The organism is Shewanella sp. K8, from assembly GCF_028823715.1.
GTDB lineage: Bacteria > Pseudomonadota > Gammaproteobacteria > Enterobacterales > Shewanellaceae > Shewanella > Shewanella algae.
This window is the reverse complement of sequence record NZ_JAPEHY010000032.1, coordinates 1-57671: the sequence shown is the minus strand read 5'-3', so window position 1 is coordinate 57671 and position 57671 is coordinate 1. Positions and strand designations below refer to the sequence as shown.

Here is a 57671-nt window from a genome sequence, read left to right as displayed (position 1 = left end):
CTCACTCATGTTGGGAGTAATTAAACTGGCACCGGCATAACGGCCGAAATCGCTGCCCTTGGGGTCCACCAAGACACTGATCCCCTTGGCTCTGGCCTTGGCGATAAAGGCCTGAGGCTCAAAGATGGCCCCCTTGGCATAGTCAGACAGCACCAGCACCTTGCAATCGTCCAGTAGAGCTTCGCTCTGCGCCAATAGCGCCTGGCTCTGCTCTTGGGCAAAGGTCTCTTCGAAATCCAAGCGAATAAGCTGTTGGTTACGACTCAGTACCCGCAGTTTGGTGATTGTGGGTTTATCTTCAACCGTCAGCCACTTAGGCTCCACACCTAGAGTACTGACACCTGTATTCAGGGCCGATGCGGCTTCATCGGCTCCGACAATACCGGCCAGTTGCACCGAACCGCCCAGCGCCGCGATATTCAGCGCCACGTTGGCTGCTCCGCCGGGCCTATCCTCTATCTGATTGATACGCACCACAGGTACAGGCGCCTCGGGTGAAATACGGCCGGTTGGGCCAACCCAGTAACGGTCGAGCATCACATCACCAACCACCAGAACCTTGGCTTTTTCAAATGGGGGCAGAGTTACCTTCATAACGGACTTGTCTTATTAGGCAAAATAAACCCCGATTGTACCTAATTTTCACACTGAATTGGGTTAGAATATGCGGTAATTTTTCCTGTAAACGGGTTTATCGTTTTGGTAGAGAAAGCACAATTTTCCGCTCACTTGTATCACCCTAAATTCTGGTTGCTGTGGCTGGCTGTCGGTCTGGCCAGGCTGACCCTCCTGCTGCCTCTCAAGTGGCAGATGAAGCTTGGCAGTGGCATAGGTCTGCTGGCAATGAAGCTGGCCGGAAGCCGGGTTAACACCGCCAAACGCAACCTGGAGTTGTGTTTTCCACAAATGAGTGAGGCCGAGCGAGAGACGCTGCTCAGACGTAATTTCCAGGAAACCGGCAAAGCAATTTTCGATACCATCAATGCCTGGTGGTGGAGCAACGACAAAGTGCAGAAGCACATGCAGATAAAGGGCCAGGAGCATGTGGAGCAGACACTGGCCGCCGGTCAGGGGGTTATTCTGTTTGCGGTTCACTGCTTGCCGCTGGAAATGGGTGCAAGAATATTTGGCCAATTTCAGCCCGGGGTTGGTGTGTACCGCCCCCACAACAACCCTGTAATGGAATATCTGCAGGTGAAGGGCCGTTTGCGTTCAAACAAGGCGCTGGTTCCCAAGCGGGATCTCAGGCAGATGGTGCGTTGCCTGCGTAACCCTGATGTCATTTGGTACACAGCAGATCAGGACTTTGGCCGCTCCAGCGCCATCTTTATCCCCTTCTTCGCCGTTCCCGATGCTGCCACCATCACCGGCGGCACCACCTTGGCCAAGCTGGGTAAAGCCAAAGTGCTGCCCTTCTTTGTTGAGCGCAACACCGACGATACGGGTTACAACATAGAGATCCAGGCGCCGCTGGATAACTTCCCCGGCGAAAATGAGGTGGAAGACGCCAAACGCGGTAACGGCATTGTCGAGCAGTTGATCAGCCGTAACCCGGCGCAGTACATGTGGCTGCACCGCAGGTTCAAGACCCGCCCCAATGAGAGTGATCCCTCGCTCTATTGAGAAAGTAGCCGTAAAAATGCCGACTCAAGGTCGGCATTTCTTCGTTCTTCGCTTTTTTCAGTCTTCAGAGGGCAATCTCAAACCAACCCGGCTGACTGTCCCTTCCTGCACCTCGGCGACTATCCAGTCCAGCCCTTGCCAGAGGAATTGATCCCCCACTACAGGGTGACTACCGAGTTGCTGTAGCAGTAAGTCGGCAACCCGCATCTGCTCATATTCGGGTTCCAGCTGCATGCCGTAAATCGGTGCCATATCGGCCAGCATCACATCCACTGAAATAAAGAAGTCACCAAAGAAGCGGGGCGCCTCGCGTTTTTCTGGCGCCTCACTGAACAGCTGACTCAGAGGCTCTAAATCGTCCTCTTGCCCCAGCACACAAAGAATGTCATCGGCCATCAGCCTGGTACTCCCCGAAGGGTGCAACAGTTCGTTATTGCGAAATACCGCAGCAATCCGGGTTCCCGCCGGCATGGCAAGACGCCTCAGAGGCTCACCGATACACCATTTGTTTTCACTGAGGCGATAGACAAATATCTCCCATTCACTGGTGGGATAAATTTCCACCCCGGCGCGGGAAATAGGTGCCGGTTTGGGTGGCAACTCCACCTTGGCCAGCTGCGCCGCCTTGGACAAGGTACTGCCCTGCAGCAGCAAGGAAACCATCACCACGAAGAAGGCCAGGTTGAAGTAAAGCTGCGCTTGTGGCAGCCCCGCCATCATGGGAAATACCGCCAGAATAATGGGCACTGCGCCGCGCAGCCCGACCCAGGAGATAAACCATCTATCTCTGTCATGGAAGCTGCGAAACGGTAGCAAACTGAGCCAAACCGCAATCGGCCGCGCCAGAAAGATCATCCCGAACGCCAGTGCCAAACCCGGTAAGGCGATATCTTTCAGATCCGATGGCGTCAGCAAGAGTCCCAGTACCAGGAACATGCCTATCTGACTGAGCCAAGTCATACCATCGAGCACGTTGAGAATCGAGTGTTTGCCACGGGTCGCCTTGTTACCGAGAAATAGACCCACCAGATAAATAGACAGAATACCACTGCCTCCCAGGGCATTGGAGATGGCGAAGATCATCAGTCCGCCACTCAGCACCAAAATGGAGTAGAGGCCTTCCGGCAATTGATTGCGATTGATAACCTGCCACAACAGCCAACCGCCGCCGACACCGAGGATCCCGCCCAGGCCAAACTGTTTGATAAAGCTCAGTGCCAGATAGCTGCCCGATAGTTCATCGCCACTACTGCCGAGAATGGCAATCAGAGTCACGGTCAAAAACACAGCCATGGGGTCGTTACAACCGGATTCGATTTCCAGTGTCGAACCGACACGCTCATTCACGTTTTTGCCCTTGAGCAGGCTAAATACCGCCGCGGCATCGGTCGAACCGACAATGGCTCCCACCAACATGCCCTGGAGTAAGTTGAGATCGAATAACCAGGCAGCCAACAAACCTGTCAATGTGGTGGTTAACGCCACTCCAAAAGTGGCCAATGACAAGGCCGGCCACAATGCCACCCTGAAACTGGCAACCCGGGTACGCATGCCACCATCGAGCAGAATAACCGCCAGAGCCAGGTTACTGACCAGATAAGCAACTGAATAGTCATTGAATACTATGCCGCCTGGGCCATCTTCACCGGCAAAGATACCCACCGCCAGAAATACCACCAAAATAGGAATACCGAGTCGCGAAGACAATGGGCTGAGCAGCACGCTGACTGCAATAAGCAAGGCCCCGACAAGGAAAAAGCTGTTGATGATATCTGCGTTCAAATGACCCTCCAGTTGAAAATGCGGGGAAGCTAATAAAAGAGAAACCTGGCTCTAACGAGACTCCGGAAAACACGTGGGTTACAGACGGGATTATATCATTAATTCGGGTTATTTTTCAGTAGAAACAGTTGACTTATTTTTACTGCCAGCGAAAAAGACCAGTAAAAGAAGCTAGGTAAACCCTTAAAAAATGGAAAATTTACCTATAAAACATCAAATCTGAACCCAAAGAAACATAAACTCAAATTAATGAAAAAAACTTTATTTTTTCAAATAACTAAAGAATTTTAAATCCAAGAATTCTCGTCAAGATATCAGTTATGGCCTCTGGACAAACAACCAGTGTCACAATGACAGCCACCAATGTTAAAAAGACACTTTAAATACAATCAAAATGACACCATCAAAAACACATAAACAAGTAACATACTGATTAAATACAAGAATAAATGTTGGCACGTTCGCTGCTCTATGTAGGAAAACCTATCAAATAGACTTTGTCAGAGGGATGCCAATGAGCAGACAAAAATTCACCCTGATCGCACTGTTACTTGTGTTGGTCGCTTCTTTCACTGTGCTTCTCAGTATCGGCAGTGAAATCTATCGGGAAAAACCACCGATTGCCGATGTCTATAGCGACAGCCAGGGCCAAGTGGTTTTCAGCGGCAAGGACATAGAACAAGGGCAGCTGGTTTGGCGCTCCATGGGCGGACATCAGCTTGGCTCAGTCTGGGGCCATGGCGCCTATGTGGCTCCGGATTGGACCGCAGACTGGCTACACCGTGAGGCCGAAGCCTGGCTGGATATTCGCGCCAAGGAGGCATACAACAAGCCTTTCAATAGCCTGGACAAGAGTACTCAGGCCGCATTGGAGCAGGCCTTAAGGGACGATTTGCGCCATAACACAGTCACTACAGACGAGAGAGGTCACACCCGGGTGGTGCTTTCCGATACCCGTATCGCCGCCATGGCGCAAGTGAGTCAGCACTATCAATCTTTGTTTGGTGACGATCCCGCGCTGAATGAGCTGCGGGAAGCCTATGCGATGAAAACCAATACCATAGGATCTGCCGAGCGCCGTCAGCAGCTCAATGCCTTCCTGTTTTGGGGCGCTTGGGCCGCAGTGACCGAGCGCCCAGATGCCAATTACAGCTACACCAATAATTGGCCCTACGATCCACAACTGGGTAACACACCGACATCAGACAATATCGTCTGGTCGATTCTGAGCATAGTGACTCTGCTGGCCGGTATCGGTGCCCTGGTTTGGTATCACGCCGCCGGCAAACATGAAGCCCTGCCGGCTCCCGCCACAGAAGATCCCCTGTTCAGACACAAACCCACCCCTTCACAAAAGGCCACGGGTAAATACTTCATTACCGCTATCGGCCTATTTCTGCTGCAAATACTGCTCGGTGGCGTCACGGCGCACTATGCGGTTGAGGGCCAGGAGTTTTACGGTATTCCCTTGAGTGAGATCCTGCCCTATTCAGTGACCCGCACCTGGCATACTCAACTGGCAGTATTCTGGATAGCGACGGCCTGGCTCGGTACCGGGCTCTATATCGCGCCGGCGCTTTCCGGCCACGAGCCCAAATATCAACGCTTCGGTGTCAACCTATTGTGGGTCGCTCTTCTGGTAGTGGTGCTGGGCTCCATGGCCGGTGAATGGCTGGGGGTACAACAATACTTCTCACTGGACAACAACTTCCTCTTCGGTCACCAGGGTTATGAATACATAGATCTCGGCCGGGTGTGGCAACTGCTGCTGTTGGCCGGATTGATGATCTGGCTGGCACTGGTGAGCCGCGCCATGTTGCCCGCCCTGAAACAGGAATCTGAGCTAAAGCCTGTGCTCTGGGTACTCTACGCCTCCTGTGTTGCTATCGGCCTCTTCTATGGTGCCGGGCTGTTTATGGGGAAACACACTAACCTTGCCATCGCCGAATACTGGCGTTGGTGGGTAGTACATCTGTGGGTTGAAGGCTTCTTTGAAACCTTTGCTACCTCGGTTATCGCCCTGATGTTTGTGCGTCTTGGCCTTATCCGTGCTCGCAGTGCAAATGGTGCGGTACTCTTCTCTACCCTGATCTTCCTGACCGGAGGCCTCATAGGTACACTGCATCACCTCTATTTCACCGGCACACCCACTTCGGTCATCGCCTGGGGCGCTATCTTCTCGGCGCTGGAAGTGGTGCCTCTGGCCCTTATCGGTTTTGAAGCGGTGGAAAGCTATCGCCTGCGCCGGGCCGCTCCCTGGATGCAACGCTATCACTGGGCCATCATGTTCTTTGTTGCCACCGCTTTCTGGAATCTGGTGGGCGCCGGTGTACTGGGCTTCCTGATCAATCCACCGATTGCCCTCTATTACATTCAAGGGCTGAATACCACGGCCACCCACGCCCACGGCGCCTTTATGGGAGTCTACGGCATGTTGGGGATAGGCCTGATGTTGTTCTGCCTGTCAGGACTTGCCGGTAAACTGCGCTGGGAAGACAAGTGGCTCAAGGGGGCATTCTGGAGCCTGAATCTGGGGCTGGCCGCCATGCTGTTCCTGTCATTGCTGCCGGTGGGCATAGTGCAGTTCTTTGCCGTGCTGGATCATGGCTACTGGTTTGCCCGCTCGGCAGAGGTGATCCACAGCCCACTGGTAGAACGCCTGGTATGGATGCGGATGTTCGGTGACATCATCTTCTCTGTCGGCGGTTTATTGCTGGGCGCCTTCCTCTTGGGATTGTTGCGACAGGCGGTCAAGGCCAAACGCTTGGCCATTGCTACCAGTCACTAGCCACTCACACTGAAAAACAATGTCAAAATGACATTCCACTGTCCCTGGGGTAGACTCACCCCAGGGATTTTATTCAGGTCAGCTTATGCCACTCAGCCACTCCGATCTCACCCGTATCGCGCTGGATATCACCTCAGGTTTGCCAAACAGCGACAGATTCAGTCGCCTGCTGGCGACGGTACGGGACAATCTCCATTGTGATGCCGCCGCTCTGCTGCGATTTCAGGGCAATCGCTTTATCCCACTGGCAATCGACGGCCTCAGGGCCGATGTACTCGGTCGCAGCTTCAACATCACAGAGCACCCGAGACTGGAGGCCATCGCCCGCGCCGGCGATCTGGTGCGCTTTCCGGCAGACAGCCAATTGCCGGATCCCTACGATGGCCTGATAGCCGCCCACACAGATAAGCTCAAGGTGCATGCCTGTATCGGCCTGCCGCTGCTGGACAAGGAACAGCTGATAGGCGCCTTGACCATAGATGGTCTGGACCCTTGCCAGTTCGACGATTTCAGCGATGAAGAGTTGCGAAGCCTGAGCGCCATCGCCGCCGCCTCCCTCGGCAATGCCCTGCTGCTGGATAAGTTGGAAAGCCTGTCGCTACAGAGCCAGAGTCAACCATTGCCGGAAACCGGCCACAGTGAACTTCTGGGGGAAAGCCCGCAGATGTTGGCGCTGAAGCGGGAAATTGCCGTGGTCGCTCCCAGCGATCTGAACGTGTTGATCCTCGGTGAAACCGGCACGGGTAAGGAGCTGGTTGCCAAGGCAGTGCACGCCGCCTCGCCCAGAGGCAACAAGGCTCTGGTGTACCTCAACTGCGCCGCCCTACCCGAGTCGGTCGCCGAGAGTGAACTCTTCGGTCATGTCAAAGGCGCCTTTACCGGCGCCATCAGCAATCGCGCCGGTAAGTTTGAATTGGCCGACAAGGGGACTTTGTTCCTCGACGAGATAGGCGAGCTCAGCCTACCGCTGCAGGCCAAGTTACTCAGGGTGCTGCAATACGGCGATCTGCAACGGGTTGGCGAAGACAGAAGCCTGACAGTGGATGTACGGGTTATCGCCGCCACCAATAAGGATCTCAAAACCGAGGTGGTTGAAGGCCGCTTTCGCGCCGATCTCTACCACAGGCTGAGTGTTTTCCCGCTACTTGTGCCGCCACTGAGAGAAAGGGGCCGCGACATACTGCTGCTTGCCGGGCATTTTCTTGAACGTTGCCGCAGCAAGCTGGGGCTGGAGCGTCTGAGTCTGTCCGCCGAATCGGAAGCCTGGCTGCTGGCCAACGACTGGCCCGGCAACGTCAGGGAACTGGAACACCTGTTGCACCGCGCCAGCGTGTTGGCGCGCGCCGCCAGTGACCATAACCAATGCCAGTTGCAACTGGGTGAGTTGCAGTCAAAGAGCCCCTCTCCAAGTGCGCTGTCGCGCCAGTTGGACACAACAGTGCCTGCAGAAGCCATCACGCTCAAGCAAGCCACAGAGGAGTTCCAAAGACAGCTGCTGCGCAGTGTGCTGGAACGGCACCAATACAACTGGGCCGCCAGTGCCCGCGAGTTAGGTGTCGACCCGGGCAACCTGCATCGACTGGCGAAACGCCTACAACTGAAATAGTTTTTTTGCCGCAATCTGTTGAAATCTGCGTCGGAAAAGGTAAGGATGCCTGCTCGATTCTGATGCCTGAAACCATGGCGACTGACAGCGTTTAATGAAGAAAAATATCCTATGACAAGAATTCCCCGCCTCGCCCTGTTACTGGGCCTGTTGCTCCCCGCCTGCCTGTCGCAGGCCGTTGAATATCCTCTGCCGCCCGAAGGCAGCAGTATCGTCGGTGACAACCAATATTATGTGGTGCCCGATGACAAGCGCACACTGGAGAGTGTTGCCGACGAATATCAACTGGGGCTGACCAACATGACCGAGGCCAACCCAGGGGTCGACCCTTTTCTTCCCAAGCCCCGCAGCACATTGCTGATCCCTCACAAGCTGATCCTGCCGGATGCCCCCCGTAAAGGGATAGTGATAAACGTGGCCGAAATGCGCCTCTACTACTATCCCAAAGACAGCAATACGGTACAGGTCTTACCCATAGGCATAGGCCAGATAGGTCGGGATACCCCGGAAAACTGGGTGACCAAGGTTTATCGCAAACGCGCCAACCCCACCTGGACCCCAACGGCCAGGATCCGCAAGGAATATGCCGCCAACGGTATCACCCTGCCCAAGGTCTGGCCCGCAGGCCCGGATAACCCCATGGGCTTGTATGCGCTTTATATCGGTAACCTGTATGCCATTCACGGCACCAATGCCAGCTTCGGTATAGGCCTGCGTGTCAGCCAGGGGTGTGTCCGCCTGCGTAATCAGGATATCGAGCATCTGTTCAATACTGTGCCCAACGGCACCCGGGTACAGTTTGTCAATCAGCCGATAAAGGCCAGCCTGGAGCCGGATGGCGGTCGCTATCTGGAAGTGCATCAGCCGCTGTCGCGCACCGAGGCCGAGTTTGAATCCACCGCACCTGTGGTATTGAAGATGACCCCGGCCATCAGCCGCTTTATCGCCCATGCCGACACCGACTCCACCGTGCTCAAACGCCTGTTGGATGACAGAAGCGGTATTCCGACCCGCCTCAATCCCTGAAAGCCTTTCAAAAGCAGGACCCCAGCCTAGGCTGGGGTCTTGCTTTTCAGCGGTATCGCTTTTGGCTGTTACCCCTTAATGGGAGCCAACTGCTGCTGCACAAAGGCGTGCATCACGGCGCTGTTGGCCAGAATTCGCTGATCCAGATTCTGGGTCGCCGGTGTTTCACTGCAAACACCCACCTTGGCGCCGGTGCGAACCAGCCAGGCCTCGAACGAAGTATCAAAGTGGTTGAAGATGACCCCGTCTTGCACCGGACAGCCATCGATATCGCCATCGGCGGCAATATCAAAGAAACGCCCCAGAGTATCACGCAGCTGCAAACTGAACTGGCCGGGTGATTGTCTGGGCTCAAAAGAATAGATATAGGTGTGCTGCTGCAACACATCTTCATGACAGGTCAATATGCCTTCACGGCTGGCGCCCTGCAGCAGTTGGCCATATTCCAGCAGCAGCTTGCCTTCAACCGAAGGTGAACTGGCTTCGCCCTCTTTGGGCTGTAAAAACCCCCGGTTGGGGTTTTCACCGAACTTATTGAATCTGTGCCCCTTGGCAAAGCCAGTGGGGTTGACCAAAGGCAACAAGCTTAGATTAATTCGCTCGAAAATATCCTGTTGCAGTTCACTGAGGAAATGCAGCATACCCCAAGGGCCGGCAGCCTCTTCACCGTGGAATCCGGCACTGATCAACACAGAAGGCAGCTCCGCCGTCGCTGAGGGCGACTGATACAGCTCCAGTGGATAATCACCTATTTCGCCCAGCTTCTTGCGCCCCAACTGCAGACGATCAACTTCCTGTTGCAATTGGGCATAGAAATGTTCGATATCCGTACTGTCGCAGGCAAAAATGTCTGAATGCCATTGAAAAGATGCGAAGGGGGAACGGCTCATAGTGCTTTTATGACTCAGATGAATGAAGGGCAAAGCTATAATATCAGCTTTATATAAAAACAAAATCCATCTGAGCCAATAGCGCTCAAAAGCCCTGGACTCAATCGTCGCGGGTCAGGACTTCCAGCAGTTCAATTTCAAATTCAAGATCCGAATTCGGCTTGATCAGCGCCCCAACCTGGCGTTCGCCATAAGCCAAATGTGCCGGAACCTTGAGTCGGCGTTTGCCACCGACCTTCATCCCCATCAAACCCAGATCCCAGCCCTTGATCACCCGCCCTGTGCCAATGACACACTGAAAGGGACGGCCCTTGTCCCAGGAAGAATCAAATTGAGTACCGTCACTCAACCAACCTCGGTAGTGAGCCGTAATAAGCGCTCCTTTCACCGCGGCTTTGCCCTGACCTTCCTCAATATCTATGATTGCCAATTCTGCCGTCATGGCTTGTTCCTCAACCTATGGCTCAAAAGGCGCATCTTAGCCATAAAAGGAACTGAACACTATTCCATGGATAGATGAAGCGGCATGGCAGGCACTTTTCCTTCAGGCTCAAGCCCTTGCTATACTGGCCGCCCGCGGCACTTATATGGCACTTAAATAACAGTCACAGGATGAGACGTCCAGAATGAAGCACACAATTTCACCCTCTGAACGCTATGCCCAAGGCCCTTGGCAGCAAGACCCCGCCCAGTTGCCTGCGCTGGCAGCGCTTGATCAGCGTTTTCAGGCGCTCGGTCAGGGAAACAAAGTCCCCGGGCTCTACCTGTGGGGGGATGTCGGCCGCGGCAAGACCATGTTGATGGATCTCTTTTTCAATGCCGTCGAGGGGCAACCCAAGCTCAGACTGCATTTTCATCACTTTATGGCCAGGGTTCACAGAGATCTGAACCGCATCAGCGGCACCCGTGAGCCTTTGGATCAGATTGCCGCCACACTGGCCAAAGAATGCCGCCTGTTATGCTTCGATGAGTTTTTCGTCTCGGATATCGGCGATGCCATTATTCTCGGACGTTTACTCGAAGGCCTGTTTAACCGTGGCGTTATGCTGGTCAGCACTTCCAATACGCCAATCGAGCGCCTCTATGAAAACGGCCTGCAGCGAGAGCGCTTTTTGCCGACTATCGACTTGTTGCAACAGAAGATGGAATCGCTGCACCTCAATGGCGAGCGGGACCATCGCCTCACCAAAGGCGCGCCCCATGCCCAGGCGGCACTTCCCCTGCTGCAGCTTGGCAATGAACCTGACTTCAGCCAGTGGTTTTCAAAAAACGCCTCGGGTCCAGGGCAACTCTGCATCATGGGCAGACCGCTTTTTTTCCAAGCCATGGAAGCCACACAATCCCTGGCCTGGTTTCGCTTCGATCAGCTCTGCGAAGGGCCGAGATCCACTCTGGATTATATGGAGCTGGCCGAAACACTGGATACTCTGCTGCTGAGCCATGTACCCAGGCTTGGCGGTGAGCGCCGCGGCTGGATCCGCGCCCGTGGCACCGAAGATGCTGCCGAAGCCGTCAGCACAGGCGATAGAAAACTCAGTTACGCGCCGGAGGATGATGCCGCCCGGCGCTTTATCGCCCTGATAGATGAGTTTTATGACAGGGGTAAACAACTGGTGCTGCATGCCCAAGTACCACTGGAGCAGCTTTATCAGGGCGGCGCCCTCAGCTTCGAGTTTCGCCGCACCTATAGCCGCTTAACCGAGATGCTGGGCAGCTCAGATCTGGCGTCTGGCGTTATCCAATAGCCGCACTGACTCGGCCGCCTCGGTACGCATAGCGTCCAGCGCTTTGCTATCAAACAAGGTACCGCGATAGAAGAGCCCTCTTATCGATTGAGTGGCACCTATGTCCTGCAGCGGATTGTCCTGCAGCCATAGCAGTTCTGCCTTTTTGCCGACTTCAATGCTGCCATAGTCCTTGCTCTGGCCCATGAAGCGGGCGCCATTAATGGTAGCCGAGCGCAGAATATCAGCATTGTTCACCCCGGCCTGTTGCCAGAGTTGCAGCTCAGTATGCAGCCCTTCGGCGGGGTAAACATAAGTGTTGAGCGCAGCAGAATCGCTGCCCGCCAGCAGGGTAACCCCGGCCTGCAACAGTTTTGGCAACTCGGCAGCCAGCGCTTGATAATGCTGCTTACGTGTCTGCCACTGCTGAGGTGTTTGCGCTCCCATACGCTCAATTCGCCAACGATATTTTTCGGTAAAAGCTCGGGTCAGAAACGCCATGAAAGGATCTTGGCTGTGATCTTGAGTATCGAGCCAGGCCAACTGGTGGCCGCCAATCAAGGTTGGTGTCACGGCAACGCCTTTGGCTGCCAACATGCGGTAACCCAGCTGCGCCTGCTCCGGGTCGAACCCATCACGATACGCCTGACTCGCCTGCTTAGTGCTCATACGTCCGGCCGCAACCGCAGCAGCAATTTGAGGCTCTTGGGCATTTCCCAGCCTAAGTACATATGAAGCATGTTCTATGCTGGACAGCCCGCTCTTGGCAGCTTCGAAAATGCTGACACCATAGGGAATATGACTGGATACCAGATGTCCACGGGCACGGGCCTCTTTGAGTGTTTCCAGATAGAGAGCCGCCGGCATGGTATTTTCAGTGATCTTGATAAAGTCGACCGCCATACTTTCAAGCTTGTCCATGCCTTGACGCATTTCGGCGCCATCGGCCACTTCCAGATCGCCATTCCAGACAGAATCCGGACCTTCAAACTTCTGCCCGGCACTGAAAATTCTCGGCCCCAAACGGTTACCGGACTCAATCTGTTTACGCCATAACAGCACTTCCGGCGCCAGATCGCTGGCCGCTTCACGCACCGCGGTAATGCCGTAACTTAAGTAAAGCGGCAGTAACAGGGCATTGTCCTCCACCAGTTCCCGGCCTTCGAAGTGCACATGCATGTCCCACAAAGATGGCATCAAAATGCCGCCCTGAAGATCCACAGTGCGCTCAGCCGTTAACTTGGCAGAGCTGTCTTCAATGGCGCTGATCCGGCCCTCATCGATCGCCAGTTGTTTACCTGATAGCAAACGCCCCTGCTCCACATCCAGCAAACTGAAATTGGTCAGCAGCCACTCATGGGGTTTGGCCTGCAGCGGCGGGGGAAATGATGTGGCCAAGAGACATAACAGCGACAGTTTTTTCAATGACATTCCGGCTTCCTTAATTATTATTTTAGGTCTAATAAACAAATTGTTATCAACAGTTCCAGGTATCTGGAGAGTCACAACACCAACCTCTCCTGCCGAGGAATGATTTCGGCCTTATTGAGCATGAACCTTGGAGACTCGTTGCTGCTCATCTGTCACCCGGCGCGCAGGCAAACCTGATGGATCAAAACCAAAACAAAGCACGGTCACCACCAAGACAAACAACCAATGCAATAACCACAGTGGAGCAAAATCGGTACTGCTCTGCATCACAGGCGCTGCGCCGTCAAGCAACAAGGGCGGTATGATCAAGGGAGGCAGCGCCGCCAGCAGGAAGCCGCCGCCCTGCACCATGGCACTGAGGCCGGCCGTCTGCTCGGCGCCGCGGTATTCTTCATGCACCAGGAGCAAGGTAAGTGAAAAGCTGCCGCCAAGCCCCACGCCAAGCAGCAGACTCCAAAGCACAGGGGCGCCCTGAGGCCACAAAGCCAAGGCCATAAAGCCTACTAATTGCGCGATAAGAGCCAACCACAACCAGGGACGGCGGTCGGCTTTTGCTTGCTTGCCGGCGAAACGACCTGCCAGCAGCGGTAACGTCAGGGCTGAAAACATCTGTGCCAGCGCCATCAGGGCCACCAGCCGCCCACTTGCAAGCTGAGACATGCCCAGTTTCTGATAGCTGAGCGGTAACCAAGCCACCAGGCTGGCATAGCCTCCATTGATAAGCCCGAAACTCAGCAACAAAGACCAGGCCTTTGCCCGGCGCCATGGCAAGCTTGGTTTAGCGGGCGCGGGATTATCCTCCCCTGATGTACTCACAATAGAGCCTTCAGTCAGAGGTGCAACTCTGGAAACAGCCGGTTGAGAGTCACGCCTGGCCAACCAAAGTGCGAGTAACAACACAGGTATGCAAGGCAGCGCCCATAATGCCAACACCGAAGCCCCCTCTGAAAACAGCGTCATCAACCAAGGGGTGACTCCAGCGCCCAGAGCGCCGCCGCCCATCAACAGCGCCGAGTATCCCCCCATTAATACCGGCAAGTGTCCGGCGAAATACTGTTTGATAAGCCCTGGTAACTGCAGTTGCATCCAAGCTACGGCAAGCCCGGCCAGTAAGGTGGAGAGCCAAAGCAGTGGCATGGTAACTCTTGCTCTGAGTACCAGCGCCAAAGTCAGCAAGCCGAGGCTAAGAGCCACACCGGGCAAGCTGGAGAGCCTTTTAGGTAGCCAAGGGGCAGTCAGTGCTCCAACCCCCATCAGCAACATGGGCATTGAGGTCAGCCATCCCAGAGCCTGCACCTCAATACCAAGCTCGCTACTGAGCTGTACCAGCAAAGGCCCGGGCGATGTCAGAAAAGGCCTCAACGCCAGTGCACCACCAAACAATAACAGCAGCAGAGCCACTGCTTTCAGCCTGGTCAAATACGGCTGTTGGAGTGTCATTGCTCTTCGCTATCCCCAGCTGGATTTGCCTGAGCATCATGTGCCAAAGCGCCATAGAGCCAGGCAGGCTCAAAGGTGCTGTGACAACGACGAATGGTAAACCCCGGGCTCTGTGCAAGCTTTTGGCTCTCCAAACCCAGCAAACCATAGCTGGCTTCACTGGAGAATCCCCAGAATTCGGCATCGTGATTATCGAATACATAGCGTATCTCACGTATGCCTGCCATCAAGGCGGCAGCCAAACACATGGGGCAAGGGTGACCACTGGCGTAGAGCACGGCACCATCGAGTTGTGTCGTCTCTAATGACTTGGCCGCCGCACGTATGGCCTGCATTTCGGCGTGAGCCGAAGGGTCGCAGTCGGCTGCGACCCTGTTGACACCTTGTGCAATAATCTCCCCGTCTTTCAGCAACAGGGCGGCAAAGGGTCTGGCGCCGGACAGCAGATTATCTTTGGCCTTGATCACCAAGCGTTCTATTAGCTCGGCTTCTGTCAGCGGCATGCTTGTGAGTGTTGCTTTCATTCTGTGGCTTCCAGGCAAATTTTCCATCCAGTCTAAAAACTGCCTATTTGATTTGGAAATTAAATAATGAAATATTCATCAGTGGAATTCTCACTAATCCGGTACTGATGAAAACACCTCATTCTCCCGCCAACCTGGCACTGCTCGATCCTGTATTACTGCGGGCCTTTGTCGCCGTCGCCGACAGTGGCAGTTTCACCCGCGCCGCGGCCGCCACTCACCTGACCCAGTCAACAGTTAGCCAGCAGCTTCGCCGTCTGGAGCAACAATTGGGTTATCCTTTACTGGATCGCAGTGGCCGTTATGCCCAAACCACACCTGAAGGTGAGCGACTGCTTACTTATGCCAGACAGATACTGGCGCTGATGCGGGAAGCCGGAGGTCGAACACAAGAGGCGTTTACCCCACTTCGATTGGGAGTGCCGGAAGATTTTGCCGGTGAGGTACTGACCCTGGTGTTGGCCAAGCTGCAACGCCAGGAGCCGACATTACAACTGGAACTGACATCTGGGCTGAGCCAAGGCCTTTATGAAGCATTTCGTGATGGCAAACTGGATATAGTGCTGGTGAAACAACGCCTCGGCGCCAGTCGCGGCGTCGCCTGCTGGCCAGAACCTGTTTGCTGGTTCGACAGTCGCAGCCACTCGCTGGCAGAAAAGCGCCCGCTACCTTTGGTGGCCTTTCCCAATGGTGGTTTATATCGAAGTGAGATGATCCAGCTGCTTGATGAAACCGGGATAGAGTGGCAAATGGTGCAAGTCAGTAATTCACTGTCACAGGTGAAAGCCGCTGTAGCCGCAGGCATAGGAGTGAGCCTGTTGCCCAAACGCCTGCTCACAGACGCCCATATTCAGCAAGAGACTCTGCCACCGCCATTACCGATGGAACTGGTACTGCATGCTGCGCCCAGCCTGAACCATATGGGCAAGCGGCTAATTCAGGACTTGGTCGCCCGTTGTAATGACTTGATGGTTACTTAAGAAAACAAAACGCCAACCCAGCTAATCGCGCCCCGGCTTTCTGCGGTACATCAAGCAGTCGGCCTGAGCCATCAACTCGGCCAAGCTCCTGGGTTGGGCCGGATCGTATAGGGCTTCTCCGAGGCTGGCACGGATCTGATAGGGTTTTGCCAAGCGGAAGTTGAGTTCGGCCAAGGCTTTACGGAACCTCAACTTGATGGCCCTGACATCCAATGGTCGCAAATGGGTCAGCAGTACGGCAAACTCATCACCTCCAAGCCTGGCTACCACATCCGACTCGCGGAAACAGCTCACCAGCATGGCGGCAAAGGCCTGCAACACGGCATCACCTTCACTGTGACCATAGGTATCATTAATGGGCTTGAATTCGTTGAGATCCAGATACAGTAAGGCACCGTAGAAACTTTCACGACAACAGGAAGACAGTGCCATCTCCCCCAGTAACTCAAAGCCCCGGCGGTTGGCCACGCCGGTGAGTTCATCCTGACAGACCTCTTCCATATGCTGCAGTTCGTTTTCCACCATATGGCCGAGATCTTCCAGACACAGCTTATCTTCCTGGGACAGTTCTCTTGGGCGTACATCTATGATGCAGAAGGTGCCAACCCGACAACCATTGCGCATAGTCAAAGGATAACCGGCATAAAAGCGGATATGGGGAGCGCCGGTAACCAGAGGGTTGTCGGCAAAACGAGGGTCCTTGAGAGTATCCGGGATCAGCATGGATTCAGGCGACAGGATGGCATGACCACAAAACGACTGATCTCTGGGTGTCTCCCTGAGGGAGATACCTAAGGAAGGTGCGAACAAGTCCCATGCGTGCTCTGCGTCGGCTTACAGGCCTGGATGCAAGGCGTGGTTCGCAGCAAATGGCCCTAGTCCTTTGCAAGAAGCACAACACAGCAGGCAGGCTTGTAAGCCACGCCCTTTGGGGCTTTCACAGCAACCGGCTCTCTGCGTTATCCGACTTCGACAGGCCCCGGCATGCCTTCAGTCAGATGCCTTGAACGCCAATTGCTGTGTCAGCCAGAGTGCCGCGAGGACTTATTCGCACCTTCCCTAAGCTGGACTTGAACCATTGTCGTTTGGCATCAACCAGACTAACCAAACAGATGGGCACTTCAAACAGTCGCTGCGCCATGCGGCTGATGCGATCAAAGCGCTCCTCTGCTTCGGTATCCAACACCCCGAGTCCTTGCAGGGTAGCCAGCCTTAGTGGCTCATCCAAGGGCTTTGGGGGTCTTGGCATAGGCATTCCTCAACAGTGGCTTCAGGCAAAGCAATCGACAAAACTTCTCCGTTAACTACAGATAGCCTGAGCGCACCGGTAAACTATTGCCCCAGGATAAGCTCATAGATGTTACTGACCCGTTCGGCCGGCTCCGCCACTTTTTCCTGTGCCACCAGCCCTGGCAAACCGGCCAGAGTCAACCTGTGGTTTTCATCCCTCAGCATGCAATAGGCCTGAGTCAGATGCTGCGCCGACATCAAGGGCAGCAGCTCAAGCTCGGCCAACACCTCAAAAATCCGCACATTATCAGACCAGATACACAGCTCGGGGTGCTTATGGGCATGAGCCAGCACCAGATACTGAGCGATAAACTCAATATCGGCGATACCGCCAACGCTTTGTTTAAGATCGAACATTCCCTGCGGCGCTTTGAGCAGATGGTCGCGCATCTTGAGGCGCATCTCACGCACTTCGCTGGCCAGCTGTTTCCTGTCTCTTGCTTGGCGCAGCACGCTGTCACGCACCGCCTGAAATTCCTGCGCCAGGGCGTTATCACCGAAGACAAAGCGAGCACGAACCAAAGCCTGATGTTCCCAGGTCCAGGCCTCCTGCTGCTGATACTCGCCGAAATGCCCAATTTCACTGACCAAGAGCCCGGAGGCGCCCGATGGTCGCAGGCGCATGTCTACCTCGTAAAGCTCGCCCGACATGGTGCGGGTGGAAAACAGGTGTAATATCCGCTGCGCCAGTTTGAGATAGAAGTGCCCTACATCCAACGGCTTGTCACCGTCAGTCGAACCGCCCTTGGCATTGTGCAGAAACACCAGGTCGAGATCCGAGCCGTAGCCCAGCTCAATGCCACCCAGCTTGCCATAGCCGACGACGGCAAAACCTATCTCCCCTTCAGCCAGGCCAGGCGGCACGCCGTGGCGCTCTGTCATTTGCTGCCAGGCCTGTTGCACCACTTGCTCTATGATGGCTTCGGCAAGAAAAGTCAGGTGATCGCTGACCTGCATGATAGGTAAGACCCCGGTGACATCCGCGGCGGCAATTTTCAACTGTTGCGACAGTTTAAACTGCCTGAGCGCCTCCATCTGCTGCTCCATATCCTCTTCCGGAACCCGCAGCAGGTATTGGCGCAGTTCACTGCCGTAGTCATCCAGAGAGGTGGTGTCATAAAGCTGCGCCGGATCGATCAGTTCATCCAGCAACATGGGGAATTTCGCCAGCTGCTGGGCAATCCAGGGACTGGCACAACACAGGCTCACCAATTGTTGGCGGGCGCCAGGGTTTTCACACAGAAGTTCAAGATAAGTGGTACGGGTGAGGATCTGCTCCAGTACGCCGGTTACCGGCTTGAATGCCTTCCCGGGATTGGGCTGCAGCGTCAGCTCCTCAAGCATTTTCGGCATCAGCTTATCCAGGGTATCCCGCCCTCTTGGCCCTATGGCCCGACGTGATACCGTCTCGCGCCAATGAGCCAGACTGCTCCAGAGTTCATTGTCTTCTATGCCCCGCTCGGCCAGCAGCGATTGTATGTCTTCCTCGCTGTCACAGACCCAGAGCTGGCAGGCCCAGCTATCACTTTGCTCCTCATTGTCTTCATCACCGCCGACGGTATCGCGAAAATGGCGATGAATCTTGAACATGGCGGCCTCAACCTCACTGCGCAGCTCTGCCTCATTGGCCATCCCCAACGCGTAGCAGAGACGATGCCAATCCAGGCCGTTATCCGGCAGGGTTTGGGTCTGTTTATCCCCTATGGCCTGCAACAGGTTTTCTACCCGGCGCAGCAGCAGATAACTCTGCTTGAGTTCATCTACTGCCAGGTACTCAAGTTGCCCCAAACTAAAGAGGGTATCTATGGCATCGAACAGGCTTTGACTGCGCAGCGCCGGCTCCCGGCCGCCGCGGATAAGCTGAAAACTCTGCACCACGAACTCCACTTCGCGGATACCGCCGGCACCGAGTTTGATGTTGTCCTTGAGCTGTCGTCGACGCACTTCCTGGGCAATCAGGCGCTTCATCCGCCTTAAGGAATCTATGGCAGAAAAGTCGATATAACGCCGGTAAACAAAGGGGCGTAGCAGGTCGTGAAGCTCATCCGAGTATTGAGTCCAGGGACCAAGCGCGCGGGCTTTGACCATGGCGTAACGCTCCCAGTCACGCCCCTGCTCCTGATAATAATCCTCAAGGGCGCTGTAGCTGACCACCAGCGGGCCACTCTCTCCATAGGGGCGCAAACGCATGTCGACCCGGAACACAAAGCCGTCGACTGTGACCTGCCCCAGCAGATTGACCAGGCGTTGCCCCATGCGGATAAAGAACTGCTGGTTATCCAGGTTGCGCCGACCGCCCTGGGTCTCACCGTGTTCCGGAAAGGTAAAGATCAAGTCGATATCAGATGAGAAGTTCAGCTCACGGCCGCCCAGCTTACCCATCCCCAGGATCATCAAAGGTTGTGGCTTGCCGTCGCAGTCACAGGGGGTTCCCAGACTCTGGCACATTTCGCGATAGAGCCAGTCTCTGGCGCCAATTATCAGTGCCTCTGCCAATACAGAGAGATCGAGCAGTGACTCCTGCAGCGGGCTATAACCCATGAAGTCGCGCCAGGCGAGGCGCACCATTTGCCGGTTGCGATAGTTTCGCAGCACTGACTTGGCGGTTTCTTCCTGGGTGACAGGGTCGAGCAGGGATTGGATTTCGTCGGCAAAGTCTTGTCTATCCAGGCGAGTGAGCTGGCCGCTAAAGAAGGGGGCAATCCATTCAGGGTGGCGGCACAGCTGAGTGGCAACATAATCACTCAGGCCCATAACCCGCTGCAGCTCCTGCTGCTCTATGAGGCTGAGCTCGGTGACCACCTCAGGCCAGCGCTCCACCAGCAGATGCCAATGCTTACCGGCCTGTTTGCACAGCAACTCGGAAAACGGCTTTTGACTGTCACACCCCAATTCCATAGTTATCCCTGTTCGATTGTATTCAAGACCATTTAGACATATTATGTCATCTTTGCCGCACAAACGTCCGCTCGACATGGATTTTAACCGGCCGATGCAGATGATTCTGACTTCACCCCAATTCTTGTGGGTGATACTCTGTGCACAGATTACACCAACTTGCACTGACGGCCTACGGGGACCAGAGGTTTTAGCAGCGTTTGCCGGGCTCAAGTGCTTATCATAATGGAGAAAACATGGCAGGAATGCTGATCCGTATTCTCAGTCTGCTGATGCTGTTATCACTGACAGCCTGCGGTGACGACAGACCCGAGCAGATTGCCCAGTTGCAACAGCTGAATGACCAACGTCTGGAAAAACTCGGCCAGATGCTGGACAAAGACCAGCTGCGCAATGGCATCTTACTCAAACAGTATGGTCAAATTCTGGCGCAGCAGCGGCCGGAGCTACAGCCGCTGGTGGAGCAACTGACACTGGATGCCACCAGTAAGGGACCACTGTACAAGTCACTGGAAAGCAGGGTGAAAGACGCCAAGGTGGCGAGCAACTTTGTCAATCTTGACCAACAGTTGGAAGAGGGAAACAACCTCTATCAAGCACTGGACTCTAGCCTGTTCAACGACATGCTGTCAGATCCCGTCAATGTGATTGCCGATATGTCAGAGGGCAAACTCGCCAGGGTCAACGCCATCAGCCGCGAGGCTTCAACCCTGGCCAATGGCTCGGAAGACTTTGGTGCCGGCAGCCAGTTGGTGGGTAACCCCGCCTATGGCCAGTGGCAAACCGATTCCAACGGCATGTCCTTTTGGGCCTGGTATGGCATGTACTCCATGTTTTCCAACCTGTTCCACAGGCCGGTTTATTATGACAACTGGTCCAGAGGCAGGGATTACAGCTACTACAATGATGTGGGGCGCTATCGCTATACCTCCCCCAAGCAGGCCAAGGCCCAAACCCAGGTCTATGAGCGCACCAAAAAACGTTTCGACTCTCAAGGCAAACGCTTTGACAGCCCTTATGCCAAGTCCCGCTCGGGCTCCAGCGCCCTCTCTCGTCAGAGCAGCGCCGCACCCAAGCCATCCAGCAGTGGGCAAACGGCCAGCAAGTTTCGCTCTAATTACTCTAAAGACAGCAGTTTCCGTAATTCTGGCAGTCGCACCAGCCGTGGTGTCAGCCGGGGCAAATAACTCAGCCAGGATCACAACTTAAGGAATGAACATGACTCTATTTCAGGAATTCGGCATCACTCAGGAACTGGCCGTCATACTCGCCATCGACCTTTCTATCGCCGTGGTACTGCTCACTCTGACCCGCTACCTGCAGGGATGGAGTGTTCGGGTAAACAGCAGTGAAGAGCTGGCGGTCAGAGACAACTTCGCCTTCGGCATCAGCACCGCCGGCGCTGTGGCGGCACTGGGTATAGTGCTGACCGGCGCCATTACCGGCGCCGCCGCTCACAGTTATCTGCAGGAAGCCATCGGCATGAGCGCCTACGGCCTGTTTGGTCTAGTGCTGATCAAACTGGGGCGCTTTTTGCACGATAAAATCGCCTTGAATAATATCGACAAGAATGCCCTGGTGCTCAAAGGCAATGTGTCGGTTGCCATAGTCGATGCCTCGGCCGCTATCGCCACTGCGATTATTATCCGCGCCGTGCTGCTATGGGCCGAAGATCTGACCCTGGATACCTTTATTGCCATCCTCAGCGCCTTCGCCATTTCTCAATTGATGCTGGTGTTGCTGACCCGCCTCAGAGAGAATCGCTACGCCGCCCGCAACCAGGACAGCTCAATGCAGCAAGCGCTGGCGCAGGGAAATACCGCCCTGGCGATACGTCATGCCGGGGCGATGACCGCCATGGCGCTGAGCTTCAATGCCGCCAGTCACTTTATCGTCTTCAGCCCTGAAGCCTATGTCACCAACGCCCTTGGCTGGCTGGTGTTCTCCTTCATTATGTTGGTGGTACTGAGCCTGTTGCTGCCCTTGGTCAAACTCCTGGTGCTGGCAAAAATTGACCTCGCCGATGAGGTGGAGAAGCAGCACAACATAGGCTTGGCCGCAGTTGAAATGGCGATCAGCATAGCGGTTGCGCTGATCCTCACCGCTTTGATGGCCTGATCCCGTGGCATTAAGTAGTAACGCCAACACCCAAGAGCCCAACAGACGCCACTTAGGTGCCCTCGATGATGCCCTGCTTTTGGGGATCATGGGGGTACTGGCGGCCTGTGGTCTGATATACGAATACCTGCTTTCCCATTATGCCGGGCGCATTTTGGGCGCCCTCGAGGCGGCCATCTACACCATGATAGGCTTGATGATAGTCTCCATGGGCTTGGGGGCCTTTGCCGCCCGCAAGATAAAGTGCGCCTTCAGCGGCTTTGCAGTATTGGAATTGACTGTCGCCTTGCTGGGCTCACTGGCGATTCTGATCACCGCGGCCGTCATCGGCTTTGGCCACGAGCTGCCGGAACTGATAGGACGAACCCTGGGGCTACCGCCGGATCATCTGCCTCAGGGTGGCTTTATCGGCCGTTTTCAGGAGTTATCCCGCTACCTGCCCTATCTCTGGGGTGTGTTGCTCGGTTTGATGATAGGCATGGAGATCCCGCTCATTGCCAGGGTGCGTCAGGCACTGTCCGATGAACACCTGCTGCACAATGCCGGCACCATCTATGGCGCGGACTATATAGGTGCTGGTGTGGGTGCGGCGCTCTGGGTCGGCTTTATGCTGGCGCTGGATATCCAGCTGGCTGCCGCCATGACCGCCGCCTTTAACCTCTTGGCCGGGTTTATCTTTATTATCCGCTTCAGGGACAGGATCCGCGCCGCCAACTGGTTACTGGCGGCACACGTACTGGCCACAGGAGTGCTGCTGATGCTGGCCATCAAGGGGCCGACCTGGGAGCAAGGGTTCAACAACCTCCTGTATCAGGACAAGGTCGTCTATGCCAAGGCTACCCGGTTTCAGCAACTGACACTGACCAAGCGCCTGATGGGTAACCATCTGCCACCTGTTTACTCCCTCTATATCAATGGCCGGCTGCAGTTTTCCTCCAGCGATGAGCATATCTATCACGCCTTCCTGGTACATCCGACTCTGGCTGCCAGTGCCCGTCACGACAAGGTGTTGATCATAGGCGGCGGTGATGGATTGGGCTTGAAACAGGTACTGAAATGGCAACCCAAGCAGGTCACTTTGGTGGATCTTGATGCCGAGATGGTCAAACTGTTCAAAGAACCCGGGGCTGAAGTACCGGAAGATCTCAGGACAGCATTGCTCGGCCTCAACGGCAACGCCTTTGCCGATCCCAGGGTGGAAACGGTTTTCGACGATGCCTTTAACGGTGTCGACCGCTTGCTGGCCCGCGGCGATAAATACGATGCCATCATAGTGGATCTGCCTGATCCCTCACATCCGGATCTCAATAAGCTCTATTCAGACCTGTTTTATAAAAAACTCAGGGAACTTTTGAGCGCGGATGGGGCCATCAGTATACAGTCCACCTCGCCTTACCATGCGACCAAGGCCTTTATCTCTGTAGGCAAGACCCTGGCGCTGGCGGGATTCAAGGTGAATCAGTATCACCACAATGTGCCCAGCTTTGGCGAATGGGGCTGGACCATAGGGACACTCAATGGCCAGGATGCCAAGAGCCGGCTGCAACAGATGCAGCAACTGCCGGTGGAGGATGACTGGTTGACGCCCGGGCTTATTCGCGGAGCCTTCGAGTTTCCGAAACAGTTTTACACTAAGATGGACCAGGTTCAGCCCAACACCATAGGCTCGCTACAGCTGTATTACTACCACCTACAGGCATGGACAGATGAACAGGGTGTAGCAACCTTTTAAACAGGCAAAGATAACGCTTGACATATTATGTCTCGGTGTTATCTTTAAACGCAGACATAATATGTCAAAGAGGACAAATATGAATATTCACACTATTGCCAATCATTTAAATGGACTTGGCGACAACAGCTCTACTGGGTTCCAGTTTGACTGTTACCCCATTGAAGGGGATGTAGAAGTGTTGCAGGTCAATGTGGTTGGCCGTGAAGAGATCCCCGTATTTGTTTCGGTAACGGAAAACCAAATCCTCTGCATCAGTTATCTCTGGGGAGAGGATGAACTCAAGCAGGAACGCCGTGCCGAGATGTTTGAAACCATGTTGGAACTCAACATCCCTATGCCACTGTCTTCATTCGCCAAGATTGACGATAAATATGTGGTTTACGGTGCACTCTCCCTGCAATCGAGCATGCTGGAAATAGAGCAGGAACTCTCTGTCCTGTCTGACAACTGTCTCGAAGTCATTGACGAACTGGTCGACTTTTTGAAATAAGGAGCCAAATCATGGGCATACTGAACAAAATTCTTACAGCATTCCGCGGTGGGGCCAACGAAGTCGGCCAAAGCATAGTGGATGCCAACTCAACCCGCATCTTCGAACAGGAGATCCGTGACGCCGAGAAACACCTCACCAAGGCCAAGCGTGAACTGACAGATGTGATGGCCAAAGAGATGCAAGCCAGCCGTGAAATCGATCGCATTAAGCGTGCTGTCGCCGAGCATGAAGGCTATGCCACTCAGGCACTGGAAAAAGGCAATGAAACTCTGGCACTGGAAGTGGCCGAGAAGATTGCCCAGCTGGAAATGGAACTGGCCGAGCAACAAACTGCCAATGACAGCTTCAGCGCCCATGCTGCCCGCCTGAAAGATCTGGTGAAGAAGACCGAACGTCAGCTGGCCGACTATCAGCGTCAGTTGAGCATGGTCAAGACCACTGAAAGCGTACAAAAAGCCACGGCTTCCATTACCGACTCTTTCGCGTCAAGCAACTCCAAGCTGCTCAACGCCAAAGACTCACTGGAGCGTATCAAGGCACGTCAGCAACAGTTTGACGACCGCTTGAAGGCTGCCGAAAACCTGGAAGCCGAGAACAGCGACCAATCGCTGAAAGCCAAGCTGGCTGAAGCCGGTATCGGCGAGCAAAAGAGCAACGCCAGCGATGTGCTCGAGCGTTTGAAAGCCAAGAAAGGCTGATAACCTATGGGATTCTTTGGCAGCCTGTTTGGCAAAAAAGAAACTCCAGTGCGTCAGCTTAAGCACCCATCAGAGCTGCAAAAGGGCGATATGATCTCCCTTGATGACAGCTTTGCCCTGCCCGCGCATCTGCGCGGGCAGCAGCTTAGGGTCGAAGCCGTCAATACCTATGAGTATCAGCGCAGTCAGTCGACTGAATGGGTACTCAAGGGGCACAGCGGCGAAGCCATCTATCTGGGGCTGGATGAAGACGACGAAACCTGGCTGGCTTTCTCGCTGAAGATAAGCCGCGCTCAGGTCGATGCCTTATTCGATCTGGATGATTTCTCCGCGATCTTCGATGAGCCGGGGAAAGCTGAGCTGAGTACCAAGGCACTCACTGCCGAGACTGAGATGCTTGAGCAATGGCTCGGGAAACACTACCATCAGGTCAGTTTTGCTGAGTTTGGCTATTTCCACCGGGAAGATTACCGTGGACTCAGGCCGCCTCAGGATGCTGACGGTGCAACAGGTGATGCCTTCGAAAGCTATCAGTTGCTGGATGACGATGAGTCTCGCGCTCTGGATATCGAAGTCTATGAAGGCGGCGAAACCGACGTTGCGCTGACCCTTTACCGCCCCCTCAGCGATATTCGTGACTACTGGCCAGGAGAATAATGCGGCATGAGCAAGAACCACCCTTATCCGGAAAAATGGTTACAAAACCAAAAGGCTGCCAAGGCGACTCAGGTAGCTTTTGATCTGGATGAAAGGTTTCAATACTCCATCCGCAAGGCGGCCCTGGATACAGGTGTCAGCCCTTCAGATCAGATACGCATGATATTGGGTTTATCCGTGGCCAAGCGTCCCAAGCGGCCACGGTTAACCGTTTCGCTCAGCCCCACCGATTATGTCCAGCTCGCCGAAAAATACGGCCTGGCTCCGGATGCGCAATTGGAAATCAAAAAACGGGTATTGGAAGACCTGGTACAATTCGTAGACGAGCAATAAACAAGCGCGTTTACAGCTAACGGCAAGTCTTTTACCCTGAAAGGATACAAAGTTTCTCAATGGAAGAACCAATGCCGGATAAATCTCGCTGGTTCCTGAAACCGCCTGTTCAGGTCTCCCCTTTCGAATTGGCGATGATGATGTTGTCGCTGATCTCTGTGGTTGTGATCCTTATCATGACCTTTGTCCCTGTCGATCCTGAAACCCACAAGTTGTTGTTTTATATTGATACGGGTATCTGCTTTATCTTTATGAGTTATTTCCTGGTGGGTCTGTTCCGGGCAGAGAATAAACTCACCTATATCAAGTCTCACTGGGTCGACTTTGTCGCCAGTATTCCGGCGATTGAAGCACTGCGCTTTGCCCGTTTATTTCAGATCCTCAGGGTATTGAGGCTCATTCGCATGAGTCGCTCCCTGATAGGGCCACTGCTGAAGCAAAGGCGTCAGGCCACCATCGCCAGCTTGCTGGTATCCATGGTCACCATCATCACCATAGCCTCGGTATTGATGTTGCTGGTGGAAAGCGGCGCCGAAGGCGCCAATATTCAAACCGCCGAAAACGCCATCTGGTGGGCAATAGTGACCATTTCCACCGTAGGTTACGGTGACTTTTACCCTGTGACGACAGTGGGCCATGTGATAGGTGGGGTGGTCATCGTCTGCGGGGTCAGTTTCTTCGGGGTTATTTCCGGTTATATGGCATCACTATTTGTCGCTCCCGATGAGCAGGAGAGCCTGGAAAACCAAAGCAAGGTCATCAAGAGCGAGTTGGATTTGGTACTCGAACGCATGGAAGCCAACCAACAACAGATGCTGACGGAAATCGCCGACTTGAAACAGAAGCTGGCGCAGCAGCAACGGGACTAATCAATCGACTAAAAAGGACGCCGAGGCGTCCTTTTTAGTCGATTGATTAGTCCCGGGCGATTCGTCCGGAACTCTTACCAGACATCAGCGCCAGTAGGGTTGCTGCTGCAGTGCCATCTTGCGGGATTGTTCCATGGCAAAAATCAGACTCTGCTGTTTGTCTGCCAAAGCCTCGGCAAGCTCTGGCGCCAACTGCTCGGCCATGGCATAAGCGCCAAGACTGATGATCCCCTGACTCAAGTCCTGCCAGGGCGCGCGGAAACTATCGCGAGCCTTGGATGAGTAGAGACTGCCATAGGCCAACCCCACCAGAATGCCTTCATCCAAGGGAGCTGCCAGCTTGAGATAATCATCACGGCTGAGTTCGTCTCCCGGCATGGCCGCCAGCAGTTTTTGCCAGGAAGCCTCCTGCAGACCGTCACAGGTTCCCTTCAAGCCCCCTGCCACGGCTATCTGCATCTCGCCACTGGCCAGCTCAAGCAACATATTCACCAGTTGCAACTGCAGCTGACCATAACGGCAATCCTGCCATAGCGCTTGCAAGCGGCTGCGGAAATCCATCTTTTGCAACTGTTGCACGGCTCGCTCGCGCACGCTCTCGGCATTGGCCAACTTACCAAGCAACAATTTATCTTGGGCCAGACGCGTGAGAGAGTTGGCTTCTGTTACAAAGGCGAGTTGCTGCTCCAGCCAGAAAAATCCCGCATCTGTCTGGCTGTTGCCCAGAGTAAACTGGCCCAGGGTCAAGCGCAGCAGGCGCACACAGGAGCGCAGACGCTGCCACAATAACGCTTGCCCTGCCGGGTCATCCAAACTCTCGGCAATCATGCCCTCCAACAGTTGCCAACGCTCCAGCGCCGTTTCCAGCACCACCAGGAGGGTAGCTTTGATATCACTGTCGTAGGGCAGGCTGATATATTGCAGCGCCTCCAACGCCAGCGGACTGGCCTGCTGCGCCAGACGATAACCTCGCTGCGCCTTGCTGGCCTTCCCAAGACGCATGGGCAAATTGGCAGCAACCTGCTGTGCCAGCGGCAAGAGATCAGCCGCCCGGCCACGCTTGAGTTCAAACTCCAACTCACAAAGCGATTCGCTCTGGCCCCCGGCGGCGATAGTGCCGGTATCCAGAGCCAGTTCTATCAGGCTCTCCCCCTGAACCACCAACCAGCGGCAACGCTGAAAATCGGTATGAAACAGGCAGGTAAGCCGGGCCTGCAACGCATCGATGTCGAAATTCTCAGGCCAAATTTCGGCGGGAAATAGCGACAAAACCGGGCTATTGGCGTCTATATCGACATTGTATTCCGGCCGACTGTGGATCCCACCGCTAACACGACCGGCCGTTTTTATGGTTTGCTCCCGCTTGCCATCACATCCGCGGACTCTAAGGCCCATATCCAGCTGACGCAGTGCCAGCTCGGGCGTATCATAATAGCCATTACTTAGCTGCTGGCACCCTTGGGATGTGGCAGCGGGTAAGGAGTTCAGAAATGTGGTCAGGCGACTGACTTCCGTGGCGGGGAAAAAGAGCTTAAGTTCTATCTCATTTTGTTGATTGTCGGCATCCATGGTGCACTACTGCTCATTTTGTCATCAAAAATTCATCATCTCGTCATTTCGAGGTCACAATGTCATATTGTTGTCACAAAAATGACCTAGGATTATCCTGTCGGGTGATATATAACCCGATAGAATAAGAACTGACGTGTTTTCTGTAAAAACACAGTTTCAATAAGCGGACGCTTGGGTTAACATTCGCCCGCTTTTCCAATAGTGGAATAACCTAAATAGGTAAACGGCTATGCCAGTAAACTCTATTTTAGGCGTGTTTGCAAAATCGCCGATAAAACCTCTGCAAGAGCATATAGACAAAGTATACGATTGCGCTTCGTTACTTGTGCCCTTCTTCGAAGCAACCATAGCTGAAGATTGGGACAATGCGGTCACTATTCGCAAGAAGATCAGCCAAGAGGAAAAAGAAGCTGACTCACTGAAACGCGAAATCCGCCTGACACTGCCAGGTGGTTTGTTTATGCCAGTAGAAAGGACTGACTTGCTGGAGCTCCTGACTCAACAGGACAAAATCGCCAATAAAGCCAAAGATATTTCAGGTCGAATCATCGGCCGCCAACTGCTTGTCCCTCAAACCATCCAAACCCCTTTCATCGCTTATTTGCAGCGCTGCCTGGATGCAGTCGCCCTGGCCAAAGAAGCGATCAACGAGCTCGATGATCTGCTGGAAGCAGGCTTCCGTGGCCGTGAAGTGGATTTGGTAGCCAAAATGATCAGTGAACTCGATGCCATCGAAGAAGACACTGATGATCTGCAAATTCAGGTGCGTCGACAGCTGTTCGCTATGGAAGCTGAACTGAATCCTATCGATGTCATGTTTCTCTATAAGATAATTGAGTGGGTTGGTGACCTGGCAGATCTTGCCGAACGTGTCGGTTCCCGCCTTGAGCTGATGCTGGCTCGCGTCTAACAAACAAAAGGTTATCAAGGTAACAACATGGTTGATGTATTAGTCACCTATGGCCCCTGGCTCATAGGTATCGCGGCTGTTTTCGGGTTTCTTATGGCCTGGGGCATTGGAGCCAACGACGTGGCGAATGCAATGGGTACGTCTGTTGGTTCAAACGCAATTACCATTAAGCAAGCGATCATTATCGCAATGATCTTTGAATTCGCCGGGGCCTATCTGGCCGGTGGCGAAGTCACCAGCACCATTCGCAATGGGATCATAGATTCCAGCTACTTTACCGAAGTGCCGGAACTCCTGGTCTACGGCATGATAGCTTCGCTGCTGGCCGCAGGCATTTGGCTGGTCGCCGCATCAGCTCTGGGCTGGCCGGTTTCCACCACTCACTCTATCGTGGGTGCCATCATAGGTTTTGCCGCCGTGGGCGTGGGCACTGAAGCCGTTGCCTGGGGCAAAGTCGTTGGTATCGTTGGCTCTTGGGTCATCACCCCTGCGATTTCCGGCTTTATCGCCTTTATGATTTTCCAGAGCGTACAAAAACTGATTTTCAACACCGAAGATCCTCTGGGTAACGCCAAACGTTATGTGCCTTTCTACATGGCCTTTGCCGGCTTTGTAATGTCTTTGGTCACCATCACCAAAGGATTGAAACACGTTGGTCTCAAGTTCAGCACAGTGGAAGCCTATCTGCTGGCACTGGCGATTGCCATTCTGGTGGGTATCGCAGGTAAAATTGCCATCAGCCGCCTGAAAATGAGCAGCAAAAATGACCGCCAAACTCAATTTGGTAACGTGGAAAGAGTCTTCGCAATCCTGATGGTAGTGACTGCCTGTTGTATGGCTTTTGCCCATGGTTCCAATGACGTGGCCAACGCCATCGGCCCATTGGCCGCGGTAGTCTCTGTAGTCAGCAGTGGCGGAGAAATCGGCTCTAAGTCAGCTTTGGTTTGGTGGATTCTGCCTCTAGGCGCCGTCGGTATCGTTATGGGACTGGCCATATTCGGTAAGCGCGTAATGACCACCATAGGCAAAAATATTACTCACCTGACCCCAAGTCGCGGCTTTGCCGCCGAGCTGGCTGCTGCGTCAACCGTGGTTATCGCCTCGGGCACAGGTTTGCCTATCTCCACCACTCAAACTCTGGTGGGTGCGGTACTGGGCGTGGGCATGGCCAGGGGTATTGCCGCCATCAATATCGGTGTGGTTCGCAACATTGTGGTCTCTTGGGTCGTCACCCTGCCAGCCGGTGCCGGCTTGTCTATTCTGTTCTTCTTCACCATTAAAGGTGTGTTCGGCTAACAGAAATAGCTGTAGAAATCACGGTAAATATCATGATTATAAGAGGGAAGTCGAATGACTTCCCTCTTGCATTGGCGCCCTCAAATCCCTAGCATGTGGGCAGTATTTTGCGACAGAGAATGACTAAGTGTTAAGACTCCTGACTCTCATAGGGATGATGCTCCTGTCTCCCACCCTATTGGCCCAAGGCCAGACGCGCTATATTTCGGACGATGTCTTCATCTACATTCATGGTGGACCCGGCACTCAATACCGGATCCTGGGTAGTGTCGAAGCCGGTCAGCAGATAAGCGTGTTGCCTGAGCGCCAAGGCGATTACACCAAGATTATCGACCATAAGGATCGTGAAGGCTGGGTATTGACCAGCATGATCTCCAAGGACAAGTCGCTGCGTTTTCGCGTCTCAGAACTGGAAAGCCAGTTGGCCGAAGCCAAAGGCCAGCTCACAGGACTTCAGAGCGAAAATGGTGACTTCAAGGGCGAGCTTGGCAGCCTCAAGTCTCAGCTGAGCAAGGCCCAGGCGGAACTGGCTGAAGCCAGCACAGAACGCGACGAAGCCATAGCCAAGCTCAAGTCGATGAAAGACAATGAACGTTTCCGTATGTGGCAGGAAGGCGGACTCATCGCCGCCCTGGGTTTAATCCTCGGGGTCATTCTGGTTTACATGCCAAGACCACAGCGACGCAAGAAAGATCGTTGGATGTAATAGCATTTTTTCCCTTCTCAAAGGCCAGTGTTTAAAACCACTGGCCTTTTGTTTATGTGACTTTACAGCTGGGCTACGTAAAGCCAATTAAACAATTTTCACATTCCCGCCAAGATTGGTGTCACAGATCACATTTTGATTGTATAATCGGCGCGCGCAAGCGCCAATATTGTATACAAAAATAATAAAGCGTCTTTTGCGTCAGACATATTCCAGGTAATTCGAGCAGTCCTTAACTGCCCCCAACCGGCTTAGATGGAAGCGATAACTATGTTCAAAGCGAGTGAAGTTCTGGCAGGCCACTATGATAGCGCCAATCTCGACGAACTCTTTAAAGCCATCAGTGACAACTATATTGTCGACGAAGAGCAATATCTGTCCGATCTGATCAAGCTAGTCCCGTCGAGTGACGAAACCATTGAGCGTGTGACCCGTCGCGCCCACGACTTGGTCAGCAAGGTTCGTCAATATGACAAAAAAGGTCTGATGGTAGGTATAGACGCTTTTTTACAGCAATACAGCCTTGAGACTCAGGAAGGCATCATACTCATGTGCCTGGCCGAAGCCCTGCTGCGGATCCCGGATCCGGAAACGGCCGATGCCCTGATTGAAGACAAGCTCTCAGGTGCCAAATGGGACGAGCATCTGTCAAAGAGTGATTCTGTATTGGTCAACGCTTCGACATGGGGCCTGATGCTGACGGGCAAAATCGTCAAACTTGACCGCAACCTGGATGGCAGTCCAAGCAACTTATTGAAGCGCTTGGTTAATCGCTTGGGTGAGCCGGTGATCCGTCAAGCCATGTATGCCGCCATGAAGATCATGGGCAAGCAGTTCGTACTCGGCCGCACAGTTAAAGAAGCGCTGAAAAACAGTGAAGACAAGCGCAAGCAGGGCTATACCCACTCTTACGACATGCTGGGTGAAGCCGCACTGACCCAGAGAGACGCCCAGAAATACTTCCAGGATTACTCCCACGCCATCAGCGAATTGGGAGCCCAGCAGTACGATGAATCCCAGGCGCCCAGACCGACGATTTCCATCAAACTGTCGGCGCTGCATCCCCGCTATGAAGTGGCCAATGAAGACAGAGTCATGTCCGAGTTGTATGCCACAGTGATCAAGCTGATTGAGCAAGCTCGCAGCCTGAATGTCGGTATCTCTATCGATGCCGAAGAGGTAGACCGTCTTGAGTTGTCGCTCAAGTTGTTCCGCAAGCTATACAACTCAGAAGCCGCCAAGGGCTGGGGCCTTTTGGGCATAGTGGTGCAGGCTTACTCCAAACGGGCACTGCCTGTGCTCCTATGGCTGACCAAGCTTGCCAAAGAGCAAGGCGATGAAATCCCGCTGCGACTGGTGAAAGGCGCTTATTGGGACAGCGAACTCAAGTGGGCTCAGCAGGCAGGTGAAGCCGGTTACCCCCTCTACACCCGCAAGGTGGGGACGGATCTCTCCTATTTGGCCTGTGCCCGTTTCCTGCTGTCGGACAAGACCCGCGGTGCCATCTATCCACAATTTGCCAGCCATAACGCCCAGACGGTCGCAGCCATCAGCGATATGGCCGGCGATCGTGAGTTTGAATTCCAGCGTCTTCATGGCATGGGACAGGAACTGTACGACACTATTTTGGCGGAAAGCCGAGCTCGCACAGTCAGAATTTATGCCCCGATAGGTGCCCATAAAGATCTGCTGCCCTATCTGGTGCGCCGTCTGCTGGAAAACGGTGCCAACACGTCATTTGTGCATAAGTTGGTGGATCCCAAGACGCCGATCGATTCACTGATCACCCACCCTCTGGTGACAGTCAAACAATACAAAACCCTGGCCAATAACAAGATAGTGAAGCCTGCCGACATCTTTGGCAGTGAACGCAAAAACTCCAAGGGACTCAATATGAACATTCTCTCTGAAGCCGAACCCTTCTTCGCAGCACTGGATCAGTTCAAGACTCATCAATGGCATGGCGGCCCGCTGATCAATGGTGAAACCCTGAGCGGCGAGTCAAAGGCGGTTGTCAGCCCCTATGACACGACACAAACCGTCGGTCAGGTGGTTTTTGCCGACAACCAAGCCGTCGAGCAGGCCATAAGTTCAGCCGTCGCCGCCTTCCCTGCCTGGTGTCGCACGCCGGTGGAAAAGCGCGCCAACGCGCTGCAAAAACTGGCCGACCTGCTGGAAGAAAATCGCGAAGAGCTGATCGTGCTCTGTACCCGCGAAGCAGGCAAGAGTCTGCAGGACGGCATAGATGAAGTCCGTGAAGCCATCGACTTCTGCCGCTACTATGCAGTGCAGGCCAAGAAGATGATGAGCAAACCCGAGCTGCTCCCTGGGCCGACCGGTGAATTGAACGAGCTGTTTGTTCAAGGCCGCGGTGTGTTTGTCTGTATCAGCCCCTGGAACTTCCCGTTGGCGATTTTCCTCGGTCAGGTGACTGCTGCCCTTGCTGCCGGCAACACAGTTATCGCCAAACCTGCCGAGCAAACCTGCCTGGTGGGTTACCGCGCCGTACAACTGGCCCATGAAGCCGGGATCCCCAAAGAAGTGCTGCAATTCCTGCCGGGCACAGGCGCCAGTGTCGGCGCCGCACTGACCAGCGACGAACGTATCGGCGGCGTATGCTTCACAGGTTCGACCGGCACGGCCAAGGTGATCAACCGTGCTCTGGCTGCCCGCGAAGGCGCCATCATTCCGCTTATCGCCGAAACCGGTGGTCAAAATGCCATGGTGGTAGACTCCACCTCCCAGCCGGAGCAAGTGGTCAACGATGTGGTTGCCTCTTCCTTTACCAGTGCCGGCCAGCGCTGCTCGGCGCTGCGGGTACTCTATCTGCAGGAAGATATCGCCGATCGGGTACTGGAGATCCTCAAGGGTGCCATGGATGAACTCAGCATTGGCTATCCAGGTTCAGTGAAGACAGATGTCGGCCCTGTGATCGATGCCACAGCCAAGGCCAATCTCAACGCTCATATCGAGCACATCAAACAGGTAGGCAAGCTTATCAAACAGGTGGAGCTGCCCGCTGACTGTAAGGATGGCCATTTCGTTGCTCCAACAGCGGTGGAAATCGATTCCATCAAGGTGCTGGAGAAAGAGCATTTCGGCCCGATACTGCACGTTATCCGTTTCAAAGCCTCAGAGCTGGACAAGGTGATTGCCGATATCAACAGCACAGGCTTTGGTCTGACTCTGGGGATCCACAGCCGCAATGAAGGCCACGCCCTGAGCGTTGCCGACCGAGTCAATGTAGGTAACGTCTATATCAACCGTAACCAGATTGGCGCCGTGGTGGGTGTGCAGCCCTTCGGTGGTCAGGGGCTTTCCGGCACAGGCCCCAAGGCTGGCGGGCCACACTACCTGACCCGCTTTATGACGGAGAAGACCCGCACCAACAACATCACAGCCATAGGTGGCAATGCCACTCTACTGTCACTGGGTGATGCGGAATAATCTCCACCCATGAAAAAAGCCAGGAATAGTTTCCTGGCTTTTTATTACCTGCTCACGGCAAACAAACTCACGCTATCAGCTCTTGGCTTCCTCGGGACAAAAGTTGTCCATCACCAGAGCGCAGGCTGCATCGCCGGTAATATTCAGCGATGTACGTATCATGTCAAATACCCGGTCGAGGGCAAACAGCAGTGGCAATCCATCAATAGGGATCTTGGCCGCCAGCAATACGGCCACCACCAGGAAAGAAGGTCCCGGCACCCCGGCCTGGCCAATAGCGCCCAAGGTAGAGGTGAAGATGATAGCCGCATAGGCGGCAAGGCTCAGATCAATGTTATACATTTGGGCAAAGAACATGGCGACCAAACCATAATAGATGGCGTTGCCGCTCATATTGATGGTGGCGCCCAACGGCAATACGAAAGAAGCCGTGGCTTTTGAGACTTTCAACTCCTGCTCACAGGTTTCCATATTCACCGGCAAGGTTGCCATGGAGGAAGCTGTGGACAGCGCCATGACCTGTGGCTTTTTCATTGCACTGATAAAGCGTGCCGCCGACACCTTGGAAAACAGTTGCACCACCAAGGGGAAGAAGATGAAACCATAAATCAAAATTGCCCCAACGAAGACGATGAACAGTTTAAATACCACCTCCAGGGCTTCAAAACCAAAGGTGCCGACTGAGTCAGCCATCAGACCGAATACGCCTATGGGGGCCACCAGCATCACACAGTTGATCATCCATACCATGGCCTCCGTGATGGCGTTGAGCGCGCCGAGGATCGGCTTGGCACCATCGCCCTTGACCTTGGTCAGTGCTATGCCGAAGAAGATACTGAACACCAGGATCTGCAGAATATTGCCGCCTGTCAGCGACTCAAACACATTGGTCGGTATCATGCCGATGAAGGTATCCATCACCCCGGGGAGATCGCCCTGCTCCTTGGTGACCTCCATCAGATCCGTCATACTGTGAGCGGTAAAATCAACACCCTTGCCCGGTTCAAAAAGGTTTCCCAGCGCCAATGCCATCGCCACGGCAATGCCCGAAGTCACAATAAAGAAGCCGAATGTTCCGAGACCGATTTTCCCCGCCGATGGCGTATCCCCCAGGCTGGCGGCACCGGAGATGATGGCCACCAATACCAGAGGAATGACCAGCATCTTGATTAGATGGATAAAAATAGTCCCCAGTGGAGCAAACATGCTGGCATCTTTGCCCAACCACCAGCCGACAGCCGCCCCCAAAAACATGGCAATCACGACTTGCACGCCGATATTGCCAATCCAGTGTTTGTTATTCATTGTTATGTCCCCGCCGCACAAGGGCGTCATCTTGTCAAAATCAAAGCGGGCAAAGGTACCACATTCAAGCCAATCGCTTCCGTGAGTTTTCTCGACTCAGGCTCAACAATTAGTCAAAAATGGCAAAAGATGCAAAGAGAATTGGAAAAATTCAATTCTCTTTACCTAGAAATGAGGAAAGTTTAAAAAAACTTGGATTTTAGCGGCCAGAAGTAGAGATATTTCAAAGCCTACAGCTGAGTAGAAACTGCCAAGGCTGCAGCTGCGGCCAATGCCACCAGCACTATCCAGACCATTGCATTGCCGCTCCCAGGCTCTTGGTCGGCCAATTCCAGTTCCGGATGCCCCTGCAAATAGTCTTCCACCTTCCTCTTTGCCTCTTTTAGGCTCAAGTTCTCACGTTCACGCAGGTGTTTAATTGCAAGAATCTTTTGCTTGTCTTCCAGCAAACTGATCACTTCCAAATCCAAGGAGCTTTCTTTGGTAGGGTTCATAGTATCTTCCTGATTGAGGGTGGACATCATTGTCACGACTTTCCTAATACAGATAACTTTAGCCATAAAAAGGTGTTGAGCCAAGTAGTAACTTGTTCTCTTTTTTAGCTATTAATGTTTTCCTACGGGATAAAAGCCTGGCTCCTACAAGGCAAAAAACATCAAAGCGCATTGATTGCGCTGCAACCGCATGTTTGTGCCTCAATTGCGGCCAATATGGGAGATTTATTCCCATAACCGCTTCAGAAAAAAAACCACTACAGCACGGGGATTTTCACAGTAACCCGCTATTTATTAACGGCAACACCCGATTATTAACAAAGTTTAATTCCCTCCTCATCTTGGCCTCATCTGCAGTTGTTTATTCTGCCGCCGTTTTTGAAATCCATGACCCTAAGGAGAACAGAATGCAAAGAAGCATATGGCTGGTTCCTCTCGTTGCCGGACTGAGCGCCTGTGGCGGTTCAGACTCCAATGAGCCGAACAATCCCGATCCCCAACCGCCGGTTTCCACTTTGGCCAAGACTATCCAAGGTACCCTGCAAAAGGTCGATACGGATAAGCTCTGGGTCAATGGTGTAGCAATCCCGGCGGCCCGGGCCAGTGTTGAAATCAATGAAACCAAGGCCAGTGTCGCCGAGCTGAAACCAGGTATGCAGCTCAACATCAACACAGATGGCAGCAGTGCCACCAGCGTGGATTATGACCCTGTGCTGGTTTCCCCGGTGAGCGCTATTGATGGCGAGCAGGCTGTTGTGGCCGGCTACCGGGTGACAGGGCTGGACATAAGTAAAATTAAGGCCGGCGACATAGTTGAGATCAGTGGTTATAACCTGAGTGATAACCAGTTCAAGGCCACCTACTTTGCTATCGACAATGACAGGCAAGAGATGGAAGTTGAAGGCAGGGTAAGCAAGCTGGACACCCATCTGAAGCAGTTCTATATCGGTAGCATGCAGGTGGACTATGGTGCCAATGCCGTGCAGGTAGAAGGCACACTGGCCAATGGTTCCTGGGTAGAAGTTGAAGGTCAATATCAGGGTGAAGTATTACTGGCTTCTGAAGTGGAAGTCGAACGCGCCCCGGATTTGGACAACGGCACTGAGGTGGAACTCGAAGGTCAGGTTACCTGGGTCAACGAGTTGCAAACCCGCTTTACCCTGAACCAAAAATGGCAAGTGACACTGGATGGCAAGACTCTCTTTGAAGATGGCACTGTTGCCGATCTCAAACCCGGTGCCTTGGTCGATGTGGAAGGCCTGTGGCAAGACGATACTCAAGAGCTGAAGGCCACCGAAATTGAATTTGAGAAACAGAGTCAGCCTCCTGTAATTGCAGGCCACGGCTTCGAGGTTGAAGGCAAGGCAGTGTATGAGGCCGGTGTATTCAGCATCAACGGCATAGTGCTGACACTGACGCCTCAGACCCGCTTTGAAGATGGGTTGAACCAAGCCAGCCTCAACGGCACCTGGGTACAGGTTGAAGGATCAGAGCAAAATGGCCAATTCCTGGTGATGGAAATCGAACCTGAGGTGCAGGAAGCGGACATAGAGCTCAAGGGCTTGGTCAATGATGACGGCCAAGGCGCCAGCCTCTGGGGTTATAAGGCCAGCGACGACAGCCTCAAGCCTCATATCGGCAAGAGGGTCGACCTGGAATGCCGCTTCAGTGGCGAACTGCTGAGCCAGTGCCGCCTGGATGATTGATAGCGCAAGACTTTGCTAACCCAAGGTTTTGGGCAAAAGAGTGCCGGCTTACTGCCGGCACTCTTGTTTCTATTTTTGTAGACGGCTTTATCGCAAAGGCCTGAAGCCTGCGTAACTCAACTTGCCTTGCTGGTTTAACGGGTCACCAAGGGGTTTTAGTTTGGCCTCGGTGCGGCTCTTACAGCCACAGCCGCCACAACCGCCTTTCGCTTCCGCTTCATGGCCGTGATCATCACCATGACAAGCTGCGCCGGTTTCATTATGACCATGGCAACCACAGCCGCCACCACAACCTCCTTTGGCTTGATGTTTGAGTGATGGACGTCCAGCCGCGGCATTGGTCAGCCGCAACTGAATATCGCTGGCCGCAACCAGCAAAGCGGCTATATCGCTGCTCTCTTTGCCTGGCCGACAAACGCTGATGCCGCCATCGAGCAGCTTACCCAACATTCGCTCGCCGATTTGATCCACCAACACAATGCGGCCACCTTTGTCCTTGATAAGTTGCAGCATCGCCTTTTTGGCGGCGCAGTTACCGCCTGCGACTGCCGGGTTATCCAGGGTAAAACAGTGGTTATGGTGGTTATCATAAAAGGCCAGTTCTTTGGCCTTGGTAAAATGCCCGGCCAAGCGGCCCCGGCTCAAGGGTATCACTATCATCTCTGTTCCTCAGTGTGGGGCAACTCCAGCATCTGTCCCTCTATCAGGGCCTTGGCCAGCTTATGGCGTGCCTGCTTAATCAAGTTGCCAAAGGTCTGTCTGGATATCCCCATCTGCTCGGCGGCCTCTTGTTGCGCCAGACCGCGAAAGTCGGCTAGCGCCAGGGCCTCAAACTCATCGGCCGCCAAGGCGACCGCCTCCAGGGCTGAGGCCGGAATGCCGTTGGGTTTGTAGAAGCGGCAGGGCGTGCCATGCTGCAGGCGGCGGCATTTTCTGGGTCTGGGCATGGGAGTATCCTTATTGGTTATTAGCATATGCCAATAACTTTATTCTGACTTTGAACCCGTATGGGATCTGTGATCCAGGCGAGAATTTAGCGCTTTTAAAGCAAAAAGGGATGCCGATGCATCCCTTTGAATAAGCTAACTTGAGTCTCTTTTTGAACCTCTGCGGCTCAGTGTAACCTCTGATACAGGGCGCTGTAGGCAGTTGACTCCTGCAGCAACTGCTCATGGCTGCCACTGGCCACTATCTTGCCTTCATCCAACAGGTGAATGGCATCCATCTGCGCCATACCGGTTAAGCGATGGCTTATCATCACCAGCGTCTTATCTTTGGCAAACTGCAGCAGCAACTTGAGGATCTCCTGCTCGGTGCGCCGATCAAGCCCCTCTGTAGGTTCATCAAGCAGCAGCAATGGCGCATCCCGCAGCAATGCACGAGCCACGCCGATCCGGCGCTGCTCGCCACCGGATAGCTGACGCCCGCCCTCACCTATCCAGGCGTTGAGCCCCTCGCCGTCAAGCAGCCCCTCCAGCCCAACCTGGCGCAGCACCTCGGCTAGCGTGTCATCGGTAACTTTTTCCGGCAAGGCCAGCTGCAGGTTATCTCTGAGACTGGCGCTGAGCAGTTGCACCCGTTGACTGACCACTGTCATGGAAGCCCGCAAGGTCTTTTCATCCAAGGAGGCCACAGGCACGCCGCCCAGCAATATGTCACCCTGCTGCGGCTGCCACTGACGGGTTATCAAGGTCAGCAGGCTGGACTTACCCGAGCCGGTTTTCCCAAGGAGCGCCACCTTGCTGCCCGCCGAGACCTGCAACGACAAGCCCTGCAGCACTGGCTGGGTATCTGTGTAACCGAAATGCACATCTTTGATGCTAAGGGCGCCGCTCTCGGGCATGGCTGCCGAGACGGTAGGGAATTCAATGTCGGAGCGCTGCTCTGTCAGCTCAGATACCCGCTTGGCGGCCAAGAGCACAGAAGACAGATGTTGAAAGGCGCCGGCCAGCGGCATCATCATCTCGATACAGGCCAGAGTGGCAAACAAAACCATGGCCAGCAAAGGCCCGGGAGGCACGGCCGGCCCAACTCCTGCGGCGGCAAACCAAAGCAACAGCAACACCAACAAGCCGTGACAGAGGATCAACATGGCCTGGCTCAGGCCGGTGATCGCCGCCATTGCCTTCTGACTGGCAAACCAGCTCTGCTCGGCGCGGTCGAGTTCCGCCCGAAAGCTTTCAGCAGCGCCACCTTTGGCATCGGAGAACAAACACAGCTCCGCCTGGCCGGACAACCACTCCAGCAGCCGTACCCGGTAGCTGCGCCGCGCTTCAATCAACTCGCGCCCGGGCTGCCTGCCAAGCAGATAGAACACACTCGGCAACAACAACCAACTGAGCAAGAGGCCAGTACAAAGCAGGAGAGCCAAGTTGAGATCAAACCAACCGATAAAGGTGGTCAATGCCAGCAACATCAGCAAGAAGGCCGTCAGCGGCGTCAACAACCTCAGATACAGGTGATCCAGCGTGTCGATATCGGCCACCAAACGGTTGAGCAGATCGCCGCGGCGCATCCCGGATAGATTGCGTTCACTCAAAGGCAGCAAAGAGCGCCAGGCCCATAACCTGAGATCGGTCAGGATCCTGAAAGTGGCCTCATGGGTAGCCAGCCTTTCACCGTAGCGGCTTGCCGTGCGGGCAATGGAGAGGAAACGCACCCCGCCCGCCGGAGTAAAGTAGTTGAAGGTTTCCGCCGTCGCCAGAGCCAGACCGGCCACTGCCGTAGCAGATAAGAACCAGCCGGAGAGCGACAACAGGCCAATACCGGCCATTAGGGTCGTTACTGTCAGCAGCAGGCCGACAAACATCATCAAAGACTGGCGGCGGAACAGACGGATAAAGGGCAGTAACAGCTTCATCTCAGCGCTCCTCCCCTGACTCTGGATTTGACTCTGACTTTGACTCAGACGCGGGTTTTGAGTCTGACCCGGCTTCCGGCTCAGCGGCCGCAGCAATCGGCGGCGGCGATGCCTTTGACGTATCATCGAGGGAGACCGCCAGCGGCAGCTCATCCAACATCTGCGCCAGCAAGCCCGGCTGCGCTTTGAGCTCGGCAAAGATGCCCTGCTGCACCAGTTTTCCCTGATCCAGCACCAGGACTCTGTCCATCCGATCCAGTTGATCCAATCTGTGGGTCACCATCAGGCAGCTCTTGCCTGCCATCGCCTGCCACAGCGCACTAAGCACCAGTTGTTCACTCTGGCTATCGAGGCTGGCGCTGGGCTCATCGAGCATAAACAGCTGCGCCTGACGCCCAAGGGCACGGGCCAAAGCCAGCCGCTGCGCTTGCCCCACAGACAGGCCTCCGCTGTATTCATCCAATTGATGCGCCAGCCCATCCGGCAAGGCGCGAACATAGTCGGCCACCTTGGCCTGTTGCAGATAATCCCACAATTGCGCCTCGGTCAGCTCGGGCTGGCCGAGGCGCAGATTATCGGCGATGGTGCCGTGGAACAGCTGAGGATTCTGGCCAAGCCAAGCGATACGGCTACGCCAGGCGGCAGGATCCAGCTCGGCCAGTTCAATACCATTGAGCTTTAAGCTGCCCTCATAGGGCAGAAACCCCAGCAGAGCGTTGAGCAGGCTGGTTTTACCGGCGCCACTCGGGCCCACCAAGGCCAACTTATCGCCCGCCGCTAAACTAAAACTCAGCGGCCCGAGTAAAGGCACGCCGTCTATGCTCAACACCTTGAGATCCCTGGCCTGCAGTTCAATACTCTCACCGGAGAGGGGCTGTTCGCCACGCTTGAGTGGCTCAGGCAATTCCAGCAGTGCCATCAAGGATTCGGCGGCGCCCACCGCCTGGGCCTTGGCATGGTAGTGAGTGCCCATGTCGCGCAGCGGCTGATAAAACTCTGGTGCCAAAATCAGTACAAACATCCCGGTAAACAGGCTGATACCCATGCCGTAATGGCCAAAGTCCAGGTGCCCCAGATAACTGAAGCCGAAATACACCGCCAAAATGGCGATGGATACCGCGGCGAAAAATTCCAGCACGGCGGAGCTGAGAAACGCCATTCTGAGCACTGCCATGGTACGCTCACGAAAGTCTTCCGAGGCCTTGCCTATGGCGCGCTGCTCCGCTTCGGCGCGGTAGAAAAGCTTGAGTGTCGGCAAAGCCTTGAGGCGATCCATAAAGTGGCCGCTCAATTGCTGCAGCGCACTGAAATGCTTGCGGTTGGCATCGGCGGCGCCCATGCCGACCAAGACCATAAACAGTGGAATAAGGGGAGCAGTGCCGAGCAAAATCAGGCCACCGGCCCAGTTGATGGGGAAAACACATACCAAGATGATCAACGGAATAAAGGCCGCCAGGCTCATCTGCGGCAGGTAACGGCCGTAGAAATCCTGCAAGTCTTCTATCTGTTCCAGCACTATACTGGCCCAACTGCCGACAGGCTTGCCATTGACAAAGGCCGGCCCCAGGCGCTCAAGCTTATTTAGCACAGCGGCGCGCATCTGCTCTCTAAGGCGCCTGCCGGCCTCGAAGCTGACTCGCTCCCTGAGCCAAGCGATAACCGCTCGCAGCAACACCAGAGTGGCAAAGGCCAACATATGCGGAATAAATGCCTGCCTCTCTAGCTCGTTGATGATCAGCCCCTGCAACACAGTGGCCAGCACCCAGGCCTGGCCCACCAGCGCCAAGCCGTTGAGTACGCCCAACAACACAGAGAGTTTAAGGAAGGGGCCACAGGCAGATTGCTGCGCTTTGAGCCAGCGACCGAGTTGTTTCTCTAAGGATTTGTCCATGGGATCCTACTGCAAAATCAGCTAATGACTCTATTGCTGCCAAAGCCGCAAGGCAATAGCTTGACCTAAGGCGAATCGTTCGGTAGGAAAGCAGTATCGCAGGCATTGCCAAGGGAAGAAACCCGCCGCCAAGGAACTGTTACCGGACTCACAAAATTTGCGCCAGATCAAATAATCGTATCTTACGCCGAACGGATTAAGCCCAGGTTAACGCCATCCCCACAATCTACTTAACGCTAGATCTACTAATGCTAGAGGTTCACTTCGATGGCACAGCTACCGCAGTGAGCACACGGTGCATACTCACGGGGTAATACCAGCTCAATCGAGACTACCGACCAGAGATGGAGTGCCCTCAACGGCTGTGACCAAAACGCACCAGCACATGCCACAGCAACTTGAGCTGCTGCTTGAGCTCGGTTTCATTGCCATGCATGCGCCACTGCTGCGGATCTTTATGCAGTGCCAGCGCCGCCTCCCCTATCAGACGGGCATCGAGCAGGCCATCCGGTGCCACCAAGGAGGCGAGCTTGGGCATGGCGGCACCGCGAAAATCTGGCGGCACCTCATCAACCGGCATTTGATAGCCCTGATGCCAACACAGCTGCAGTCGGTACTTGTCACACAAGCGCTGAATCAGAATCTCCATCTCTGTGCCTTTGAATGCCGGGTCGGCCACCAAGTGAGTCAGGTCTTCACCTATCACCAGCTCACCATGGCATTGAGCCTCAATGTAATGATCCAGGTCACCGCTCATGGGGCGCTCAAACCTGGCTGCCACCCCCAAAGGCAAGGCATTAACTAGATAATCGACCAAGGCCGCCGGGCGCAACTGACTTACACCCAATGCCGAACTACGTTCAAAGCACTCGTTGAACAGCGCGGCAAAAATATCTTCAAAGCAGGCCGCAGTTCCTTTTTCCCTGGGCTCTCGGCAGGAGTCCAGATAGCTGAACGTGCAGCGGTGCAGCAACGCAGGTGATGACAACAGATAACAACTGCCGAAACGGGCCGAGGGGCCGTTTTGGTGCATGCCCAGATCCAGGGCGCCGTATTTTGGGCGCCCTCTGGCGCCACGATAACAGTCGCCAAACAGCTGGTTTTCCCAATGATCTCGCGGACCACCAACCTGAGGCGAGAGTTTGCCGTTGGATACCCGGGTTTCAAACTGGGTCTTGTAAATACCGTCGGCCAGCATACCGGCCAACACGGGCCAACCGCGGGAGTCGATTCTGTCCGGGTGGAAATGAAAGGCGATACGGCCATGTTGAGCCAGCATATTCAACCCGAGCGCAAGCCGTGCCGTGTCGATGGCGGACATCAACTGCACATTCTTGATCACGCTCAGCGCATACTCCCTGCGATGCAGGGCCTGTGCCTGTATATGCTCTATTGCCCCCATACACCTCACCGAGTCGAGGCCTGAATTTGGCTCTTGCTTTTCCAAGATAGGTTAAGCGGCTGCTTTGCAACAGTAAAAGTTAAGACAAGCGTAAAATAAAAGGGTTCAAGTTGGCTGCAATTAGCACTTTAGCCGCAAATGCTGTAAGCTTGCCGCCTTCGCCGCAACGCTGTGCACTGCGGCTCCCATATCTCAGCTCCGCGCTGTCAATTGAGAAGATTGCATGAGTTTTGCCTCCCTGGGCCTGTCGGCCCCGATTTTGAACGCTGTCGCCGAACAAGGTTACTCCACTCCATCCCCCATTCAAGCCCAGGCCATTCCCGCAGTATTGCAGGGCCGGGATGTGATGGCTGCCGCCCAGACAGGGACAGGCAAAACCGCCGGCTTCACCTTGCCTTTGCTGGAGCGTCTCAATGGTGGCATTCGTCCGCGGGGCAACCATATCCGCGCTTTGGTGCTGACACCCACCCGTGAGCTGGCCGCTCAGGTGGCCGAAAGCGTCAGTCTCTATGGCAAGCATCTGGATCTGCGTAGCTCAGTGGTCTTTGGCGGTGTTTCCATTAACCCACAGATGCAGACCTTGAGAAAAGGGGTCGATATCCTGGTGGCCACACCTGGACGCCTGTTGGATCTGTACCAACAAAATGCCGTCAAGTTCGGCCAGCTGGAAGTGCTGGTGCTGGACGAAGCCGACCGCATGCTGGATATGGGCTTTATTCACGACATCAAAAAAATTCTGGCTTTGCTGCCGGCCAAGCGACAAAACCTGATGTTCAGTGCCACCTTCTCTGACGACATTCGCCGCCTGGCAAAGGGCTTGGTGCACGATCCCGCCGAGATCTCAGTGGCTCCGGCCAATAGCACCGCCGAGCGGGTGAGCCAGAAGTTGCACCCGGTAGACAAGTCAAAGAAATCGGCGCTGCTGACCTCGCTTATCAAAGAGTACAAGTGGCAACAGGTACTGGTGTTTACCCGCACCAAACACGGTGCCAACCGTCTGGCCAAGCACCTGGATGGCAAAGGAATTGGCGCGGCCGCCATCCACGGCAACAAGAGCCAGGGTGCCAGAACCAAGGCTCTGGCCGATTTCAAGAGTGGCAAGGTTAAGGTGTTGGTTGCCACAGATATTGCCGCCCGCGGCCTGGATATAGATCAATTGCCACAAGTGGTTAACTTCGATCTGCCCAATGTGGCCGAAGACTATGTGCACCGCATCGGCCGTACCGGCCGCGCCGGTGCCAGTGGTCAGGCAGTGTCTCTGGTAAGTGCGGAAGAATTCAAGCAGCTCAAAGACATAGAGCAGCTGATCGGCAAGACTATCGAGCGTGAAATCGTCAATGGCTTCGAACCTCAGGAAGCCTTGCCGGAATCGCGACTCAACCCGAATAAGATAGGCCCGAAAAAGCCCAAGAAGCCGAAAAAGCCCAAAGAGGGACATCAGGATGGCCAGCGTAGCGGCAACCTGGATAAAGGTAATGGCAACAAACCGGCCAATGCTGAAAACCGCCATCGTCGTCCGGCCCAGGGCGCCAAGACCGAGGGTTCAAGTGCCAGACGTAAGCCCACGAACGCCAAACCTCAGGGCGGTCGCTCCCAGGAGAGTAAGCCGCAAGGCGCCGGCAAGGGCAATAGCGGCTCAGGCCAGCAGCGCAATAACCAGGGCCGGGCATCACAGCAACGCGACTCACAAGCGCGCGGCTCCCGGCAAAGAAATGAGCGCTAAGCTCAATCAAGCCTGAGATTGAAAGCCCACCCGAGTGGGCTTTTTCAATGCTGCTAGATTAGTCTGCCTAAAAACCATCCCCGCCTGTTACAATACCCCTTTACCATTTTTGCTCCATTTGCGAGCCCATAGGACACAGCTTGAGTGATTTACCCTTTTCCAGCCTGCCGTTGAAACCCGCCCTGCTGGCCACCCTGAACGATCTTGGTTTCACCGCCATGACCCAGGTTCAAGCCGCCAGCCTGCCGGCCATTATTGAAGGCCGCGACGTGTTGGCTCAGGCGAAAACCGGCTCGGGCAAAACGGCGGCCTTCGGTCTTGGGCTATTGAATCGACTCAATGTGAAACGTTTTCGGGTGCAGTCCCTGGTGCTCTGCCCTACCCGGGAGCTGGCCGATCAGGTGGCCAAGGAGCTGCGCCGTTTTGCCCGCGGCATTCACAACATCAAGATCCTGACCCTGTGCGGCGGTGTGCCTGTGGGGCCGCAGATAGGCTCGCTGGAACATGGCGCGCACATTATAGTTGGCACCCCGGGGCGGGTACTGGACCATCTGCAGAAGGGGCGTCTGGATCTGGGCGAATTGCAGCAACTTGTGTTGGATGAAGCCGACCGCATGCTGGAGATGGGCTTTGCCGATGCGCTGGAGCAGATAAGCGCCTATATGCCGGACAAGCGCCAGAGTTTGCTGTTCAGCGCCACCTTCCCGGAGCCGATTGCCGAATTGGCCCGCGCCATGATGGATAAGCCGCTCAGCATCAAGTTGGAGCAGCAACATGATCAACTCAGCATAGCGCAGCAGTTTATCGAAGTGACGGACACCGCCTCCAGGCTGCAAGCGGTGGAAGCATTGCTACTGGCCCACAGGCCGGAGAGTGCCGTGGTATTTTGCAATACCAAAAAAGAAACCCAGGAGCTGGCCGACTGCCTGGAGCAACAGGGCTTCAGCGTGCGTGCACTCCATGGCGATCTGGATCAGCGCGAGCGCGATCAGGCGCTGGTGCAGTTTGCCCTCAAGAGCGTGGTGGTGTTGGTAGCCACAGATGTTGCCGCCCGGGGGCTGGATATCGAAGCCCTGGATCTGGTGATCAACTATCAACTGGCGTTCGATCCCGAAGTGCATGTGCACAGGGTCGGTCGTACCGGCCGCGCCGGTGCCTCGGGCCAGGCTGTCAGCCTGGTAGGCCCAAAAGATGGCATGCGAATGGCGCTGCTGGAGGATATCTTCGGCCCGCAAACCATGAGCGAACTGCCACAGCCCGGCAGTTTCTCCTCTGCGCCGATAAGAGCAGCAATGCGCTGCATCCGCATTGAAGGCGGCAAGAAGCATAAGCTGCGCCCGGGGGATATTCTCGGCGCCATCACAGCCGACAACCGCCTGACCGGCGCCGATGTGGGCAAGATACAAATTCAGGATATCTGGTCTTATGTGGCGGTGCGCAGCGAGTGTGCCAATACCGCGGTCAAATTACTGAGTGAGCGCAAGCTCAAAGGCAAGTCGTTCCGCGCCTGGGCGATGAAACCTTAAACCGAAACCATCAACACCGCCAAAGGCGGTGGTTTAAGAATGATAAAAAGCCTGCATCAATTGCAGGCTTTTCTTTTCGCAAACTGTGTTTTCATTTTTGCCGCTTTTTCACTTCAGGTCAGGCAACTCAGCTCTTATGGCTGCATTGTTTGCAGCACCCCAGCAGCTCAAGCTGAGGCGATGCCAGGCTGAACTGATTGGCATCGGCACTCTGTTGCAGCGCTTTACTGATCCCGGGCTCCAGCAGCACTTCCTCCACCTGATGACACTCTTGGCAGATGAGAAACTGTGCCTGACTATGACATTGGCAGTCGAGGGCACCGCAGCTAACAAACTTATTAAGCGTCAGTAGCTTATGTACCAGTTGCTGCTCAGCGAGAAACTCCAGCATGCGATAGACAGACACTATGGGAAGTTGCTGGTGAAACTCACTCTTGACCCTATCGGCTATCTCATAGGCAGACAGCGGCGTATCGCTCATCAGCAGTACACTCAACACCTGGCTGCGCTTTGCCGTCAACCGGCCGCCATTGGCCTGGCAACGGGCTTGCGACTGCTGGAGTTGTGCTTGGAGCTGTTCATTTTGATTCATAGTGGCGTTTGAGTTTAATTGAATGATCTGGGCTGAGCGTTTTGGCCATGTCTGTTGCCAATGTAAGTGGTCTGCATCGGCTCGGACTCTATGCTTCGAGTCTCTATGCTTCGAGTCCCTATGTTTCGAATCCCTGTGCTTTAAGCTCTGGCTCCCGGCTCATAGCATTGTACCTGCAATGGCTAGCGGTCGTCCAAGCCGGGAGAGAAAGCCTATCCAGCTTCACTGCATCAAGCGATTGTTTTGGGCTTGTCTATTGCCACGGCCCTTCCCTCGACTGTGACTTCAATGTCTATGTTGGCTAGCGCACGCCTATCCCCTGCACAGCCGCATAAAAGATCAAAAATAAAACAATCAAAACAAAAACCAAACAAAAGTAAATGAACTTGCTCCAAAGTCATGACAACAACAAAATAATGAAACGTTATAACATTACAAAATAAACCAATGAAATACTCAATTCCTTTGCTCTTGCTTGGCGGCGTCCTGCCGGTCGCAGCTGAGCAGATAGAACACCTGCAAGTCAGTGGTCAACGTCCTGAAACTTCACTCAGCTACCGCCTTGATGCCGATAAACTGGTTATGGAGGGGCCTAAGCTTGAGGAACAGAAAGCCGCCACGCTGGGAGATACTCTGAAATTACAACCCGGACTCAACAGCAGCTTTTTTGGCACTTCAGCCGGTCGCCCTCAAATCCGCGGTCTTGGCGGCCAGCGGGTTCTGATAGGCCTCAATGGCCTGGGGGTAAGAGACATGTCCTCAATAAGCGATGATCAACTGATCCCGGTGGAACCCTTTCTTGCCGACAGCATTAGTGTCATCAAGGGGCCAGCGGCCACCATTCTCTACGGTGGAGAGGCGATAGCCGGCCTGGTAGAGCTGCAGGATGGTCGTATTCCATTAGAGCAAGCTACTAGCCCCCTCGAAGGAAAGCTGGAGCTGCAAACCGGCTACAATGCCGATCAGAGCCTGATGAGCCGACTTCAGGGCGGCAATGAACGCCTGGTATTTAACTTGAACTTACTGCACAGGGAACGCAGTGATTATCATATCCCCGGCTTCAGTAAAGACCGCGATTGCAAGGATTGGAGCCAGATTGTGGGCGACTCACGCTTGGCGGATCAGTGCCAGATCGTACGCAGTCAGCCCGATTGGGAGTGGAACGGCAGTCGTTGGGTTGATGCAACCCCTGTTGAGCGGCAACAGATACGCGACCGCTCCATAGACAGCTTTGGTCGCGTCGACAACAGCAGCCTCTATATGACCAGCGGCAGTCTGGGGGCCAGCTTGCTGGGTGACAACAGCCTGCTGGGTGCCTCTGTGGGATATACAGAGAGTAATCGCGGCATTCCCGGATTCATGCATCTTGGCTCAAGGGCCACAGACACGCTGGAGCAAACCGGCGATATTCGCATTCACAGCAAACAACTAAGATTCGACGGCCTCTACCAATACAGATTCAGCGACCAGACATGGTTGCAGGACTTCAATCTCGCCACGGTCTACTCCAAACAGGAGGATGACGAGCAGATGTCAGCTCTGGACGTCAACGGCTTTGAACTCAATAACTGGCAACTCAACCCCAAGCTGAGCTACCAACTCCATCCACGTCTTCCCGGAGCGCTGGGGCTGCAATGGGAACAAAGCCAGCACCAAGGCTCGGGTGTGGACAATTACCTGCCGGAAATAGACACCAAGCGCCAGGCCGCTTTTTTGCTGCAGGACATTCTGCTGGGGCCTGTCAGTGTGCAGCTCGGTGGCCGCTTGGAAAAAGTCGACTATCAACCCGAATTGGGAGATTACCAGCCGGGGAGAGGCGCGGGAGCCAATATCAAGGCCCGTGATTTTCATCTGAAAAACTATTCCGCCACCCTGCGTTGGGATATTTCCTCCCTCTGGTGGTTACGCACCACCTTTGTCCATGCAGAGCGGGCTCCCGCGGTGAATGAGCTTTACGCCAGTAATCCCCATTTTGCCTTACTCATAGAAGAGCAAGGCAACAGCGACCTCAAGGCCGAGCAGAGCGACTCTTTGAGTCTCAGTACCGGCTTCAGCTATGGCGGCTTCAGCGCCAGTGCCAGTTGGTATCAAAACAAATATCAGGACTTCATCTATCTGGGGAACACAGGTGTCAGTCGCGGTGGTGTTTACGTCAGAGAATGGCGCCAGGCCGATACGGATAACGAAGGTATGGAGGCTGAAGTCAGCTATCGTTTGCCCTGGCAACGCTTTGGCGACATAGAACTGAGCGCCTTCATAGACAGGGTCAAAAACCAACCTGTATACCGCTACGATGGCAGTTATAACCCTTTTGATTTCCAAAATCCGCGAGAACCCCGCCCCGGAGAAGAGAAGGAATACTGGCGCCGTACCATGGAGGGCAGCAGCATGCCGAGAATGCCCGCCTCCCGCCAAGGGGCGGAACTGCGCTGGCAATATGGCGATCTGCGCGCCAGCATCAACTATATCCACTACGACAAGCAGGACAAGGTGGCTTATCTGGAAAATCCTTCCCGCAGCTATGGCCTATTGGGGGCTTACCTGGGAATAGAGCAAAACCTGTTTGGCCTCGACAGCGAGTGGTTTATCCGCTTGGATAACCTCACTGATGAAGATGCCCGCCCACACAATAGTTTCCTGCGTTACCTGGCACCATTACCGGGAAGAAGCGCCGCAGTGGGATTCAGAGCCAAGTTCTGACGCCATTCCCATTGCAGTAGACTCTCTAAAAGAAGCACACTGCTGTGACCGCATGATGCAGCCGCAGCAGTGGCTAAATTAGGCGAAACCTTAGCGATAAGAAGCCAAATTCTGTTCGCTAGTGAGATTCAGACTCGCAATCCCGGCATCAATATCCCGCGCCAGCTTTTCAAGCCCCAGGGAGAGACTCTCAACCAGCGCCGGGTATCCGTCTGAAGCAAGGGGCACGTCATAATGAAAGTCGGCCTGCAACACTTGTTCGCCGGAAGACTTACTGATGCGCCAATGGCCCCCAATCAAGGCATCGCCGCTGTATCGTCCGTGAAACTCGTTGAAACCTAAAGTCAGGGTTAACGGCTGCTGCGCTGGTATATTGACCCAGGCCTCACGTGGGCATTCATTGGCCAACAAAGATGCCATCTTGACCTTTATCTGCTCAGTGATATCACCGGCCCACAGATGCTGACGGGCGATAGCCAATTCATGGTTTGAAACCTGATAAACCAAACCATTGCCCGCCAGAAAATCCGCCATTTCCACCCCGGCGAGGCGCCATTGACACTGGCGCTGAGGGGATGTTGCTCTCGCTTCAGGAGTTGCCTGCGGCGCTTTACCCAAGAAGTAAGTGGCTACCTGGGGTTGGCTGGAGCAGCCGGCCAATACCAGCAGTAGAGAAAACAGGATAATTCGCATATCAATCGGCCTTTTTCGGTGTCGGATCGGCGGCAGTATCAGCCCCCATGATCAAGAGGTTGGGTTTTTCATTCAGTTGCCGTGACAAGGGCTGCAACTCCCGCATCACAGCCTTGAGCTGTTTCAGGCTGGATTGCAATTCGGCGTACATGGCCGAGTCCTGGCCATAGTCCTGCGCCATCCCTTGAAATTCCCGCAGCGTGTTTTGCAGCTCACCCGGTAAGGCCTGCATCTCCTGTTGTTTAAGCAACTGCTCCAACCTTTGCCCCACCTTGTCCCATTGCGCCAAGGCGGCACTGGTGTTTTCCAGGGTATGGTTGACCCCCTGGAAAGTGCTCTCCAGTGGTAAGTTATTTAATTTGCTGATCAGTTGCCCCACCTGTTTTTGTATTTCGGCCACTCCGGCACGCTTGGTGGGAAACAGTGGATACTCCATAAAAGTTCCGGCCTGGTATGGCTCGGCATCCGGATACAGATCCAAGTCGATGAATAGCGCGCCGGTTAACAGACTCCCTGTCTTGAGACTCGCTCTCAGGCCGGCCCCCAAGTCTCTGTCTATTTCTGAGCGCAGCTGCTCAAGCCCCGTCGACTCGGCGTTTTCAAATACCCGTGCCAGCTCAATTCTGACCAATACAGGAATGGTGCCATTGCTGAGTCCTGCGCCATGAACACCATACTGCTGCAACGTCAGCGGTGCCTTGACCACTTTACCTATGGTAATACCGCGGAATTCGACGCTGGCGCCTTCATGCAGCCCCCGCACCGACTCATCAAACAACATGACATATTCCAAATACTGGCTATAAAGACTCTGACTGGCCAGCTCCCGCGAGTCATAGAGACGGAAATGGTCCTCACCATCCTCAACCTTTTCCCCGGCCAAACGCCCCTCAGGCAAGCCAAAGCTGACGCCTCCTCTGAGCAATGACTCCAGGGAACCCACCTGCAGATCCAGCCCCTTGGCAGACAGCTGCATATTCAGCCCCGAAGCCAGCCAAAATTGGCTGTTGCTGCGTACCAACTCATCATAGGGTTTATTGATAAACAACTGGTAAAACGCCTGGCGTTTATCGGTATCAAAGCCGGTGCTTTCCACTCTGCCGACAGTGAAGCCTTCGTAGAGTACAGGGTCGCCGACACCGAGCTTGCCCGCCTGGCGGCTATTGAGCACTACCCTGATGCCCTGTTCATCGGCCGAGGCCACCGGAGGATGCTCCAGCACATTGAATTCATAATGGCCGACGGCAGATCTTCCCGGCTCCAGCTCTATGTAGGCACCGGACAACAAGGTATCGAGCCCTGTTATCCCCTCTTTGCCGATCCTGGGCTTTACCACCCAGAAGCGGGCGTCTGTGGTGAGCATTCTCTCGGCGTCCGGCGACACTCTTGCCGTCGCAATAATCGCGCTGTAATCATCACTCAATTTAATGCTCTCAATCACACCAACATTGACATTACGCGACTTGATAAAGGTTTTGCCTACCTCTATGCCTTCGGCGGTCTTGAGGTGTAGCTTGATCTCACTGCCGAGCTGATTGAAGTAGTCATATAGCATCAAACAGCCGATGAGTAATGCAACTATAGGTATCAGCCAAACTGTCTTACTTTGCCCAGCAACTTACGTCGAAAGATTTTACAATTCCAATCGACGCAGTTATCTGCAAGTAATGCGTAGAGCTGGAATACGTTTTTTTGGAAAAATAAATACCAACAACTTTATTCATCATATTGACGCTCATTATGGGATTAAGCTATTGCGACTTAATCTGGCGCATATGAAGTCATTTATTCGAAGATGCATCACATAACTGCACAGTTTTGTATTTGATGATGGGACTATTAGTATGCAGAATGTAAGTTATCCATCTTACTTTTATTAAATATTAGACAGCTTTATCAAAAAGGATAATTTTACTTTTCAACAAGATGTGTCAATGCAAGTCGCAAATGACACCCTTAACAATACAAAGTCATAAAGCCTGAAGGACATCCTTTATTTTCACAACAAGCTTATTACATTCATCTTCATTCTCAATATTGGCATAGCTAATTATAATCCCTTGTTTCTTTTCACTTGTTGACCATGAAGATAACGGTTCAACATGAAGACCTTTTTTTAAGAGATACTTTGATAGTTCTACATCTGTACACTTATTTAAACTTAACAATAATGTAATGTTCATACCACCATCCGGGTGAATAACACTCACTTCGTTCAAAATGGACTTTAAAACTTTTAAAGTAAACATCCTGCGCACTCTATACACCTCCTTCATACGCTGAATATGACGGTAAAAATGTCCTTCAATCATAAACAATGTTACTGCTCTCTGTGTAAATTCAGATACATTATTTGAATGCAAATCAGCAATATTGAGAAAAGTTTCCACTTTATATTCAGGCACAACAAAATATGCCAGCCTCAAACTGGGACAAAGGACCTTGCTAAACGTCCCCATATAAATAACCCTATTATTGACATCAAGGCTTTTCAGTGCAGGATTATTATGTTGTCCATTACAAAAGTCTCCATCATAATCATCCTCAATAATCCATGCTTCATTTCTTGTGGCCCACTTTAACAAGTCCTTTCGACGCCGCAATGACAAGGCAATGCATGTTGGACTCTGATGTGCAGGTGTTACAATTACAGCAGAAAAACTCCCATCGGGAGGGATGATTAACCCTTCCATATCAAGCTCTGTTGGTTCGGGAACCAACCCGTTACTTCTCAACAATTTTCTTGTTAACGGATACCCTGGGTCCTCAATGACAACCTTCGAGTTATTCCTTAATAGAGCTTGCACTATCCAATTTATAGAATTTATATAACCTGTAGTTATAAATATTTGATGAGGTTTACACTGGATACCTTTTGACATCTGCAAATATCTAGCAATAGCTATTCTTAGATCCAATATTCCCTGAGGATTTTTTTGATAAAGATCAATAACCTTGGTCTCTCTTGCACATTTTGCTATAGTTTTAGACCATACTTTGCGAGGGAAGCAATCCATGGCGGGAATACCTAGCTTGAACGGGATTTCGCAATCAAACTTACTTTGAGATAGAGATTGAAGGGGGGAGTATTGATGGACTTCTACATCTATAGTATGCAAATTTGCACTGACTTTTGTACCAGATTTTCCATTGGATTCAATGTATCCTTCGGATTTTAGCCGTGAGTACCCTTCCTCAACCGTCCCCCTCGAAACACCCATATCAACAGCTAAAGCTCGACTTGATGGAATTCTATCTCCCGAACTTAATGTCCCTGTTAAGATCGCTTCTTTTATGCGCTGATAAACTTGTTCATATGCAAACTGCTTAGTTCCGCTTTTCATATCTTGGACTATATTTTATAGTGAAATATGGTCCTTTGATTAGAGCACATAGCTAGCTATTATGTCTACACTAATAGTGTTAGACGTAAACGCAATGAGAATTTTATTAATTAATGCTAGCCCTAGGCAGCGGCTTGCTAGCTCTTATCTAATCGCTGAACAGCTGATAAATGAAGTTTTTTGTGCTTCATCGATTATTGATGAATTGGATGTAACCTCTCTACCACCAATTGATATTGATTATGCAATGGCTCTCTGCTCACAAGGACTCGTGACTGATGAATCAAAAGGAAGCTTAGCTCTTTCTAATAGCCTTATATCCTCCTTGACATTGGCTGATATAGTAATAGTGACTTCTCCTATACATAACTTTTCGTTACCGTCTGGATTAAAATGTTGGATAGATCATGTTGTAAGAGTTGGACGGACATTTGAAGTATCAAAAGAACGTAAGATAGGAACCTTAAAGAGTAAGCCAGTTTACATTATTGCTTCTGCTGGAGGTTACTTTAAAGGAGATCAAGCATATCAACCTGACTTCTTTACTCCTTATCTAAGAGAAATTTTTTCTGTAATTGGTTTAAATGATGTCTACGTTTTCATACTCGAAGGTTCTGCCAGGAAAGCAGATGCACTAGCTAAAAAGATGGATTATATAACTGAAGAAATTCGTTCACATCTAAAAAAGCATTATAGTAGCATTTTGTTATAGGAGATTTCCTGATCTAAAGATAACTATGAGAATGTCAAGAAGTTGAATTTGATTACAATCATCGTCACTCAAACTTCTTCTTTATGTTAAATTCTATCAATCCTATATAAAAGTATGGGTACGGCTTATTTTTCATAATTATAAGGAGTAGATATGGATAGCTTATCATTTAAGCACATGGAAAGTTTAGAAGAAATAAAGAGTTGTTTCATCATAATGAAACAGCTTCGTTCCCATTTGATTGATGCTGAGACATTTGGTTTGCAGATATTACATCAACGTGAGTCAAGTTACCATTTGCTCGCAGCATATAAAAATGAAGATATTGTTGGCCTAGCTGGATATCGCTATTTGGAAAACCTCCTTTATGGTAGGTTTTTATATGTCGACGATCTAATCGTGTCGAGTGATGCTCGTAACTTAGGTCTGGGAGAAAAGATTATCAGTTTTTTGCGTGAAGAAGCTCAATCCATGTCATGTGCTCATCTAGTATTAGATACTGGAATGGGGAATGCGCTTGCTCAACGATTTTATTTTAGAAATGATTTTCTCCCAAAAGGAATTCACTTCTCTCAAGAAATTTAAAGCAGTACAATCTCATAGCATTAGAGTTTTTGAGTGCTATACATCCCAGTTTAGATAAACTTAAAGAGAACAACATCTACACCAATTCACTGGAGAATATATGCGTTCACTTCCACTTCCTATATACACACTCATATTACTCATTTTCCTTTACCCTTGGTTTCTTAAAGGATTTTATCTAGGTAACGTCGGAGAACTCAATAAAAGCGTATCATTACTAGCGCTAGCCATGGCGTTTGGTACTCCTATTTATGCAATGTATCTTTCCATCCGCCTGAGACAAACACCCGCGGCTGACGATACCGAAAGATCACATCGCCACTTTGTCCTTCTTGGTGTCATTGTCCCATCCCTGTTCACCCTTATCGGGGTCATCCTATACATGCTTGGAATGGGGATGATGGCGGAATTATTTGTCTATTACACTTTTTGGGCCATTGCGGCATTTATATTCCTAAAATCTGACACCAGAGACTTATCCGCAGTTAAGACAGTTCCAGCAAGCTTAAGAGTTGCACATGGCATAAGCTCTCTGATACTCGTTGTTTTTATTGCCGCTCACCTTACCAATCATCTTGCTGCAAACTGGGGCGGAACAACTCATATTCAAGTGATGGAAACCCTTAGACTGTACTATCGAGAGCCGCTGGTTGAAGTACTTCTGATAGGTACCTTCTTATTCCAAATCGTGTCAGGCCTTATTCTATTATCCAAACATGCTGATAAGGCCAGTGACGGCTATAGAACCATACAGCTGGCTACCGGCCTGTTAGTGATGGTGTTCTTTACTTCACACATTACAGCCGTTATTGGCTTAGGCAGAAGCTTTGCGTCTGTAGATACGAATTGGGATTGGCTGGTTTATGCCCCAGGATTGTTAAAAGATCCATGGAATGTTCGACTGGTTGTTCACTATGGTCTGGGTGTATTTGCATTGTTAGTACATTTACTTTTAGGACTAAGAGTTGTAATGACAGCACATAAAGGTGAAAAACTTGCCAATAGAATGTTCTGGGTATGCATGATTACACCATTTATTATTACATTTTTTATCATGAAACCACTGGTTACAGCATAGTAACGTGATAACAATATAGAGCATCCATCCAAGGAAGGCTCAAGTAAGTCCTCTTGGAACTCTAGCTTATACAGCAATTGGCGCTCAAGGTATTTGACTGAAGGCATGCCGGGGCTGACCTTTCCCCCGAATTTAAGACCATAACATTGATGAGATTTCCAATACACTAGAGCCAATGGAGATCTCAACATGAAGAAACGTTACACCGAAGAACAAATCATCAA

47 protein-coding genes (1 of these 47 running past the window's edge) are annotated in these 57671 nt (G+C 53.2%); 25 read left to right on the top strand and 22 right to left on the bottom strand.

Annotated elements, in window-relative coordinates:
• Window positions 1–594: the 5' end (the start) of a bifunctional D-glycero-beta-D-manno-heptose-7-phosphate kinase/D-glycero-beta-D-manno-heptose 1-phosphate adenylyltransferase HldE gene (gene hldE, locus ON072_RS16405; RefSeq protein WP_071237743.1), read on the bottom strand. It extends 837 nt beyond the left edge of the window; the window shows 594 of its 1431 coding nt (coding positions 1–594); its start codon is at window positions 592–594; its stop codon lies off the left edge, out of view.
• 105 nt (window positions 595–699) lie between these two features.
• Here hldE and ON072_RS16400 point away from each other — a divergent pair, with 105 nt between their 5' ends.
• Window positions 700–1623, top strand: coding sequence for an LpxL/LpxP family Kdo(2)-lipid IV(A) lauroyl/palmitoleoyl acyltransferase (locus tag ON072_RS16400; RefSeq protein ID WP_045283114.1), 924 nt, complete (start codon window positions 700–702; stop codon window positions 1621–1623).
• Window positions 1624–1680: 57 nt separating this feature from the next.
• On the opposite strand, the gene ON072_RS16395 is transcribed toward ON072_RS16400, so the two are convergent.
• A complete protein-coding gene (locus tag ON072_RS16395) occupies window positions 1681–3405 on the bottom strand; it encodes a potassium/proton antiporter (protein WP_025010370.1) in 1725 nt (574 codons plus the stop codon).
• A 514-nt stretch (window positions 3406–3919) separates the two neighbouring features.
• Here ON072_RS16395 and ON072_RS16390 point away from each other — a divergent pair.
• The 3 genes from ON072_RS16390 (at window position 3920) to ON072_RS16380 (ending at window position 8825) form a co-directional block, all read left to right on the top strand.
• Window positions 3920–6193, top strand: a complete 2274-nt coding sequence (locus ON072_RS16390; RefSeq protein WP_044733752.1) for a nitric-oxide reductase large subunit — start codon at window positions 3920–3922, stop codon at window positions 6191–6193.
• 85 nt (window positions 6194–6278) lie between these two features.
• The gene (norR, locus tag ON072_RS16385; protein WP_221060605.1) at window positions 6279–7799 is read left to right on the top strand and encodes a nitric oxide reductase transcriptional regulator NorR; all 1521 of its coding nucleotides are present in this window, start codon (window positions 6279–6281) and stop codon (window positions 7797–7799) included.
• A gap of 111 nt (window positions 7800–7910) precedes the next feature.
• A complete protein-coding gene (locus ON072_RS16380) occupies window positions 7911–8825 on the top strand; it encodes a L,D-transpeptidase family protein (protein WP_025890079.1) in 915 nt (304 codons plus the stop codon).
• Window positions 8826–8893: 68 nt separating this feature from the next.
• Here the strand turns inward: ON072_RS16380 and ON072_RS16375 are convergent, their stop codons facing one another.
• Both ON072_RS16375 and ON072_RS16370 read right to left on the bottom strand, forming a co-directional pair.
• A complete protein-coding gene (locus tag ON072_RS16375; protein ID WP_025890080.1) occupies window positions 8894–9715 on the bottom strand; it encodes an N-acetyl-ornithine deacetylase in 822 nt (273 codons plus the stop codon).
• Window positions 9716–9815: 100 nt separating this feature from the next.
• Complete coding sequence (locus ON072_RS16370) at window positions 9816–10157, bottom strand: FKBP-type peptidyl-prolyl cis-trans isomerase (protein ID WP_025890081.1); 342 nt, start codon at window positions 10155–10157, stop codon at window positions 9816–9818.
• 184 nt (window positions 10158–10341) lie between these two features.
• Between ON072_RS16370 and zapE the strand changes: the two genes are divergently transcribed.
• Window positions 10342–11460, top strand: a complete 1119-nt coding sequence (gene zapE / locus ON072_RS16365; protein ID WP_274626105.1) for a cell division protein ZapE — start codon at window positions 10342–10344, stop codon at window positions 11458–11460.
• On the opposite strand, the gene ON072_RS16360 is transcribed toward zapE, so the two are convergent.
• The 3 genes from ON072_RS16360 to ON072_RS16350 all read right to left on the bottom strand — a co-directional run bounded on the left by ON072_RS16360 (window position 11431) and on the right by ON072_RS16350 (window position 14834).
• Window positions 11431–12870: an amidohydrolase family protein gene (locus ON072_RS16360; protein ID WP_274626104.1), complete on the bottom strand. Its 1440-nt coding sequence runs from the start codon at window positions 12868–12870 to the stop codon at window positions 11431–11433. The genes zapE and ON072_RS16360 overlap by 30 nt on opposite strands.
• A 111-nt stretch (window positions 12871–12981) precedes the next feature.
• On the bottom strand, window positions 12982–14310 hold the full coding sequence (locus ON072_RS16355; RefSeq protein ID WP_274626103.1) for an MFS transporter: 1329 nt from the start codon (window positions 14308–14310) through the stop codon (window positions 12982–12984).
• Complete coding sequence (locus tag ON072_RS16350) at window positions 14307–14834, bottom strand: nucleoside deaminase (RefSeq protein ID WP_208146353.1); 528 nt, start codon at window positions 14832–14834, stop codon at window positions 14307–14309. The genes ON072_RS16355 and ON072_RS16350 overlap by 4 nt, the downstream gene beginning before the upstream one ends.
• A gap of 107 nt (window positions 14835–14941) precedes the next feature.
• Here ON072_RS16350 and ON072_RS16345 point away from each other — a divergent pair, with 107 nt between their 5' ends.
• Window positions 14942–15814, top strand: coding sequence for a LysR family transcriptional regulator (locus tag ON072_RS16345; RefSeq protein ID WP_025010363.1), 873 nt, complete (start codon window positions 14942–14944; stop codon window positions 15812–15814).
• Window positions 15815–15835: 21 nt separating this feature from the next.
• Here ON072_RS16345 and ON072_RS16340 read toward each other — a convergent pair whose 3' ends face one another.
• From ON072_RS16340 to glnE, 3 genes are all read right to left on the bottom strand, one after another.
• A complete protein-coding gene (locus ON072_RS16340; RefSeq protein WP_025890085.1) occupies window positions 15836–16624 on the bottom strand; it encodes a sensor domain-containing diguanylate cyclase in 789 nt (262 codons plus the stop codon).
• A 184-nt stretch (window positions 16625–16808) separates the two neighbouring features.
• Complete coding sequence (locus ON072_RS16335) at window positions 16809–17063, bottom strand: hypothetical protein (protein WP_096142556.1); 255 nt, start codon at window positions 17061–17063, stop codon at window positions 16809–16811.
• Window positions 17064–17146: 83 nt separating this feature from the next.
• Window positions 17147–20002, bottom strand: coding sequence for a bifunctional [glutamate--ammonia ligase]-adenylyl-L-tyrosine phosphorylase/[glutamate--ammonia-ligase] adenylyltransferase (glnE, locus tag ON072_RS16330; RefSeq protein ID WP_274626102.1), 2856 nt, complete (start codon window positions 20000–20002; stop codon window positions 17147–17149).
• A 236-nt stretch (window positions 20003–20238) separates the two neighbouring features.
• Between glnE and ON072_RS16325 the strand changes: the two genes are divergently transcribed.
• The 8 genes from ON072_RS16325 (at window position 20239) to ON072_RS16290 (ending at window position 26905) form a co-directional block, all read left to right on the top strand.
• Window positions 20239–21189 (top strand): hypothetical protein, encoded by a 951-nt coding sequence (locus ON072_RS16325; RefSeq protein ID WP_044733743.1) that lies wholly within the window; start codon window positions 20239–20241, stop codon window positions 21187–21189.
• Between the two features lie 31 nt (window positions 21190–21220).
• Window positions 21221–22120, top strand: a complete 900-nt coding sequence (locus tag ON072_RS16320) for a DUF350 domain-containing protein (RefSeq protein WP_261753267.1) — start codon at window positions 21221–21223, stop codon at window positions 22118–22120.
• A 4-nt stretch (window positions 22121–22124) separates the two neighbouring features.
• Window positions 22125–23852: a polyamine aminopropyltransferase gene (locus ON072_RS16315; protein WP_101059217.1), complete on the top strand. Its 1728-nt coding sequence runs from the start codon at window positions 22125–22127 to the stop codon at window positions 23850–23852.
• Between the two features lie 79 nt (window positions 23853–23931).
• Window positions 23932–24345 carry a YjfI family protein gene (locus ON072_RS16310; RefSeq protein ID WP_025010359.1) on the top strand — a complete coding sequence of 138 codons (414 nt, stop codon included), beginning with the start codon at window positions 23932–23934 and terminating at the stop codon, window positions 24343–24345.
• 11 nt (window positions 24346–24356) lie between these two features.
• Window positions 24357–25046 carry a PspA/IM30 family protein gene (locus tag ON072_RS16305; RefSeq protein WP_025010358.1) on the top strand — a complete coding sequence of 230 codons (690 nt, stop codon included), beginning with the start codon at window positions 24357–24359 and terminating at the stop codon, window positions 25044–25046.
• A 6-nt stretch (window positions 25047–25052) separates the two neighbouring features.
• Entirely contained in the window at window positions 25053–25703 is a 651-nt protein-coding gene (locus ON072_RS16300; RefSeq protein WP_025010357.1) for a hypothetical protein, read from the top strand.
• Between the two features lie 6 nt (window positions 25704–25709).
• Window positions 25710–26036, top strand: coding sequence for a hypothetical protein (locus tag ON072_RS16295; protein ID WP_025010356.1), 327 nt, complete (start codon window positions 25710–25712; stop codon window positions 26034–26036).
• 71 nt (window positions 26037–26107) lie between these two features.
• Window positions 26108–26905 carry an ion transporter gene (locus tag ON072_RS16290; RefSeq protein ID WP_025010355.1) on the top strand — a complete coding sequence of 266 codons (798 nt, stop codon included), beginning with the start codon at window positions 26108–26110 and terminating at the stop codon, window positions 26903–26905.
• Window positions 26906–26989: 84 nt separating this feature from the next.
• Here the strand turns inward: ON072_RS16290 and ON072_RS16285 are convergent, their stop codons facing one another.
• The gene (locus ON072_RS16285) at window positions 26990–28474 is read right to left on the bottom strand and encodes a CYTH domain-containing protein (RefSeq protein WP_261753266.1); all 1485 of its coding nucleotides are present in this window, start codon (window positions 28472–28474) and stop codon (window positions 26990–26992) included.
• Between the two features lie 232 nt (window positions 28475–28706).
• On the opposite strand from ON072_RS16285, the gene ON072_RS16280 reads away from it, so the two are divergent.
• The 4 genes from ON072_RS16280 to putA all read left to right on the top strand — a co-directional run bounded on the left by ON072_RS16280 (window position 28707) and on the right by putA (window position 34836).
• On the top strand, window positions 28707–29387 hold the full coding sequence (locus ON072_RS16280; protein ID WP_025010354.1) for a TIGR00153 family protein: 681 nt from the start codon (window positions 28707–28709) through the stop codon (window positions 29385–29387).
• A 27-nt stretch (window positions 29388–29414) separates the two neighbouring features.
• A complete protein-coding gene (locus tag ON072_RS16275) occupies window positions 29415–30683 on the top strand; it encodes an inorganic phosphate transporter (RefSeq protein ID WP_025010353.1) in 1269 nt (422 codons plus the stop codon).
• Window positions 30684–30810: 127 nt separating this feature from the next.
• Window positions 30811–31389: a TIGR04211 family SH3 domain-containing protein gene (locus ON072_RS16270; RefSeq protein WP_025010352.1), complete on the top strand. Its 579-nt coding sequence runs from the start codon at window positions 30811–30813 to the stop codon at window positions 31387–31389.
• Window positions 31390–31644: 255 nt separating this feature from the next.
• On the top strand, window positions 31645–34836 hold the full coding sequence (gene putA / locus ON072_RS16265; RefSeq protein WP_170946755.1) for a bifunctional proline dehydrogenase/L-glutamate gamma-semialdehyde dehydrogenase PutA: 3192 nt from the start codon (window positions 31645–31647) through the stop codon (window positions 34834–34836).
• A 75-nt stretch (window positions 34837–34911) separates the two neighbouring features.
• Here putA and ON072_RS16260 read toward each other — a convergent pair whose 3' ends face one another.
• Entirely contained in the window at window positions 34912–36141 is a 1230-nt protein-coding gene (locus ON072_RS16260; protein ID WP_025010350.1) for a dicarboxylate/amino acid:cation symporter, read from the bottom strand.
• 230 nt (window positions 36142–36371) lie between these two features.
• Window positions 36372–36635 carry a hypothetical protein gene (locus ON072_RS16255; RefSeq protein WP_037474925.1) on the bottom strand — a complete coding sequence of 88 codons (264 nt, stop codon included), beginning with the start codon at window positions 36633–36635 and terminating at the stop codon, window positions 36372–36374.
• A 407-nt stretch (window positions 36636–37042) separates the two neighbouring features.
• On the opposite strand from ON072_RS16255, the gene ON072_RS16250 reads away from it, so the two are divergent.
• The gene (locus ON072_RS16250) at window positions 37043–38341 is read left to right on the top strand and encodes a DUF5666 domain-containing protein (RefSeq protein ID WP_144131982.1); all 1299 of its coding nucleotides are present in this window, start codon (window positions 37043–37045) and stop codon (window positions 38339–38341) included.
• A gap of 87 nt (window positions 38342–38428) precedes the next feature.
• Here the strand turns inward: ON072_RS16250 and ON072_RS16245 are convergent, their stop codons facing one another.
• The 5 genes from ON072_RS16245 to ON072_RS16225 form a co-directional block, all read right to left on the bottom strand.
• On the bottom strand, window positions 38429–39001 hold the full coding sequence (locus ON072_RS16245) for a NifB/NifX family molybdenum-iron cluster-binding protein (protein ID WP_071237753.1): 573 nt from the start codon (window positions 38999–39001) through the stop codon (window positions 38429–38431).
• Window positions 38998–39288, bottom strand: coding sequence for a DUF134 domain-containing protein (locus ON072_RS16240; RefSeq protein WP_025888568.1), 291 nt, complete (start codon window positions 39286–39288; stop codon window positions 38998–39000). The genes ON072_RS16245 and ON072_RS16240 overlap by 4 nt, the downstream gene beginning before the upstream one ends.
• A gap of 167 nt (window positions 39289–39455) precedes the next feature.
• Entirely contained in the window at window positions 39456–41201 is a 1746-nt protein-coding gene (gene cydC, locus ON072_RS16235) for a heme ABC transporter ATP-binding protein/permease CydC (RefSeq protein WP_261753265.1), read from the bottom strand.
• A 1-nt stretch (window position 41202) separates the two neighbouring features.
• Complete coding sequence (gene cydD, locus ON072_RS16230; protein ID WP_261753264.1) at window positions 41203–43092, bottom strand: heme ABC transporter permease/ATP-binding protein CydD; 1890 nt, start codon at window positions 43090–43092, stop codon at window positions 41203–41205.
• 355 nt (window positions 43093–43447) lie between these two features.
• On the bottom strand, window positions 43448–44494 hold the full coding sequence (locus ON072_RS16225; RefSeq protein ID WP_071237755.1) for a DUF3626 domain-containing protein: 1047 nt from the start codon (window positions 44492–44494) through the stop codon (window positions 43448–43450).
• A gap of 223 nt (window positions 44495–44717) precedes the next feature.
• Between ON072_RS16225 and ON072_RS16220 the strand changes: the two genes are divergently transcribed.
• Window positions 44718–46217, top strand: a complete 1500-nt coding sequence (locus tag ON072_RS16220) for a DEAD/DEAH box helicase (protein ID WP_025888572.1) — start codon at window positions 44718–44720, stop codon at window positions 46215–46217.
• A 140-nt stretch (window positions 46218–46357) separates the two neighbouring features.
• On the top strand, window positions 46358–47743 hold the full coding sequence (dbpA, locus tag ON072_RS16215; RefSeq protein WP_107110047.1) for an ATP-dependent RNA helicase DbpA: 1386 nt from the start codon (window positions 46358–46360) through the stop codon (window positions 47741–47743).
• A 127-nt stretch (window positions 47744–47870) separates the two neighbouring features.
• Here dbpA and ON072_RS16210 read toward each other — a convergent pair whose 3' ends face one another.
• On the bottom strand, window positions 47871–48335 hold the full coding sequence (locus tag ON072_RS16210; RefSeq protein WP_045283125.1) for a Fur family transcriptional regulator: 465 nt from the start codon (window positions 48333–48335) through the stop codon (window positions 47871–47873).
• Between the two features lie 447 nt (window positions 48336–48782).
• Between ON072_RS16210 and ON072_RS16205 the strand changes: the two genes are divergently transcribed.
• Complete coding sequence (locus ON072_RS16205; RefSeq protein ID WP_261753263.1) at window positions 48783–51035, top strand: TonB-dependent receptor; 2253 nt, start codon at window positions 48783–48785, stop codon at window positions 51033–51035.
• A gap of 90 nt (window positions 51036–51125) precedes the next feature.
• Here ON072_RS16205 and ON072_RS16200 read toward each other — a convergent pair whose 3' ends face one another.
• The 3 genes from ON072_RS16200 to pdxR form a co-directional block, all read right to left on the bottom strand.
• The gene (locus ON072_RS16200; RefSeq protein ID WP_261753262.1) at window positions 51126–51728 is read right to left on the bottom strand and encodes a PqiC family protein; all 603 of its coding nucleotides are present in this window, start codon (window positions 51726–51728) and stop codon (window positions 51126–51128) included.
• Window position 51729: 1 nt separating this feature from the next.
• Window positions 51730–53319 carry an intermembrane transport protein PqiB gene (gene pqiB, locus ON072_RS16195; RefSeq protein ID WP_261753274.1) on the bottom strand — a complete coding sequence of 530 codons (1590 nt, stop codon included), beginning with the start codon at window positions 53317–53319 and terminating at the stop codon, window positions 51730–51732.
• Between the two features lie 379 nt (window positions 53320–53698).
• The gene (gene pdxR / locus ON072_RS16190) at window positions 53699–55072 is read right to left on the bottom strand and encodes a MocR-like pyridoxine biosynthesis transcription factor PdxR (RefSeq protein ID WP_101059230.1); all 1374 of its coding nucleotides are present in this window, start codon (window positions 55070–55072) and stop codon (window positions 53699–53701) included.
• 61 nt (window positions 55073–55133) lie between these two features.
• Between pdxR and ON072_RS16185 the strand changes: the two genes are divergently transcribed.
• The 3 genes from ON072_RS16185 (at window position 55134) to ON072_RS16175 (ending at window position 57447) form a co-directional block, all read left to right on the top strand.
• Window positions 55134–55784 carry an FMN-dependent NADH-azoreductase gene (locus tag ON072_RS16185; protein ID WP_101059231.1) on the top strand — a complete coding sequence of 217 codons (651 nt, stop codon included), beginning with the start codon at window positions 55134–55136 and terminating at the stop codon, window positions 55782–55784.
• A gap of 153 nt (window positions 55785–55937) precedes the next feature.
• Window positions 55938–56369, top strand: coding sequence for a GNAT family N-acetyltransferase (locus tag ON072_RS16180; protein WP_101059232.1), 432 nt, complete (start codon window positions 55938–55940; stop codon window positions 56367–56369).
• Window positions 56370–56469: 100 nt separating this feature from the next.
• A complete protein-coding gene (locus ON072_RS16175) occupies window positions 56470–57447 on the top strand; it encodes a hypothetical protein (protein ID WP_101059233.1) in 978 nt (325 codons plus the stop codon).
• Window positions 57448–57671: the final 224 nt, after the last annotated feature.

Coding starts and splice junctions, on each gene's coding strand:
- ON072_RS16240 (WP_025888568.1), bottom strand. CDS start 39,288: ATGCCCAGACCCAGAAAATGCCGCCGCCTGCAGCATGGCACGCCCTGC.
- ON072_RS16280 (WP_025010354.1), top strand. CDS start 28,707: ATGCCAGTAAACTCTATTTTAGGCGTGTTTGCAAAATCGCCGATAAAA.
- ON072_RS16180 (WP_101059232.1), top strand. CDS start 55,938: ATGGATAGCTTATCATTTAAGCACATGGAAAGTTTAGAAGAAATAAAG.
- norR (WP_221060605.1), top strand. CDS start 6,279: ATGCCACTCAGCCACTCCGATCTCACCCGTATCGCGCTGGATATCACC.
- ON072_RS16255 (WP_037474925.1), bottom strand. CDS start 36,635: ATGAACCCTACCAAAGAAAGCTCCTTGGATTTGGAAGTGATCAGTTTG.
- putA (WP_170946755.1), top strand. CDS start 31,645: ATGGAAGCGATAACTATGTTCAAAGCGAGTGAAGTTCTGGCAGGCCAC.
- ON072_RS16300 (WP_025010357.1), top strand. CDS start 25,053: ATGGGATTCTTTGGCAGCCTGTTTGGCAAAAAAGAAACTCCAGTGCGT.
- ON072_RS16275 (WP_025010353.1), top strand. CDS start 29,415: ATGGTTGATGTATTAGTCACCTATGGCCCCTGGCTCATAGGTATCGCG.
- ON072_RS16210 (WP_045283125.1), bottom strand. CDS start 48,335: ATGAATCAAAATGAACAGCTCCAAGCACAACTCCAGCAGTCGCAAGCC.
- ON072_RS16355 (WP_274626103.1), bottom strand. CDS start 14,310: ATGACACTCCAACAGCCGTATTTGACCAGGCTGAAAGCAGTGGCTCTG.
- ON072_RS16310 (WP_025010359.1), top strand. CDS start 23,932: ATGAATATTCACACTATTGCCAATCATTTAAATGGACTTGGCGACAAC.
- ON072_RS16305 (WP_025010358.1), top strand. CDS start 24,357: ATGGGCATACTGAACAAAATTCTTACAGCATTCCGCGGTGGGGCCAAC.
- zapE (WP_274626105.1), top strand. CDS start 10,342: ATGAAGCACACAATTTCACCCTCTGAACGCTATGCCCAAGGCCCTTGG.
- cydC (WP_261753265.1), bottom strand. CDS start 41,201: ATGAAGCTGTTACTGCCCTTTATCCGTCTGTTCCGCCGCCAGTCTTTG.
- ON072_RS16245 (WP_071237753.1), bottom strand. CDS start 39,001: ATGATAGTGATACCCTTGAGCCGGGGCCGCTTGGCCGGGCATTTTACC.
- ON072_RS16380 (WP_025890079.1), top strand. CDS start 7,911: ATGACAAGAATTCCCCGCCTCGCCCTGTTACTGGGCCTGTTGCTCCCC.
- ON072_RS16335 (WP_096142556.1), bottom strand. CDS start 17,063: ATGCCAAGACCCCCAAAGCCCTTGGATGAGCCACTAAGGCTGGCTACC.
- ON072_RS16350 (WP_208146353.1), bottom strand. CDS start 14,834: ATGAAAGCAACACTCACAAGCATGCCGCTGACAGAAGCCGAGCTAATA.
- ON072_RS16200 (WP_261753262.1), bottom strand. CDS start 51,728: ATGCGAATTATCCTGTTTTCTCTACTGCTGGTATTGGCCGGCTGCTCC.
- ON072_RS16205 (WP_261753263.1), top strand. CDS start 48,783: ATGAAATACTCAATTCCTTTGCTCTTGCTTGGCGGCGTCCTGCCGGTC.
- ON072_RS16185 (WP_101059231.1), top strand. CDS start 55,134: ATGTCTACACTAATAGTGTTAGACGTAAACGCAATGAGAATTTTATTA.
- cydD (WP_261753264.1), bottom strand. CDS start 43,092: ATGGACAAATCCTTAGAGAAACAACTCGGTCGCTGGCTCAAAGCGCAG.
- ON072_RS16220 (WP_025888572.1), top strand. CDS start 44,718: ATGAGTTTTGCCTCCCTGGGCCTGTCGGCCCCGATTTTGAACGCTGTC.
- ON072_RS16320 (WP_261753267.1), top strand. CDS start 21,221: ATGACTCTATTTCAGGAATTCGGCATCACTCAGGAACTGGCCGTCATA.
- ON072_RS16285 (WP_261753266.1), bottom strand. CDS start 28,474: ATGGATGCCGACAATCAACAAAATGAGATAGAACTTAAGCTCTTTTTC.
- ON072_RS16360 (WP_274626104.1), bottom strand. CDS start 12,870: ATGTCATTGAAAAAACTGTCGCTGTTATGTCTCTTGGCCACATCATTT.
- ON072_RS16375 (WP_025890080.1), bottom strand. CDS start 9,715: ATGAGCCGTTCCCCCTTCGCATCTTTTCAATGGCATTCAGACATTTTT.
- ON072_RS16345 (WP_025010363.1), top strand. CDS start 14,942: ATGAAAACACCTCATTCTCCCGCCAACCTGGCACTGCTCGATCCTGTA.
- pdxR (WP_101059230.1), bottom strand. CDS start 55,072: ATGAAAAGCGGAACTAAGCAGTTTGCATATGAACAAGTTTATCAGCGC.
- ON072_RS16225 (WP_071237755.1), bottom strand. CDS start 44,494: ATGGGGGCAATAGAGCATATACAGGCACAGGCCCTGCATCGCAGGGAG.
- ON072_RS16295 (WP_025010356.1), top strand. CDS start 25,710: ATGAGCAAGAACCACCCTTATCCGGAAAAATGGTTACAAAACCAAAAG.
- ON072_RS16325 (WP_044733743.1), top strand. CDS start 20,239: ATGGCAGGAATGCTGATCCGTATTCTCAGTCTGCTGATGCTGTTATCA.
- ON072_RS16370 (WP_025890081.1), bottom strand. CDS start 10,157: ATGACGGCAGAATTGGCAATCATAGATATTGAGGAAGGTCAGGGCAAA.
- ON072_RS16250 (WP_144131982.1), top strand. CDS start 37,043: ATGCAAAGAAGCATATGGCTGGTTCCTCTCGTTGCCGGACTGAGCGCC.
- ON072_RS16260 (WP_025010350.1), bottom strand. CDS start 36,141: ATGAATAACAAACACTGGATTGGCAATATCGGCGTGCAAGTCGTGATT.
- ON072_RS16390 (WP_044733752.1), top strand. CDS start 3,920: ATGAGCAGACAAAAATTCACCCTGATCGCACTGTTACTTGTGTTGGTC.
- glnE (WP_274626102.1), bottom strand. CDS start 20,002: ATGGAATTGGGGTGTGACAGTCAAAAGCCGTTTTCCGAGTTGCTGTGC.
- ON072_RS16175 (WP_101059233.1), top strand. CDS start 56,470: ATGCGTTCACTTCCACTTCCTATATACACACTCATATTACTCATTTTC.
- ON072_RS16290 (WP_025010355.1), top strand. CDS start 26,108: ATGCCGGATAAATCTCGCTGGTTCCTGAAACCGCCTGTTCAGGTCTCC.